This window comes from Mesorhizobium sp. WSM4828, from assembly GCF_055811175.1.
The window spans coordinates 1-47,505 of the sequence record NZ_JBVVQK010000036.1 but is presented as its reverse complement, the minus strand read 5'-3'; the positions used below and the strand labels follow the sequence as shown (position 1 = coordinate 47,505).

41 protein-coding genes, 1 tRNA gene, 2 pseudogenes and 1 riboswitch are annotated in these 47,505 nt (G+C 62.5%); of the genes and pseudogenes, 26 read left to right on the top strand and 18 right to left on the bottom strand.

Annotated features, from left to right (window positions below):
- The 5 genes and pseudogenes from AC0L2X_RS28290 to AC0L2X_RS28270 form a co-directional block, all read left to right on the top strand.
- Positions 1-90, top strand: a pseudogene (locus tag AC0L2X_RS28290) (S-(hydroxymethyl)glutathione synthase); the annotation flags it as partial.
- Between the two features lie 66 nt (positions 91-156).
- Positions 157-624, top strand: coding sequence for a YaiI/YqxD family protein (locus AC0L2X_RS28285; RefSeq protein ID WP_473561252.1), 468 nt, complete (start codon positions 157-159; stop codon positions 622-624).
- A gap of 5 nt (positions 625-629) precedes the next feature.
- Positions 630-1,307: a DUF1345 domain-containing protein gene (locus tag AC0L2X_RS28280; protein WP_473561250.1), complete on the top strand. Its 678-nt coding sequence runs from the start codon at positions 630-632 to the stop codon at positions 1,305-1,307.
- Between the two features lie 101 nt (positions 1,308-1,408).
- On the top strand, positions 1,409-2,287 hold the full coding sequence (locus AC0L2X_RS28275) for a cytochrome b/b6 domain-containing protein (RefSeq protein WP_352492739.1): 879 nt from the start codon (positions 1,409-1,411) through the stop codon (positions 2,285-2,287).
- A gap of 1 nt (position 2,288) precedes the next feature.
- Entirely contained in the window at positions 2,289-3,098 is an 810-nt protein-coding gene (locus tag AC0L2X_RS28270) for a molybdopterin-binding protein (RefSeq protein ID WP_473561249.1), read from the top strand.
- A 25-nt stretch (positions 3,099-3,123) separates the two neighbouring features.
- Here AC0L2X_RS28270 and AC0L2X_RS28265 read toward each other — a convergent pair whose 3' ends face one another.
- Positions 3,124-4,122, bottom strand: coding sequence for a hypothetical protein (locus AC0L2X_RS28265; protein WP_473561247.1), 999 nt, complete (start codon positions 4,120-4,122; stop codon positions 3,124-3,126).
- A 214-nt stretch (positions 4,123-4,336) separates the two neighbouring features.
- A riboswitch (glycine riboswitch) is annotated at positions 4,337-4,423 on the top strand.
- 148 nt (positions 4,424-4,571) lie between these two features.
- Here AC0L2X_RS28265 and gcvT point away from each other — a divergent pair.
- The 3 genes from gcvT to gcvP are packed head-to-tail and all read left to right on the top strand — an operon-like array spanning position 4,572 to position 8,873.
- On the top strand, positions 4,572-5,672 hold the full coding sequence (gcvT, locus tag AC0L2X_RS28260; RefSeq protein ID WP_473561245.1) for a glycine cleavage system aminomethyltransferase GcvT: 1,101 nt from the start codon (positions 4,572-4,574) through the stop codon (positions 5,670-5,672).
- A gap of 5 nt (positions 5,673-5,677) precedes the next feature.
- Positions 5,678-6,046, top strand: a complete 369-nt coding sequence (gcvH, locus tag AC0L2X_RS28255; protein WP_473561244.1) for a glycine cleavage system protein GcvH — start codon at positions 5,678-5,680, stop codon at positions 6,044-6,046.
- A gap of 16 nt (positions 6,047-6,062) precedes the next feature.
- The gene (gene gcvP / locus AC0L2X_RS28250) at positions 6,063-8,873 is read left to right on the top strand and encodes an aminomethyl-transferring glycine dehydrogenase (RefSeq protein ID WP_473561242.1); all 2,811 of its coding nucleotides are present in this window, start codon (positions 6,063-6,065) and stop codon (positions 8,871-8,873) included.
- 69 nt (positions 8,874-8,942) lie between these two features.
- Here gcvP and AC0L2X_RS28245 read toward each other — a convergent pair whose 3' ends face one another.
- On the bottom strand, positions 8,943-10,112 hold the full coding sequence (locus tag AC0L2X_RS28245) for a GGDEF domain-containing protein (RefSeq protein ID WP_473561241.1): 1,170 nt from the start codon (positions 10,110-10,112) through the stop codon (positions 8,943-8,945).
- 271 nt (positions 10,113-10,383) lie between these two features.
- Here AC0L2X_RS28245 and parE point away from each other — a divergent pair, with 271 nt between their 5' ends.
- Both parE and AC0L2X_RS28235 read left to right on the top strand, forming a co-directional pair.
- The gene (gene parE, locus AC0L2X_RS28240) at positions 10,384-12,435 is read left to right on the top strand and encodes a DNA topoisomerase IV subunit B (RefSeq protein ID WP_473561239.1); all 2,052 of its coding nucleotides are present in this window, start codon (positions 10,384-10,386) and stop codon (positions 12,433-12,435) included.
- 42 nt (positions 12,436-12,477) lie between these two features.
- Positions 12,478-14,544 carry an FUSC family protein gene (locus AC0L2X_RS28235; protein WP_473561238.1) on the top strand — a complete coding sequence of 689 codons (2,067 nt, stop codon included), beginning with the start codon at positions 12,478-12,480 and terminating at the stop codon, positions 14,542-14,544.
- Here the strand turns inward: AC0L2X_RS28235 and AC0L2X_RS28230 are convergent.
- Entirely contained in the window at positions 14,541-15,662 is a 1,122-nt protein-coding gene (locus AC0L2X_RS28230; RefSeq protein WP_473561236.1) for a DUF2336 domain-containing protein, read from the bottom strand. The genes AC0L2X_RS28235 and AC0L2X_RS28230 overlap by 4 nt on opposite strands.
- Positions 15,663-15,772: 110 nt before the next feature.
- Here AC0L2X_RS28230 and AC0L2X_RS28225 point away from each other — a divergent pair, with 110 nt between their 5' ends.
- Together AC0L2X_RS28225 and AC0L2X_RS28220 are read left to right on the top strand one after the other, a co-directional pair.
- The gene (locus tag AC0L2X_RS28225) at positions 15,773-16,264 is read left to right on the top strand and encodes a MaoC family dehydratase (RefSeq protein WP_473561234.1); all 492 of its coding nucleotides are present in this window, start codon (positions 15,773-15,775) and stop codon (positions 16,262-16,264) included.
- Between the two features lie 3 nt (positions 16,265-16,267).
- A complete protein-coding gene (locus AC0L2X_RS28220; RefSeq protein WP_473561233.1) occupies positions 16,268-17,149 on the top strand; it encodes an HpcH/HpaI aldolase/citrate lyase family protein in 882 nt (293 codons plus the stop codon).
- Positions 17,150-17,167: 18 nt separating this feature from the next.
- On the opposite strand, the gene AC0L2X_RS28215 is transcribed toward AC0L2X_RS28220, so the two are convergent.
- The gene (locus AC0L2X_RS28215) at positions 17,168-17,752 is read right to left on the bottom strand and encodes a nitroreductase family protein (protein ID WP_352737125.1); all 585 of its coding nucleotides are present in this window, start codon (positions 17,750-17,752) and stop codon (positions 17,168-17,170) included.
- 156 nt (positions 17,753-17,908) lie between these two features.
- Between AC0L2X_RS28215 and AC0L2X_RS28210 the strand changes: the two genes are divergently transcribed.
- Complete coding sequence (locus tag AC0L2X_RS28210; RefSeq protein ID WP_473561231.1) at positions 17,909-18,874, top strand: hypothetical protein; 966 nt, start codon at positions 17,909-17,911, stop codon at positions 18,872-18,874.
- 118 nt (positions 18,875-18,992) lie between these two features.
- On the opposite strand, the gene thrS is transcribed toward AC0L2X_RS28210, so the two are convergent.
- The 3 genes from thrS to yidD form a co-directional block, all read right to left on the bottom strand.
- Positions 18,993-20,966, bottom strand: a complete 1,974-nt coding sequence (gene thrS, locus AC0L2X_RS28205) for a threonine--tRNA ligase (protein ID WP_473561229.1) — start codon at positions 20,964-20,966, stop codon at positions 18,993-18,995.
- Positions 20,967-21,133: 167 nt separating this feature from the next.
- Complete coding sequence (gene blaOXA / locus AC0L2X_RS28200; RefSeq protein ID WP_473561228.1) at positions 21,134-21,949, bottom strand: class D beta-lactamase; 816 nt, start codon at positions 21,947-21,949, stop codon at positions 21,134-21,136.
- Between the two features lie 146 nt (positions 21,950-22,095).
- The gene (gene yidD, locus AC0L2X_RS28195; RefSeq protein ID WP_473561227.1) at positions 22,096-22,470 is read right to left on the bottom strand and encodes a membrane protein insertion efficiency factor YidD; all 375 of its coding nucleotides are present in this window, start codon (positions 22,468-22,470) and stop codon (positions 22,096-22,098) included.
- Positions 22,471-22,807: 337 nt separating this feature from the next.
- On the opposite strand from yidD, the gene AC0L2X_RS28190 reads away from it, so the two are divergent.
- Positions 22,808-23,722: a LysR substrate-binding domain-containing protein gene (locus tag AC0L2X_RS28190; protein WP_352492756.1), complete on the top strand. Its 915-nt coding sequence runs from the start codon at positions 22,808-22,810 to the stop codon at positions 23,720-23,722.
- Here the strand turns inward: AC0L2X_RS28190 and AC0L2X_RS28185 are convergent.
- Positions 23,719-24,165: an iron-sulfur cluster assembly scaffold protein gene (locus AC0L2X_RS28185; protein WP_352492757.1), complete on the bottom strand. Its 447-nt coding sequence runs from the start codon at positions 24,163-24,165 to the stop codon at positions 23,719-23,721. The genes AC0L2X_RS28190 and AC0L2X_RS28185 overlap by 4 nt on opposite strands.
- Positions 24,166-24,405: 240 nt before the next feature.
- Between AC0L2X_RS28185 and folE the strand changes: the two genes are divergently transcribed.
- From folE to AC0L2X_RS28170, 3 genes are all read left to right on the top strand, one after another.
- Positions 24,406-25,041 carry a GTP cyclohydrolase I FolE gene (folE, locus tag AC0L2X_RS28180; RefSeq protein WP_473561223.1) on the top strand — a complete coding sequence of 212 codons (636 nt, stop codon included), beginning with the start codon at positions 24,406-24,408 and terminating at the stop codon, positions 25,039-25,041.
- A gap of 35 nt (positions 25,042-25,076) precedes the next feature.
- Positions 25,077-25,547, top strand: coding sequence for a phosphoribosyl-AMP cyclohydrolase (hisI, locus tag AC0L2X_RS28175; RefSeq protein ID WP_473561221.1), 471 nt, complete (start codon positions 25,077-25,079; stop codon positions 25,545-25,547).
- Between the two features lie 84 nt (positions 25,548-25,631).
- On the top strand, positions 25,632-26,603 hold the full coding sequence (locus tag AC0L2X_RS28170; protein ID WP_352466977.1) for a patatin family protein: 972 nt from the start codon (positions 25,632-25,634) through the stop codon (positions 26,601-26,603).
- A 20-nt stretch (positions 26,604-26,623) separates the two neighbouring features.
- On the opposite strand, the gene recJ is transcribed toward AC0L2X_RS28170, so the two are convergent.
- The 5 genes from recJ to AC0L2X_RS28145 all read right to left on the bottom strand — a co-directional run bounded on the left by recJ (position 26,624) and on the right by AC0L2X_RS28145 (position 32,656).
- Positions 26,624-28,408, bottom strand: a complete 1,785-nt coding sequence (recJ, locus tag AC0L2X_RS28165; RefSeq protein ID WP_473561219.1) for a single-stranded-DNA-specific exonuclease RecJ — start codon at positions 28,406-28,408, stop codon at positions 26,624-26,626.
- 60 nt (positions 28,409-28,468) lie between these two features.
- The gene (gene glpX / locus AC0L2X_RS28160) at positions 28,469-29,452 is read right to left on the bottom strand and encodes a class II fructose-bisphosphatase (protein ID WP_352492761.1); all 984 of its coding nucleotides are present in this window, start codon (positions 29,450-29,452) and stop codon (positions 28,469-28,471) included.
- 199 nt (positions 29,453-29,651) lie between these two features.
- Positions 29,652-30,965 (bottom strand): homoserine dehydrogenase, encoded by a 1,314-nt coding sequence (locus AC0L2X_RS28155; protein WP_473600750.1) that lies wholly within the window; start codon positions 30,963-30,965, stop codon positions 29,652-29,654.
- 46 nt (positions 30,966-31,011) lie between these two features.
- Entirely contained in the window at positions 31,012-32,229 is a 1,218-nt protein-coding gene (locus AC0L2X_RS28150; RefSeq protein ID WP_352620508.1) for an LL-diaminopimelate aminotransferase, read from the bottom strand.
- A gap of 40 nt (positions 32,230-32,269) precedes the next feature.
- Positions 32,270-32,656: a hypothetical protein gene (locus AC0L2X_RS28145; RefSeq protein ID WP_473561215.1), complete on the bottom strand. Its 387-nt coding sequence runs from the start codon at positions 32,654-32,656 to the stop codon at positions 32,270-32,272.
- Between the two features lie 97 nt (positions 32,657-32,753).
- Here AC0L2X_RS28145 and phaC point away from each other — a divergent pair, with 97 nt between their 5' ends.
- From phaC to AC0L2X_RS28120, 5 genes are all read left to right on the top strand, one after another.
- Positions 32,754-34,589, top strand: coding sequence for a class I poly(R)-hydroxyalkanoic acid synthase (gene phaC / locus AC0L2X_RS28140; protein WP_473561214.1), 1,836 nt, complete (start codon positions 32,754-32,756; stop codon positions 34,587-34,589).
- A 327-nt stretch (positions 34,590-34,916) separates the two neighbouring features.
- Entirely contained in the window at positions 34,917-36,035 is a 1,119-nt protein-coding gene (locus AC0L2X_RS28135; RefSeq protein ID WP_473561263.1) for a YcbK family protein, read from the top strand.
- Between the two features lie 174 nt (positions 36,036-36,209).
- Positions 36,210-36,284: transfer RNA gene (locus AC0L2X_RS28130), tRNA-Glu, on the top strand.
- 513 nt (positions 36,285-36,797) lie between these two features.
- Positions 36,798-37,220 (top strand): hypothetical protein, encoded by a 423-nt coding sequence (locus AC0L2X_RS28125; protein ID WP_473561212.1) that lies wholly within the window; start codon positions 36,798-36,800, stop codon positions 37,218-37,220.
- Positions 37,221-37,252: 32 nt separating this feature from the next.
- Complete coding sequence (locus tag AC0L2X_RS28120; RefSeq protein WP_473561210.1) at positions 37,253-37,627, top strand: hypothetical protein; 375 nt, start codon at positions 37,253-37,255, stop codon at positions 37,625-37,627.
- A gap of 148 nt (positions 37,628-37,775) precedes the next feature.
- Here the strand turns inward: AC0L2X_RS28120 and AC0L2X_RS28115 are convergent, their stop codons facing one another.
- Positions 37,776-38,072, bottom strand: a complete 297-nt coding sequence (locus tag AC0L2X_RS28115; RefSeq protein WP_023678889.1) for a DUF982 domain-containing protein — start codon at positions 38,070-38,072, stop codon at positions 37,776-37,778.
- 297 nt (positions 38,073-38,369) lie between these two features.
- On the opposite strand from AC0L2X_RS28115, the gene map reads away from it, so the two are divergent.
- Together map and radC are read left to right on the top strand one after the other, a co-directional pair.
- Positions 38,370-39,197: a type I methionyl aminopeptidase gene (gene map / locus AC0L2X_RS28110; RefSeq protein ID WP_353026601.1), complete on the top strand. Its 828-nt coding sequence runs from the start codon at positions 38,370-38,372 to the stop codon at positions 39,195-39,197.
- A 52-nt stretch (positions 39,198-39,249) separates the two neighbouring features.
- Entirely contained in the window at positions 39,250-39,996 is a 747-nt protein-coding gene (radC, locus tag AC0L2X_RS28105) for a RadC family protein (protein WP_352865131.1), read from the top strand.
- 92 nt (positions 39,997-40,088) lie between these two features.
- Here radC and AC0L2X_RS28100 read toward each other — a convergent pair whose 3' ends face one another.
- Both AC0L2X_RS28100 and AC0L2X_RS28095 read right to left on the bottom strand, forming a co-directional pair.
- Positions 40,089-41,603, bottom strand: a complete 1,515-nt coding sequence (locus AC0L2X_RS28100) for an MFS transporter (RefSeq protein WP_473561209.1) — start codon at positions 41,601-41,603, stop codon at positions 40,089-40,091.
- A 61-nt stretch (positions 41,604-41,664) separates the two neighbouring features.
- A complete protein-coding gene (locus tag AC0L2X_RS28095; protein ID WP_473561207.1) occupies positions 41,665-42,108 on the bottom strand; it encodes a DUF417 family protein in 444 nt (147 codons plus the stop codon).
- A gap of 73 nt (positions 42,109-42,181) precedes the next feature.
- Between AC0L2X_RS28095 and AC0L2X_RS28090 the strand changes: the two genes are divergently transcribed.
- Both AC0L2X_RS28090 and AC0L2X_RS28085 read left to right on the top strand, forming a co-directional pair.
- Complete coding sequence (locus AC0L2X_RS28090; RefSeq protein WP_473600749.1) at positions 42,182-42,721, top strand: MarR family winged helix-turn-helix transcriptional regulator; 540 nt, start codon at positions 42,182-42,184, stop codon at positions 42,719-42,721.
- A gap of 227 nt (positions 42,722-42,948) precedes the next feature.
- A pseudogene (locus tag AC0L2X_RS28085) lies at positions 42,949-43,113 on the top strand (JAB domain-containing protein); the annotation flags it as partial.
- A gap of 87 nt (positions 43,114-43,200) precedes the next feature.
- On the opposite strand, the gene AC0L2X_RS28080 reads toward AC0L2X_RS28085, so the two are convergent.
- On the bottom strand, positions 43,201-45,780 hold the full coding sequence (locus AC0L2X_RS28080; RefSeq protein ID WP_473561261.1) for a bifunctional diguanylate cyclase/phosphodiesterase: 2,580 nt from the start codon (positions 45,778-45,780) through the stop codon (positions 43,201-43,203).
- Between the two features lie 478 nt (positions 45,781-46,258).
- Positions 46,259-47,125 (bottom strand): class I SAM-dependent methyltransferase, encoded by an 867-nt coding sequence (locus AC0L2X_RS28075; RefSeq protein WP_023678894.1) that lies wholly within the window; start codon positions 47,123-47,125, stop codon positions 46,259-46,261.
- Positions 47,126-47,505 lie beyond the last annotated feature (380 nt).

The window sequence follows — 47,505 nt, the reverse complement described above, 5'->3', positions numbered from 1 at the left end:
GGGCTCGAACCTTATGATTGCCTCAATCCCGGCCTGATGGACTATATCGCCACCTGGACGGCCAAGAGATCCGGCGCCTTGCCGGCCTAGTAGCCGCTCGACTATCATCGATCGAGCCGGGCGACATCGCCCGGCTCTTTCACATTTGGAACAACGATGCCCGCACCCGCCATTCTCGTCGATGCCGATGCCTGCCCGGTGAAGGCCGAGGTCGAAAAAGTCGCCGAGCGGCACGGCATCGTCGTCACCTTCGTCTCCAATGGCGGTCTGCGTCCGTCGCGCGATCCGATGATCCGCAATGTCGTCGTCTCCAAGGGTGCGGACGCCGCCGACGACTGGATCGTCGAAAATGCCCGGTCCAACGACATCGTGGTGACCGCCGACATCCCGCTTGCCGCCCGCGCGGTGGCGCTTGGCGCCCATGTGCTCGGCCCGACGGGACGCCCGTTTACGCCGGAAACAATCGGCATGGCGGTGGCGATGCGCGACCTCAAGCAGCATCTGCGCGAGACCGGCGAAAGTAAGGGCTACAATTCGAGCTTCGCGCCGCAGGACCGCTCGCGGTTCCTTGGCGAGCTTGACCGCATCTTGCGGCGAGCGCTGAAATCGGCCGCAGCGGACTGAGAACCATGACGACCGGCACCCCGACCAAAATGCCCATGCAACGCCACACGCCGTTCGCGGTGTCGGCCTGCATCGGGGTGGCAGCCTTCGGCGCAGCGCTGATCTGGCGTGCGCCGCTTGCCTATTCGATCGGTGCCAATGCGTTCTTTGCCGCCTATCTCTGTCTTGTCGTCGCCCACATGCCGCGGCTTACCGGCAGCTATCTGCGCAAGAATGCAGGCGAGACGGACCTGCCGGTGCTGGCGATCTTCGCGGTCACGCTGGTTGTCGTCGCTATTGCCATCATCTCGTTGTTTCAATTGATCAACAGGGAGAAGAGCGCGGATCCCGTCGAGCTTACGGTCGCGTTATTGGCTATCCCGCTTGGCTGGTTGACCATCCATGCGATGGCGGCGCTTCACTACGCGCATCTCTATTGGTTGGACGGCGATGCGATGGATGGCGACACCAAAAAGAAAATTCCGGTCGGCGGCCTCGACTTCCCGGGCGGCAAACGGCCGGAAGGCTCGGATTTCCTCTATTTTGCGACAGTGATCGGCATGACGGCGCAAACCGCCGACACCAACATCACGACCTCGCAAATGCGCCGTGTCGTGCTTGTGCATTCGATCCTGTCGTTCTTCTTCAACACGGTCATCGTGGCAGCCGCGGTCAATCTCGCCGTCAGCCTCGGCAGTCCGTAATAAATCCGTGATCGGGTGAAACATCGCTTAAGCTGGCGACGTATTGGGAGGAGAAGGGATCTGACAGGCCGCGGCGAACACGCGGCCGGAGGGAACAACAGATGGAATCGCTTGCCAGAAACCAAGCCGCCGGAGCAGATACCGCCGCGCCGAGCGATGCGACGCTGATCTATCGCCAGTCGCGCTGGACGCGGCTGACGCATTGGCTGTGGGCGATCGCGCTGTTCTTCATGCTGCTTTCCGGCCTGCAGATCTTCAACGCCCGTCCGCAGCTCTATATCGGCAAGGAGTCGGGTTTTGGCTACAACAACACCATCTTCGCCATCGGCGCCGAGAACACCGCAAGCGGCCCGCGCGGCTATACCGAGATCTTCGGCAAGCGCTTCGATACCACCGGCGTGCTCGGCTGGTCGGGTCCGGCCGGCCAGGAGACCTCCCGCGCCTTCCCGTCCTGGGCGACGATCCCTTCCTATTACGATCTCGGCACCGCGCGCGTCGTTCATTTCTTCTTTGCCTGGGTGCTGACCACCACGCTGCTGGTCTGGCTGGTCGCCAGCCTGATCAACGGCCATTTGCGCCGCGATCTTGCTCCGCGCCTCGATGATTTCAGGCGCCTGCCGCGAGACATTGCCGAGCACGCCAAGCTCAGGTTCCATCACACGCGCGACTACAACACGTTGCAGAAGATGGCCTATGGCGGCGTGCTGTTCGTGCTGCTGCCGCTGATGATCATCACCGGCCTTGCCATGTCGCCGAGCATGGATTCGGTGCTGCCGTTCCTCAACGACCTGCTCGGCGGCCGGCAGACGGCGCGCACCATCCACTTCACGGTGATGCTGCTGCTCGTCGCCTTCTTCATTATCCACATCCTGATGATCCTGGCCGCCGGCCCGATCAACGAGCTGCGCTCCATCATCACCGGCTGGTACCGAACCGACCCGCCGGCTCATGGCGACAATGCGCCAGAGAGGAGTGCCTGACATGGCGAAATTCGAGATCAGCCCCGAGCTACAGATAAGCCGAAGGAAATTCCTGACTTCGGCCAGCCTCGGCCTTTCCGGCATCATGCTGTCGGGCTGCGACGCCTTCGACAGCCAGCTTGGCGTCGGCGACGGCCTGCGCAGCTTCCTCGAAAGCGCCAATGGCCTGACCTGGCGGGCGCAGCGGCTGCTTGCCGGCCGCGATGCGCTGGCGCCGGAGTTCACCGAGGCCGACATTCGCCAGCCGCAGCGGCCGAACGGTGTCACCGCACCGGACGACGACTTCTACAAGGGCCTGCTCGCCAGCGATTTCGCCGACTGGCGGCTGGAGGTTTCAGGCCTCGTCGAAAAACCGCTGTCGCTGAGCCGCGAGCAGCTGATGAACATGCCGAGCCGCACCCAGATCACCCGCCACGACTGCGTCGAAGGCTGGAGCTGCATTGCCAAATGGACCGGCACGCCGCTGTCGCTGGTGCTCGACCAGGCCGTGGTCAAGCCGCAGGCGCGCTACGTCATGTTCCACTGCCTCGATACGATCGACCGCAGCCTTGCCGGCGATATCAAATATTACGGCTCGATCGACCTGGTCGATGCCCGTCATCCGCAGACGATCCTTGCCTATGGCCTCAACGGCAAGCCGTTGCCGGTCGAAAACGGCGCGCCGCTGCGCGTCCGCGTCGAGCGCCAACTCGGCTACAAGATGCCGAAATATCTCTACAAGATCGAGCTGGTCGACGGCTTCGCCAATATCGGCGGCGGCAGAGGCGGCTATTGGGAGGACAATGGCTACGACTGGTACGGCGGTATCTGACGACCGACGATTTAGTGCCTTTTGTTCAGGCGACCTTGTCGATCAGCGGTTTGAGCGCCGGATGGATTTCCGGCGAGGCATGCTTGATCAGCGTCAGCAACGCGCGCTCGTTCTCATGCAGCGGCCGGTCGCCGATGTGTTCAGCAAGCCATTTGGCCTCGCCGGCATCGACCGTCTCGGCGCGGCGGGCCAGAGCCTCGGCTGCCTTGTTCCTCGATTCCCATTCGGCCTCGACGTCGCCCGGTGAGCGATAGGCCTCCATAATGCCGGACAGGCCACCCGACACCATACGGCTGAAGAAACCGCCGATCTCCGGATCGGCCTGCTCGAAGAACGAATCCCGGCGCAGCGCCACGTCGCGCACCGGCGGTTCGTAGCCGGCCGAACACATGACGAAATTGGCGATCGCCTTTACAAACAGATCGTTCCAGGACGGATCGTTGTCGCCCGCCGCTGTCCGCTCGTTGATCTCGAACAGTACCTCGGCCTCGGCGCGGCTGATGGCGATGTTGCCATCGCCGCCATAGGCGTAAAGAATGCGGCGCAACAGCTCGACCTCAGCCTTGGCAATCGACCCAGGGATAAGCCTGCCGCCGGCCATTAGCGGCCCCTTGCCGCCCACGACCGCATGAGCGACCTGCTCCAGCGCATAGCCGGAAAGCCTGCTCGGCGATGATTTGGCAACTTCCAGCACATGCACCAGCAGCTCGAGTTCGGTCTGGCTGTCGACCATGCCGTCGCGCGAAATCGTCCGGATCAGCCAGTCGGCATTGTCCTGCGAAACATAGCCCGCCGGCTTTTCCTGGTGGACGATGAAGTCGGTGACGGCCTCGACGAAAAACTCGAGCCATTCCGCGCATTTGTCCCTCGCCGTTGCATCGAGCGCAAACAGCGCCTCGGCCTCGCCGCGCGTTACCACGCCGTCGCCGAACACTTCGCGGCGCAGCATGATCACGTCTTCCGCCGTGATCCGATTTTTCGAAGTCAGCCCGGCCACCGGCGCGCTCATGATCAATTCGCCCATTTTCTTCCCCGCCCCGCCGCCGGTAATTGCCGGCCCTTATCCGGTATATCGGCAAGGTCTTGAGAAACCGGCAAGCGGCGTGGTTAGCGAAGGCTTGCCTGTCTTGCCTGTAAAGAAGGCCCGCAGAAGACTGGCCAGTAAAAACGTCGCTGGCAGGTGACAAGGTGTCGTCCACGGGCTATGGATGACGAGTCGAGGGCTCCTGACCGAGTCCTACCTGTTTGCGGGAGAGAGCAGCGAGAGCTGCCGCCGAAGGGGAAATCGCCCGAAATCTCTCAGGCAAAAGAACCGTAGACGGGAAAGACACTCTGGAAAGTCGGGGCTTGCCCCCGCGCCGAAGGTGTAAGCGCTGCCGACAGAGTTACGGGGCGCGAGTCTCTCAGGCTTCAGACAGAGGGGCACGGACTGGTCGCCATTCGCGGCCGCTTGCGTGCGACTCTGGAGATGACATGACGGGCGACGACACCAAACACCTTCCCCTCGAAGATCTGCATGTGGCAGCCGGTGCGCGCTTTGGCGCCTTCGCCGGCTGGTCGATGCCGCTGACCTATCCGGCCGGCGTGATGAAGGAGCACCTTCACAGCCGCGAGCATGCCGGCCTGTTCGACATCTCGCACATGAAGCTGTTCGAAATCAGCGGTCCGGGGGCAGCAGCGCTTCTGAACCGCGCCTGCCCGTTCGATGCAGGCGCGCTTGAGGTTTCCCAGTCCAAATACACGTTCTTCCTCAACGAGGCGGCCGGGATACTCGACGATCTGATCGTCACCAGGCTCGGCGCCGAGCGCTTCATGATGGTCGCCAATGCCGGCAATGCCGCCGCCGACGAAAAACATCTGCGCGCATTGGCCGGGGATTTCGATGTAAAAGTGGACGCGCTCGACCGCGTCTTCCTGGCCGTCCAGGGCCCCGAGGCGTGGGCCGCCCTCTCCCGCGCCGGCATCGAGACCGGTTCGCTGGTGTTCATGCACGGTATCGAGCCGCGCGAGAAATGGTTCATGAGCCGGTCTGGCTATACCGGTGAAGACGGCTTCGAGATCGGTCTGCCGGAAGCGGATGCGCGAAACCTCGTCACCAGGCTGCTCGAGGACGAGCGGTTGATGTGGATCGGCCTTGCCGCCCGCGACAGCCTGCGCCTCGAAGCCGGATTGTGCCTGCACGGGCTGGACATCACGCCGGAGATCGATCCGGCCAGCGCCGGGCTGATGTGGGCGATCCCCAAGGAGGTTCGCGCCTCTGGCACCTTCATCGGCGCCGATGCGCTGCGCGCCATCCTGGAGCGCGGCCCGGCGCAAAAACGCGTCGGCCTGAGGCCGGAAGGCCGCCAGCCGGTGCGCGCCGGTGCTGCCCTTTTCGATGCCGACGGCAACCCTGCCGGCCATGTCACCTCAGGCGGCTTCGGCCCCTCGGCCGGTCATCCGGTCGCCATGGGCTACGTCCAGACGCCGCTTGCCAAATCCGGCGCAAAACTGTTCGCCGATGTCCGCGGGACGAAAATCCCGGTCGACATCCACCCCTTGCCCTTCACGCCGCATCGCTACCGCAAAGGATGATTTCAATGGCAAAGACCTATTTCACCGAAGATCACGAATGGCTGCGCGTCGAGGGTGGCATCGCCACGGTCGGCATCACCGACTACGCACAGCAGCAGCTCGGCGATCTCGTCTTTGTCGAACTGCCGGAGCCGGGGAAAAAGCTGGCCAAGGGCGATACGGCCGTAGTGGTCGAATCGGTCAAGGCGGCATCGGACGTCTACGCGCCGGCCGACGGCGAGATCACCGAAGCCAACACCGCGCTGTCATCGGATCCTTCGCTCGTCAATTCGGCGGCAACCGGCGACGGCTGGCTGTGGAAGATGAAGCTGGCCAATGAAAACCAGCTCGACGGGCTCCTCGATGAAGCCGCCTACAATGCCCATATTGGTTGATAGCAGGACCAGGAAGATGACCGCAGCACCCTACCCCTTCTCGGCTCGCCATATCGGCCCGGGCCTCCATGACGTCAGAGCCATGCTGGCGACGATTGGCGTTCCTTCGGTCGAGACGCTGATCAGCCAGGCAGTGCCGAAGTCGATCCGGCTTGACCGGCCGCTGGCCCTGCCCGCCCCGGCAAGCGAAGCGGAAGCGCTGACCGAGCTCGCGGCGACGATGGCAAAGAACACGGTGCTGAAGAGCTTCATCGGTGCCGGCTATCATGGCGTCCATGTGCCGCCGGTGATCCAGCGCAACCTTTTCGAGAACCCGGCCTGGTATACCGCTTACACGCCTTACCAAGCCGAGATCAGCCAGGGCCGGCTGGAAATGCTGTTCAACTTCCAGACGCTGGTGACGGAACTGACCGGCCTGCCGGTAGCATCGGCCTCGCTGCTCGACGAGGCGACAGCGGTAGCCGAAGCTGTCGGCATTGCGCTCCGCCATCATCGCGACAAGCGCACCAAGGTGGCACTGGCCGGCACGCCGCACCCGCAGACGCTGGACGTCGTGCGCACCCGCGCCGAGCCGCTCGGTATCGAAGTGGACGGCGAGGTGATCGACGACAACACCGCCGCCCTGCTGGTCTCCTGGCCCGATACGTTCGGCGTCTATGGCGACCACAAGGCAGCAATCGACAAGGCCCGTGCTGCCGGCGCGCTGGTCGTCTTCATCGCCGACCCGCTTGGCCTGACGCTGACCGTTGCGCCGGCCAGGCTTGGCGCCGACATCGCCGTCGGCCCGATGCAGCGTTTTGGCGTGCCGATGGGCTTTGGCGGGCCGCACGCCGCCTATTGCGCCGTCTCCGACAGGCTGACGCGGCTGATGCCCGGCCGGCTCGTTGGACAGTCGACGGATAGCAAGGGCCGTCCCGGTTATCGCCTCGCTTTGCAGACACGCGAGCAGCATATCCGCCGCGACAAGGCGACGTCCAACATCTGCACCGCACAGGCGCTGCTCGCCAATATGGCGACGGCCTATGCGATCTGGCACGGCCCTGCCGGGCTGCAGGCGATTGCCGGCCGCGTCCACACGCTGGCCAACCGCCTGGCTGCCGGCCTCGAGGCAGCGGGCGTTTCGGTGGTCGGCGAAAGCCGCTTCGACACGGTGACCGTGGAAGTGAGGGGCAGTGCTGGCGCGATTGCCGCCGCCGCAGAAAAGACCGGCCGGCTGCTGCGCGTCATCGACGCCGACCATGTCGGCGTCAGCTTCGACGAGACCTCCACCGAAGCCGATCTGGAGGCAATCGCAGCACTTTTCGGCGCCAAGGCCGGCGTTGCCGCCGGCAGTTCCATGCCAGGAAAACCGCGCGGCAAGGAGTTCCTCACCCAGCCCGTCTTCCGCGAAAACCACTCGGAAACCGACATGATGCGCTTCCTGCGCCGGCTGGCCGACAAGGACCTGGCGCTTGACCGCGCCATGATCCCGCTCGGCTCCTGCACCATGAAGCTCAACGCCGCCGCCGAAATGATGCCGGTGAGCTGGCCTGATGTCGCCAACCTGCATCCCTTCGCGCCGGCAAATCATTCGATAGGCTATCGCGCCATAATCGACGAGCTGGAAGGCTGGCTGGCTGAGATCACCGGCTTCGACGCGGTGACCCTGCAGCCCAATGCCGGCAGCCAGGGCGAATATGCCGGGCTGCTCGCCATTCGCGGCTATCATCTGTCACGCGGCGAAGCCCATCGCACCGTCTGCCTGATCCCGTCCTCGGCGCATGGCACCAATCCCGCAAGTGCGGCCATGGCCGGCATGAGCGTCGTCGTCGTGCGCTGCACCGAGGACGGCAATGTCGACATGGACGACCTGCAGGCCAAGGCGGCCGAGCATGCGCATAATCTCGCGGCGCTGATGTTCACCTATCCTTCGACGCATGGCGTCTTCGAGGAAGGCGCGCGCGACCTCTGCGCCCTCGTCCACAGCCATGGCGGCCAGGTCTATTTCGACGGCGCCAATCTCAACGCGCTGGTCGGCCTCGCCCGTCCCGGCGATATCGGCGCCGATGTCTGCCACATGAACCTGCACAAGACTTTCTGCATCCCGCATGGCGGCGGCGGCCCCGGTGTCGGGCCGATTGGCGTCAAGGCGCACCTGAAGCCATATCTGCCCGGCCACATCACCGAAGGCTCGGCCCATGCCGTGGCGGCGGCACCGTTCGGCAGCGCCTCGATCCTGCCGATCACCTGGATGTATATCCGCATGATGGGCGCTTCCGGCCTGAAGCAGGCGACCGAGACGGCGATCATCTCCGCCAACTATGTGGCGACGCGGCTTGGCGAGCATTTCCCCCTGCTTTACAAGGGGCGCAACGGACGCGTTGCGCATGAATGCATCCTCGACACCCGCGTGCTCAAGGACAGCGCCGGCATCAGCGTCGACGACATCGCCAAGCGGCTGATCGACTATGGCTTCCACGCGCCGACCATGTCGTTCCCGGTCGCCGGCACGCTGATGGTCGAGCCGACCGAGTCCGAGCCCAAGCGCGAGCTGGATCGCTTCTGCGAGGCCATGATCGCCATAGCCGGCGAGGCAGCCAAGGTGGCGAAGGGCGAATGGCCGTTGGCCGACAATCCTCTGGTCAACGCGCCGCACACCGCCGCCGAGGCATTGGCCGGCCAGTGGACCCATCCCTATTCGCGTCTGGAGGCGGCCTACCCCGCCGGCGATGCCGATACGGCGGCAAAATACTGGCCGCCGGTGTCACGCATCGACAACGTCGCCGGCGACCGCAACCTTGTCTGCTCCTGTCCGCCGCTATCGGAATATCTTGGCGCGGCGGAGTAGACCAGATCCCGAAAAGCGGAACCCGGTTTTCGGACAAGATCGTGGTCTAACAAGAAGATAGAAATCTCATCAGGCAGAACGCAAGGCCGGCCCGTCGGCCTTGCTCGCCCGGTCCCGGACGACGACGCGATTTCGCCCGGCGCGCTTTGCCGCATAGAGTGCTGCGTCGGCTTCGGCCAGCACATCGTCGAGACCGGTGCCGCTTGTTCCGCCAAAGCCGATGCCGCCGCTGACTGTGCTTCGCAACGGACCAAGTTGGGTGGCTACGACTTCCGTGCCGAAGGCGACGCTGATCTTGCTCGCAACGTCATAGGCCTTCTCTTCCGTCATCCGCGACATGACGAGCACGAATTCCTCTCCGCCCAACCGGAAGGCGTCGACGCCGGTCCGGGCGTATTTCCTGATGACGGCGGCAAAGCGGCGCAGAACCTGGTCGCCGACCGGGTGACCGAATACGTCGTTCGTCCTCTTGAAATGGTCAAGGTCGAACATGGCGACGGACATGAACGGACCGAAGACCCGCTCGCCGTAGAGTGCCGTCAACGCCCGCCGGTTCATCAGCCCGGTCAGTGGATCGGTCATCGTCTCGGCCTTCAATTCGATCTGCGCCTGCAAATGGTGCAGGGAGAGCGTCAATGCGCCGAGCCCGGTCATGCAGGCGACGGCCACGACGGAATTCACCCGCTCGGCCCAATTGTCGGGCGCAACACCGAGCACCCATTGGCCCTTGACCAGCAGGACCGCGCCGCAAAGTCCGAACGACAGGGCACAGACGCCGCTCAGGAACGAGACGACCAGCAATATCCGGCGATCGTGACCACCCTCAATCCAGAACATCGCCCCGATGAGCGAGAGCAGCGCCGTTACCGTGGCGTAGGTGACGATAAAGCCGACACCATCAAACCCGAGATACGTCGCGCCCGTGCAAACAGCCATCGCAACCAAGGTCGGCAAGATGGCGCGCCTGTAGTCGCCTATGCTGAGATATTGCATGGCCGACAGGCAGATAATCAGGAAGCCGAGGCTGAGAAGCACAAGCACGATCTGGCAAAGCCAGGCGCTTGGATCCCTAGTGTAATGCCAGAACAACACTACATGTGCGACAAGCACGAGAATGCCGCACGCCACCGTCAGCACAAAGCGTGCCTGTGGCGCGCTGAACCAGATCGCAAACATGGTGATGCTGAGGCACGTGCCCGACAGCGCCGCCGCGAGCAGGAGCGAACTGTAATCCAACATGTTTAAGCGACAGCCTCTTGAGGGTTCCGCTGCATTCTAGGTCAGCGACAGTCCGCAAATACCTTTTTTAGCCAATCTTCCGGCGTAACCTTCGGACAGGGTTTACAAAACGTCGATGCTCCAACTTCGACCCCATTTCCGCCGCTTGGCTGCCGAATGGTTTTGCAGTAAGAGGCTCTATCCTCGAACGTAACAGGAACCTCCGTCGCCTGCCCGCGAAAAGCGTGGCAGTATCGCGTGGTGATTCGCAGCATCGGAATCCAGGATCGGCATGGACAACAACAACGACCTTTTCGCCAAATTGGACAAGCAGCCGCAGCCGGCTCGCGCCGCCGCGCGCCCGGCCGACCCGCTGGTGCAGGCGGCGAAGCGGCCGGCGCCCCGCGACGCCAGCGAGAGCTACAGTGCCGCCGACATCGAGGTGCTGGAGGGGCTGGAGCCGGTGCGACGGCGCCCGGGCATGTACATTGGCGGCACCGACGACAAGGCGATGCACCATCTGTTTGCCGAGGTCATCGACAATTCGATGGACGAGGCAGTCGCCGGCCATGCGACCTTCATCGATGTCGAGCTGTCCGCCGACGGATACCTGTCAGTTACCGACAATGGCCGCGGCATTCCGGTCGATCCGCACCCGAAATTCAAGAAGCCGGCGCTCGAACTCATCATGACGACGCTGCATTCAGGCGGCAAGTTCGACAGCAAGGTTTACGAGACGTCCGGCGGCCTGCACGGTGTCGGCGTTTCCGTCGTCAACGCGCTGTCCGACCATCTCGAGGTCGAGGTCGCGATTGGGCGCAAGCTCTATCGCCAGCGCTTCTCGCGAGGCGTTCCGGTGACCGGCCTTGAGCAGCTCGGCGAGGTGCACAACCGCCGCGGCACGAAGATCCGCTTCCATCCAGACGAGCAGATTTTTGGCAAGGGTGCTGCTTTCGAGCCGGCGCGGCTCTACCGCATGGCGCGGTCAAAGGCCTACCTGTTCGGCGGTGTCGAAATCCGCTGGACCTGCGATCCCTCGCTGATCAAGGAAAAGGACACGACGCCGGCCAAGGCAGAATTCCATTTTCCGGGCGGCCTCAAGGACTATCTGAAAGCCTCGCTCGGCGACGAATTCCAGGTGACCCGTGAAATGTTCGCCGGCAAGAGCGAGAAGCAGGGCGGTCACGGCTCGCTCGAATGGGCCGTGACCTGGTTCGGCGGCGACGGTTTCATAAATTCCTATTGCAACACCATTCCGACCGCCGAGGGCGGCACGCATGAGGCCGGCTTCCGCAACGTCCTGACACGCGGCTTGCGCGCTTATGCCGACCTGGTCGGCAACAAGCGCGCTTCGATCGTCACATCCGAGGATGTGATGATCTCGGCGGCGGGCATGCTGTCGGTGTTCATCCGCGAACCGGAATTCGTCGGCCAGACCAAGGACAGGCTGGCGACGATCGAGGCGATCCGCATCGTCGAAAGCGCTATCCGCGACCCATTCGACCACTGGCTGGCCGACAATCCGCAGGAAGCGTCGAAACTGCTCGAATGGGTGATCGCGCGCGCCGACGAGCGGGTGCGCCGCCGCCAGGAAAAGGAAGTGTCGCGCAAGAGTGCGGTGCGCAAGCTGCGCCTGCCCGGCAAGCTCGCCGATTGCACGCAGAATGCTGCCGCCGGTGCCGAGCTCTTCATCGTCGAGGGCGATTCGGCCGGCGGTTCGGCAAAGCAGGCGCGCGACCGCGCCAGCCAGGCGGTGCTGCCGCTGCGCGGCAAGATCCTCAACGTCGCCAGCGCCGGCAGCGACAAGCTGGCCGGCAACCAGCAGATATCCGACCTCATCCAGGCGCTTGGCTGCGGTACGCGCTCGAGATACCGCGACGAGGACCTGCGTTACGACCGGGTCATCATCATGACCGATGCCGACGTCGACGGCGCCCATATCGCCTCGCTGCTGATCACCTTTTTCTACCAGGAGATGCCAAGCCTAGTCCGCGGCGGCCATCTCTATCTGGCGGTGCCGCCGCTTTATTCGATCCGGCAGGGCGGCAAGGTCGCCTATGCCCGCGACGACGCGCACAAGGACGAACTTTTGCGCACCGAATTTACCGGGCGCGGCAAGGTCGAAATCGGCCGCTTCAAAGGGCTGGGCGAAATGATGGCTGCCCAGCTCAAGGAAACCACCATGGACCCGAAAAAGCGCACGCTGCTCAGGGTCGATGTGATCGACGCCGAGGCGGCGACCAAGGATGCGGTCGACGCATTGATGGGGACCAAACCTGAGGCCCGCTTCCGCTTCATCCAGGAACGCGCGGAATTCGCCGAGACGGAAGTGCTGGATATCTGAGCTCCCGCCGCTAGCTTGGCCTTCTGAGCTGGAGACGAGCACTTGATCTGGGCGCGGCTGAAGGACGATATCGGCACGCGGATCGCTGGCCTGACGCGGCCGACGCGCTCGGACTGGATTTTTGCCCTGCGCACCGTTTCGGCCGGCCTCATCGCGCTTTTGGCCGCCTATGCGCTGAAGCTCGACCACCCGCAATGGGCGATGATGACGGTGTTCATCGTCGCACAGCCGGTCGCCGGCATGGTGCTGGCGAAGGGGTTTTATCGTCTCCTCGGCACGCTTGCCGGCGCGCTGGCGGCGATCGGCATTACCACTGTTTTCGGTGCCAACTCGTGGTTGCTGGTTGCACTTCTTGCCGTCTGGATCGGCTTCTGCACGCTGGTCTCGTCGCTGCTACGCAATCCGGAGGCCGATGGCGCGGCGCTTGCCGGCTACACCGCGATGATCATCGGCCTGCCGGCTTTCGGCCAGCCGCACCTCGTCATCGATCTCGCCGTGGCGCGCTGCGCGGAAATCGTGCTTGGTATCGCCTGCGCTGCGCTGACCAGCCGGCTGATCCTGCCGAAACTGGCCGCCGACGCCATCATCTCAAGACTGAAACGCAGCATTCTCGACCTGGCGGCCTACGCGGACGGCGCTTTTTCCGGCGGCGATGCGGAAAAGCTTGCCGGGCTGCACCGCAAGCTGATCGGCGATGTCCAGACGCTCGGCGAGATGCGCACCTACGCAAGGCTGGAGGGGCCTAGCCTCGCCACCCGCGCCTATCCGGTCCGGCGTACCATCGGTCAGCTTCTGTCGGCGCTGTCAGCGGCGCGTGCGCTGCATGGCCATGCCGCTCCGAAGAATGCAGCCCTCATCCCCGTTCGCGCCGAGTTGCAGGCCGTTGTCGGCGAACTGGTAGCCAAGTCGGGCGCGCTGGACGATACGGCGCCCTGGGTGGCGCGGCTCGACGCAATCGCCGGCAAGGCGCGGCAGATGCCTGACGTCGCGGCCGGGCAAGACATTGACTGGGCTGGCACTGTCACCCGCCTAACCATTGCCGCCGACTTCGCCGAGGCCATGCAGCAAGTGCTGCGCGGCCTGGATGCACTCCGCTCTCCCCCGTCTCGTGCCAGTCGCGAACGGCGGCAGCCGGCGCTGGTGGTGCACCGCGATTACCGTGCGGCATCGCGCAATGCCGTGCGCGCAGCAATCGCCACGCTCCTGGTCGCCGGCCTCTGGCTGGCGACGAAATGGTCGGGCGCGACGGGCACGGTCATTCTCGTCGCCGTCGTCTCCAGCCTGTTCGCCGCTCGCCCCGATCCAATCCGGTCGGCATGGAACTTCTTCGAGGGCACGTTGCTCGCCCTGCCCTTTGCGTTTCTCATCGGCCAGTTGGCGCTTCCGGTTTTGCCAGGCTTCGGCTGGTTCATGGTCATTGTCGTCCCGATCCTGGTACCAGCGGCACTGGGCATGGCCAATCCGCGCTATGTCGGCGTGGCAACGGCCTTTGCCATCAATTTCCTCGCCTTCCTCAGCCCACATCAGGCGATGACCTACGATCCGTTTCCGTTCTTCGCCAATTCGGCATCGGTCCTGGTCGGCATTCTTCTGGCGATCGGCGTCTTCGCCATCGTGCTGCCCGCCGGCCCCTGGGTCACCGTCAACCGCATCCTGCAAGCCATGCGCGAAGATCTTGCCCGCCTCTGTCTACATGAGCGTATGCCGCGGCGGCTGGCTTTCGAGAGCCTTGCCTATGATCGGGTCAATCAGTTGATGCCGCTGCTGCAGAACGCCGGCGAGAAAGGCGACGCCGTTCTCGCCGGCGGCATTGCTGCCGTTACTGTCGGCCTCGAAATCCTGCGGCTGCGCAACGCGCAACAGAGTTCCGCGATCCCGCCTGAAACAGCACTTTCCATCGCCAATTTCCTGCGCGGTCTGGCGCGCGAACTGCTGTTCAGGCGGTCCGGCGAGCCGCCGACGGCGACCGTCGCCGTCGCCAGGCAATATGCAGCTGGCATCGCGGAGCGAAGCGAAGCAGCCGAAATGCTGCATATCGCCGCCTCGCTGCGCATCATTGCCGCCGCGATCGAAGATTTTCCGGATTTTTTCGCGAAGGACCGGGTTTAAGCAGCCGCGATCGCCAGCGCGTGGCCGCGTGCGTTCTCGCGCAGCGCGTCGAGATGGATCGACTTGACCAGCCGGGCGAGATCGCCTTCGGCGGACTGCCCGCCCAATTCCTTCAGCATCAGCCAGCTGACTTCCTGGACGCCGGCGAGGCGTTTGCCATTGGCGACCTCGCGCCAGACCTTCAGCGCACGCAGGATGATGGCGTGGGTGGCGGCGGCAAGCCCGGCGCTGCGGAACAGTGCCTGCAACGCTATGTCATGCCCCCCGGCCAGCAGTGCGCTCACCCGTTGTTCGGACTGCTGGCTGAGCGCGACCAGGGCCGAACCAAAGAAGTCGACCTTGCCGTGGGCGATGGTGCGGATGACGAAGCTTGCGGTCAGGTCGCCGCGCAGACGCAGATGTTCGACAAGTGCTGTATGTTCCTCGGCACGCGTGCCTTCGATCAATGTCACGGAAGCTTTGACGCAGGCATCGCGGGTGACGCGCTCAGCCCTGGCGGCGCCCATCAGCGCCAGCACCAGCGGCGAGCCCTTGAGCGTCTCGCCCACTTTGACCAGCAGCAAATGCCGGCAATCGGCGGGCAGGCGTGCGTCGGCAATCAGCGCCTCGCGCACCAGAGGCAGATGGCCGTGCCGCTCGGCCATGCGGCGAAAGCTGATCGATGCGATGTCGGCGCCGCTGTTGGCGAGCAGCGTGGCGCAGGCCTCCGGCTCGCCGATCTCGGCGATCGCCGCCGCAACCGACATCGAGAGGCGTGGCCGGTCGGCGATCACCTTCTGCGTCGCCTTCTGGCCGCCGGCAACCCGATCGATCAGGTCGGCATCGGTAAGCAGCGGCGACCGCGCCAGTACCAACGCGGCCACCTCGGGCTGGTCCGAAGCCAGCGCGCTGACGATCTGCGGCGGCGCGTAGTGGCTCATGGAAAGCGCGTCGGCGATTGCCAGCCGCACCTTCGACGATGCGTCATCGAGCAGCAATGTCAGCGCCGCCTCGGCAGCGCAGCGGTCCTCGAAAGGCAAGTCCGAGTCGACATAGGCGCGAGCCAGCGCGCTTGCCGCCGCAGCGCGCTCCGACACCTTCGCCGTGTGGATCCATTTCAGGAAATGCGAAACGACCATGTCGCCTGCTTACGCCCTTTGCCAGAACGCTTCTGGCCCCTGTCGAGACCGTAGGCACAAATGGTTTACGAACGGTTCACCATGTTCGTTAACTGGCTTGCGAGCCCGGTATGCAACGCCTATCAACCCTTAAGCAGCGGAGGAGATCGACAATGGCCGGACTTTACCTTGAGGAGTTCGTTGTCGGCCATGTGTTCAAGCACACGCTGCGCAAGACCGTGACCGAAAGCGACAACATGCTGTTTTCGGTGATGACGCTGAACCCGCAGCCGCTGCACATTGACTTCGACTTCGCCGCCAAGAGCGAATGGGGCAAGCCCTTGGTCAATTCGCTGTTCACGCTTGGCCTGATGATCGGCATCTCGGTCAACGACATTACCGTCGGCACCACTATCGCCAATCTCGGCATGAGGGAGACGGTGTTTCCGCACCCCGTCTTCCATGGCGACACCATTCGCGTCGAGACCACGGTGGTTTCGGTACGCGATTCCAGATCGAAACCGGACCGCGGCATCGTCGAGTTCGAGCATCGCGCCTATAACCAGAACGACGTGCTGGTTGCCAAATGCACGAGGCAAGCCATGATGATGAAAAAGGCATAGCCGATGCGTTCTCTGCTCTTCGTTCCCGGCGATTCGGAAAAGAAGCTGGAGAAGGGCTTTGACGTGGGCGCCGACGTGGTCATCGTCGACCTCGAGGATTCGATTGCCGCGCAGAACAAGGGTCTGGCGCGCGATACAGCGGCGCGTTTCATCGCCGCACACAGGCACCGAACCAGCTCCTTGATTTATGTGCGCGTCAATGACCTTTCGACCGGACTGACCGACGACGATCTGGCGGCGCTCGTGCCAGCAAAACCAGACGGCATCATGCTGCCTAAGTCGAACGGCGGACTGGATGTCCAGCATCTCTCGGCCAAGCTCAGGGTGCACGAAGCTGAAAGCGGCCTGCCGGATGGAGCTATAAGGATCCTGCCGATCATCACTGAAACCGCCGCCGGCGTTCTGGCAGCAGCGACCTACGCCCGTGCAAGCGCGCGGCTTGCCGGCGTCACCTGGGGCGCGGAGGATTTGTCGGCGGCAATCGGCGCGCGCGCCGCGCGCGACGAGAACGGCCGCTACACGGTTGTGTTCCGCCTCGCCCGCACCATGACCATCCTCGCCGCAAGTGCCGCGGAGGTCGCGGCGATCGACACAGTCTTTCCGGACTTTCGTGACATGGCAGGCTTCGAGGCCGAATGCGCGGAGGCCGAGCGCGACGGCTTCACCGGCAAGATGGCGATCCATCCGGCGCAGGTGCCGGTCATCAACGCTGCTTTCACGCCTTCGGCGCAAGCGGTGAAAAGCGCCCTGGCGATCGTCGAGGCGTTCAAGGCGGCAGGAAATCCAGGCGTCGTCGGCATCGACGGCAAGATGTACGACCGGCCGCATCTCAAGCTCGCCGAGCGGCTCCTGGCGCGGGCCAGGGTAGCTGGGCTTGGCGCTTAAGACTGTTCCGCGCCGAAATTATCCCACCCACGGCCCCGAATAATCGGCATAGAGCTTTGCCGGATCGGGCCGTGGTCGTTCCGGCGCTGGCCCCTGATAGGAGCCGATATGGACGAAACCGACGACCCGCTCATGCGGGGCCAGGCCGAGGATCGCCCTGCCCTCGGGCACGTCGGAATACCAGTTGCTGATCATGTTGGTGCCGTAGCCCAGCGCATTGGCGGCAAGCATCAGGTTCATCGCCGCCATGCCGCCGGACAGGAACATCTCCCATTGCGGGATCTTTGGATTTTCCCTGGGGATCGAGATCACGCCGATGACCAGCGGCGCCCGCGAAAAGCGCGCCAATTCCTGGTTGCGGCGGCCTTCCGGCAGCGGCCCTTCACGCTGTTCGGCAAGTGCCGCCAGCTTCTTGCCGATCTCGATGCGAGCTTCGCCGCGATACAAGATGAAACGCCAGGGCTCCAGCCGGCCATGGTCCGGCACCCGCGAGGCTGCGGCGATCATCGTCGCAATCTCCGCATCGCCGGGTGCCGGTTCTTTCAAATCCGGGATCGGCGCGGAATTTCGGGTCAGCAGAAAATCGATGATCGGCGACGCCATGGGCGCAAGTCTCCTGGAATTTGAGCTGAAGCGCACCATCGGGACATCGGGCGGCTTGGGCATTGGCGCGGCGCGCCGGACAAAGAGCCCTGTAGCAGAAGCCGACCGGACTCTTAAGCCTTGAAATTGCCACCGCCTTGGGCTTCAACGCAAGGCATGTTTGAGGGGACATTGCGTCTTTTCCTGATATGGGTCGCTGCCGCACTGTTGATGGTGCCGGTTTCGCTTGCCGTCGCCCAGGATGTGGACGGCCTCGGCGAGCTGAAACTTCCCGGAATTTCGGGCTATGCGCCTCCAAAAAGCGAGACATCGCTGGCGTTGGGGAGCAGCGGGGCAATCACGCTGTCGGCGCAATTGACCGACAAGGGCGCCGACATCACGCGCGGCATCGTCTGGCGCGTCTTCAAGCCCGAATCGGCCAGCGACGGCAAGCTGCCGATGGTCGCCTCGGCTCATGGCGGCACCGCCGTATTCCAGCTCGAGCCGGGTTCGTATCTGGTCCACGCCTCCTACGGGCGGGCCGGCGCCACCAAGCGCATCACAGTCGGCAAGGAAGCCAAGCGCGAGAGCCTCGTGCTCGATGCCGGCGGCCTCAAGCTCGATGCCGTGCTGTCGGGAGGAGTGCGCATACCGCCGAAGAAGCTGCGCTTTTCGATCTATGAGAGCCACGCCGCGGCCGATGGCGATCGCGCTCTGATCATACCCGATGTCGAGCCGAACAGCGTCGTGCGGCTCAATGCCGGCACCTACCATGTCGTGTCGACTTATGGTGCGGTGAACGCGGTCATCCGCTCCGACATCCGCGTCGAGGCCGGCAAGCTGACCGAAGCGACCGTCGAGCACCGTGCGGCCGAGATGACCATGAAGCTGGTGCGCGAGTCAGGCGGCGAGGCGATCGCCGACACCTCCTGGTCGCTGCTCAACGAGTCCGGCGATCCGATCAAGGAAACCGTCGGCGCCTTCGCCTCGATGGTGCTGGCCGAGGGCGACTACACCATCATCGCCAAGAACCGCGACCGCATCTACCAGAAGGATTTTACCGTGGTTGCCGGACACAACCAGGACATCGAAGTTCTGGCCACCGAGGCTTCGGCCATCGATTCCGAGGAAAGCGCCGACTGAGCCCTGCCTGTCTAAGCTGCCTTGCGCATGCGTCGCGCCGGCAACTGGGCGCGGCGTGACAGGCACATGAAAAATGGCGGTGGATTGCTCCACCGCCATTCATTGCAGGTCGGCAGGCTCAGGCTGCGCGGCGCTTGCGGTCGGGTGTCACCGCCTCGTCGGCAAGCAGCCTCACGGCAGCTGCGAGGCCGAGCGATTCCTGGTCGCGCGACCCGAGACGGCGGACATTGACCGTTTCTTCCTCGGCCTCGCGCTTGCCACAGACGAGGATGACCGGGACCTTGGCCAGCGAATGCTCGCGGACCTTGTAGTTGATCTTCTCGTTGCGCAGATCTGCTTCGGCGATCAGCCCGGCCGCCTTCAGCTGCGCAACGACCTTTCGCGCGTAATCGTCGGCATCGGAAGTGATCGTCGCCACCACCACCTGCAGCGGCGCAAACCAGAGCGGGAAATGGCCGGAATAATTCTCGATCAGGATGCCGAGAAACCGCTCCATCGAGCCGCAGATGGCGCGATGCACCATCACCGGCTGCTTCTTTTCCGAATCCGAGCCGATGTAGAAGGCGCCGAACCGTTCCGGCAGGTTGAAATCAACCTGCGTCGTGCCGCATTGCCAGTCGCGGCCTATGGCGTCCTTCAGCACATATTCGAACTTCGGCCCGTAGAACGTGCCCTCGCCCGGATTGACGCCCGTCTTGATCCGGTTGCCCGATCGCGCCGCGATCTTGTCGAGCACGTCCTGCAGCACGCCCTCGGCATGATCCCACATCGCGTCGGTGCCGACCCGTTTTTCGGGGCGGGTCGCCAGCTTGACGGTGATTTCGTCGAAGCCGAAATCGGCATAGGTCGACAAGATCAGGTCGTTGATCTTGATGCACTCGTCGGCGAGCTGTTCCTCGGTGCAGAAGATGTGGGCGTCGTCCTGGGTAAAGCCGCGCACGCGCATCAGCCCGTGCAGTGCGCCGGACGGCTCATAGCGATGCACATTGCCGAATTCCGCAAGTTTTACCGGGAGATCGCGGTAGGACTTCAGCCCGTGCTTGAAGATTTGGACGTGGCCGGGGCAGTTCATCGGCTTCAGCGCAAACACCCGGTCATCGTCGGTGTCGTCGCCGGCCACCGTCACCTTGAACATGTTGTCTCGGTACCAGCCCCAGTGGCCTGACGTCTCCCACAGGCTCTTGTCGAGCACCTGCGGCGCGTTGACCTCCTGATAGCCCTGCTCGTCGAGGCGGCGACGCATGTAATTGACCAGGTTCTGGAACATCCTCCAGCCCTTGGCGTGCCAGAACACGACCCCGGGGCCTTCCTCCTGGAAATGGAACAGGTCCATCTCACGGCCGAGCTTCCTGTGGTCGCGCTTCTCGGCCTCCTCCAGCATCGTCTGATAGGCCTCGAGCTGCGCCTGATCGGCCCAGGCCGTGCCGTAGATGCGGGTCAGCATCGGGTTGTTGCTGTCGCCGCGCCAATAGGCGCCGGCGACCTTCATCAGCTTGAAGGCGTTGCCGATCTGGCCGGTCGAGGCCATATGCGGGCCGCGGCAAAGATCGAACCAGTCGCCCTGTGCATAGATCTTGAGGTCCTGATCCTCGGCGATGGCGTCGATCAACTCGAGCTTGTAGCGCTCGCCCTTGTCGGCAAAGATTTTTTTCGCCTTTTCACGCGACCAGACCTCTTTGGTGAACGGCTTGTTGCGCGCAATGATCTCGCGCATCTTCTTCTCGATCACCGGGAAATCGTCGGGCGTGAACGGCTCGTTGCGGGCGAAATCGTAGTAGAATCCGTTTTCGATCACCGGCCCGATGGTCACCTGCGTTCCCGGCCAAAGTTCCTGCACGGCTTCGGCCAGCACATGCGCTGCGTCGTGGCGGATGAGCTCCAGCGCACGCGGGTCCTCGCGGGTGATGATCTCGACTTTGCCTGATCTGCCGATCGGGTCGGAAAGGTCGCGCAGCGTGCCGTCGATGCTGTAGGCGACGGCCTTTTTGGCCAGCGACTTCGAGATCGATTCCGCCAGGCCGGCGCCGGTCATCGCCGCGTCATAGTCGCGGACGGAGCCATCGGGAAATGTCAGGGAAACGGAATTCAGCATAAGATTCTCCTATCCAGTCCCGCAAACGAGCGCGGGTGGTGAAATGCATGTCGCCCAAAACTGCCTAGCGGTTTTGGGGCTACGACATGCATCAGTAAGTGCCGGATGCGTCCGGCGGCGAGCGGTCTTTTATGGACAGTTTTCGGCGCCGTAAAGCCGGATGTAGGTCACCTGAGGAGATTCGGCAGCTCTTTCAGGAACATCGCCCGCGTCTTGAGCCCCTTTGGCGTGTCGGAACGTTTCGTATCGACTACCAGGCGGGCAAAGACGATCTTGCGGGCGTCCGTCTGCGCCCAGCCGACAAACCAGCCAAGCGAGCGCTTGTCGGCGCTGTCGCCAAGCCTGGTCGTTCCAGTCTTGCCCTGCACCGTCCAGCCGCCTGCCCGGAAGGTCGGGACAATCGCACTGGTCATCGCATGGGCCTTGTCCGAGACCGGCAGTTTCCGCGCCAGCAGCTTGCGCAGGAAATCGACCTGCTCGATCGGCGATATCTCAAGCGAAGAGTTCACCCAGGAATGGGTGAGTCCGTCATTCCTGCCGGCAGTGCCGGAGACGTCGGTGTTGCCATAGTCCAATCTGGACACATAGCCGGCAAACTGTTTGCTGCCGAGCTGTTGCGTAATCTCGCGTGAGAACCAAAGGACCGAATCCCTTTCCCAAATCGTCGGGTCGACGGTCTTGCGGTCCCGTTTCGGCGCGTTGAACTCCGCCTTGTACTCCCAGCTCGGCGTGTGCTCGTCGCTCAGGATTCCGGCGTCATAGCCGATCAGCGCCAGCGGAACCTTGAATGTCGAGGCGGGGCTGAAGCGCTGGTTGCAGGTCCCTTGGCGATACAGCGTCTCGCCGCTTGCGGCGTCGACGATCAGCGTGCATTCGACGTCCGCGAGCGGCGCCGATTGCGCACGGATCGGAAAACCCAACAGCCACGCCAGGACATAGAGAACCACGGCGAAAACGAAGGGAAGACGATCTATCCGGCGCATTTGGTAATCTCTCCTGAAGGGGTGTCAGGAGCGGCTTAGCGAGGCGTCTTGTCTCGATTTTGTCTTAAATGCGCTATGTCCGCGCAAGCTTCGGTTAACCCTACCAGATCGTAAAGGCGGTCCGGTTGTGTACCGAACAGTTGCGTTCAGCTGTCCAGGTCGCCACGTTTTTTCCCGATCAGCCAGTACCGCCATGGCGTGAACCAGAGGTAGCGATCGCCCAGCACATCAGGCACGCGGTCGATGCCGTGCGTGCCAAACGGCCCGCAGCGCAGCACCCGGAAAAACCCAATCCAGCCACCGGCCCACAGCCCATGCCGGGCGATCGCCTCGTGCGTATATTCGGAACAGGTCGGCAGATGCCGGCAGGAATTGCCGACGAAGCCGGACAGCGTCAGCTGGTAGAGCCGGACGAGCGACGTGCCGAGGAGGCGGCCCGGCGTCTTGCGCCACGGGCCGGGCCAATTGCGTCCTTGTCGAATCGGCCCGGCGCCGTGCGCTTGCCGATGTTGGCCGACCACTGCAGTCTCCACATCGCGTTTCCCTACACGATAGATGTGCGCATCGGGCCAGGAACGCAATGCCGTCCGGCAATCCCATCATGGCCTGGTACGGCGAACCGGGCAGCGGTCGGGCGTCGGCTTCCGGCATACGGCGACGCCAGTCGGTGGCCTCTCCTCGCACCGATCCCTACGCGGTTTCTCGTCGTACCGTTGAAACGTCGCGATCCGCACGACATCGCCCAGAATATTGAGAAACTGGATCATAGCGGCACTCCTTGAGCACCGATTAGAGCGCCGCTGGCCTTGCTGTTCAAACGAGTATAACGTCCACGTCAGATAACTCTGAGTTATGCGAATGAAGCGCGGACACCTCCCCCTGACGGCTCTCAGAAGCTTCGAAGCAGCCGGTCGTCACCTGAGCTTCAGCCGTGCGGCCGAGGAGCTTTATGTTTCGCAGGCGGCGATCAGCCGCCAGATCCGCGAGCTCGAAGCCTTCCTGCGCCAACCTCTGTTCTTCCGCCATCATCGCCGCGTCGAGTTGACCGACACCGGCCGGCGGCTGCTCGACCAGTTGGTCAGAAGTTTCGAGGGCATCGACAGGCTGCTTTCGGAATTGACGGCGGCCCCGACGCAGTCCGTGGTCCGTGTCAGCGTCGAGCCGTCGCTTGCATCCGTATGGCTGGTGCCGCGGCTCAACCGCTTTCGCGAGTTGCGACCCGATATCGACGTTTCCCTTGAGGTCGACCCGAGGTTGATAGAGTTTCGCAGCGATCAGCCCGAACTTGCCCTACGCTTCAGTGCGCACGCCACCTCATGGCCACGCAGCGAAGCCGAACAGCTTGCCGCGGTCGTCGATTCACCAGTTCTGTCGCCGGCGCTTCTTGCATCCGGCCCAGCTCTGGAAAAGCCGATCGACCTTGGTCGCTATACATTGCTGCACGAAGAAAACCGTCAGGCTTGGGCGCGCTGGTTCGAAGCGGCGGGCGTCACGGCTGATACCGTGCCTGCGCGTGGTCCGATGCTGGCGGATGCTTCGCTTTCGAAGCAGGCAGCCTTGCTTGGACATGGTGTCGCGCTGGGCGATCTTTTGCAGATCGGCGAAGAACTTGCGTCCGGCGCGCTGGTCAAGCCTTTCGACATCGACGTCGCGTCCGGCGCCTATTGGCTGGTGGCCAGAAGGCTGAATGACCTTTCCGAGCCGGCCAGGGCTTTTGCCGACTGGGTCCGGGCGGAATTCGCCGAAAGCCGGCGTTTCCTTGCCGAGATCTAAGCCGCCTCTTCCGCCCGCTTCTTTTCGATCTGGCCGATCGCATCGACCACTGCGTCGAACGTCAGCATGGTCGAGGCGTGGCGCGCCTTGTAGTCGCGCACCGGTTCCAGGTATTTCAGGTCGGCGAAGCGGCCTTCGGGCGGCGGGCCATTTTCCTTCAGCATCTTCAGCATCGTCTCGCGCACGCTGCGCAATTCTTCGGCGCTGGCGCCGACGACATGCTGCGCCATGATCGAAGACGACGCCTGGCCAAGCGCACAGGCCTTCACATCATGCGCGAAATCGCTGACGACGCCATCATCCATCTTCAGATCGACGGTCACCGTCGAGCCGCACAGCTTGGAATGTGCTCGTGCGGTTGCGTCGGGCCGCTCGAGCCGGCCGATCCGTGCGATGTTTCCGGCAAAACCCAGAATTTTCGCATTGTAGACATCGTCGATCATATTTTTCCAATCCGTCGCCGCCCAGCGAACAGTCATTGCCGCTCTGGCGTCTTCCTTTCGCTCGGCACGAACATATATAATGGCGATAGTCGGGTATCGACAAGGCGACCACAAACCTCGTCATACCCAATTCTGTTCACGCCACTTACGGGCTGGAAACCGGGCGAGTTTCTGACACCCGAAAGGTCGTGGTCCGTTCAACTCGTTCCTCCTGAGAGAGGAACTACGGGAGACGCCTTTATGGACGCCGTTATCAAGAAACTCATGCCGCGGTCCGCCTATATGGAAAAGCCGGTCACCGACCGGCCGAGCGAGGCCGAAGTCGAAGCCGCCGTGCGCACCTTGTTGCGCTGGACCGGCGACAACCCTGACCGCGAGGGCCTGATCGACACGCCGAAGCGCGTCACCAAGGCGTTCAGCGAAATGTTCAACGGCTATGATATGTGCCCGGCCGAGGAACTTGGCCGCACCTTCGAGGAAGTCGCCGGCTATGACGATCTCGTCCTCGTCAAGGACATATCCTTCCACTCGCATTGCGAGCATCACATGGTGCCGATCATCGGCAAGGCGCATGTCGGCTATCTGCCTGACGGCAAGGTTGTCGGCCTGTCCAAGATCGCCCGCGTCGTCGACATCTTCGCCCATCGCCTGCAGACCCAGGAAGCGATGACCGCGCAGATTGCCGGCGTCATCCAGGACGTGCTCAATCCGCGCGGCGTGGCCGTTATGCTTGAGGCGGAGCATATGTGCATGGCCATGCGCGGCATCCGCAAGCAGGGCTCGACCACGCTGACCTCAACCTTCACCGGCGTCTTCAAGGACACACCCGAAGAGCAGGTCCGCTTCGTCACAATGGTGCGCGGCAGCAGGATCTGATCGGCTTGCCGGCTTCGCTAGATAAGGACCGGCGAATGTCGGCATTGGAATTCCCGAAAGCTCCAACAGACAAGAAGGCACTCGAGGAAGGCACGGTCCTTTCACCGCGCTTCGATGCTGCCGGCCTCGTCACTGTCGTGGTCACCGATGTCGAAGACGGCATGCTGCTGATGGTCGCGCATATGAATGCCGAGGCGCTGGCGCTGACGCTCGAGACCGGCATCGCGCACTACTGGTCGCGTTCGCGCAACGGGCTGTGGAAGAAGGGCGAAACCTCGGGCAATGTCCAGCAGGTCGTCGACATGCTCACGGATTGTGACCAGGACGCGATATGGTTGCGCGTCAAAGTGCTGGGTCATGAAGCAACTTGTCACACCGGCCGACGTTCATGCTTTTATCGGACGGTGGGGCTGAGCGATGGCAAAGGGACGCTTGCCAGCGACGGCAGCAAGCCGCTGTTCGATGCGGAAAAAACCTATCGAAAGCCCAATACACCATCAATATGAACCATTCGCAGCACTTCAGCCACGTATATTCATGATTTCGATACGGCCCGCCTGTAGGATGACCGTGGGACAAGGGAGATTGTGATGCTCGACTGGGCGTCATTGCGCAACAGACCTGACGTTCGGGAGGCCAATGGCCTCTCTTCGGCCGCAGGCGCATCCGAAACCAAATCTCCGGGCAAAACAGGGATTTCTCTGGCATTGGGTGGCGGCTGTGCGCGCGGCTGGGCGCATATCGGCGTGCTGCGCGCGCTTGACGAAGCCGGCATCGAAGTGTCGATGATCGCCGGCACCTCGATCGGCGCGCTGGTCGGCGGCTGCTATGTTGCCGGCAAGCTCGACGAGCTGGAAGAATTCGCGCGCAGCCTGACCAGGCGGCGCATTTTTGGCCTTCTCGATCTCAATCTACGCGGCAGCGGTCTGTTCGGTGGCATGAAGCTCGATGCGCGGCTGCGCGAGCACATAGCCGGCATCCGCTTCGAGGATCTGCCAAAACCATTCGTCTGCGTCGCTTCGGAAATCCGCACCGGCCATGAGATCTGGCTGTCGAGCGGCTCGTTGAGCACCGCCATGCGCGCCTCCTACGCGCTGCCCGGCGTGTTCGAGCCGGTCGCCTGCAATGGGCGTGTGCTGGTTGACGGCGCCCTGGTCAATCCGGTGCCGGTCTCGGTTTGCCGTGCCTACGAGCAGCCGCTCGTGGTTGCGGTGAACCTCCACTACGATCTGTTCGGCCGCGCCGCGGTGATCAAGCACAGCGCCGGCGAGCTGGTCATCGAGAAAGACGCGCCGCGGGCCGGCCACGCCGATCCCGAACGCCAGTCGCGCGAGACGCGGCTCGGCATCACCGGCGTCATGGTAGAAGCCTTCAACATCATCCAGGACCGCATTTCGCGCGCCAGGCTGGCCGGTGACCCGCCGGACATATCGCTGCAGCCGAAGCTCAGCCATATCGGCCTGACCGAATTCCACCGCGCCGACGAAGCGATCCGTATCGGCTACCAGGCAACGATGGCGCAGATCGGCGACCTGACGCGGCTGCAGACCGTCCTCGCTTAGGCAGGGCGGTCCGCGAGCTCTCAGGCAAGCGCCGCGTCGACGATACGAAATTGCACCGTGCGGTTGCCGTTCCAGTGGTTGCCCGACAGCGAGCCGGCGACATGCACCGGCTTGCCCCTGTTCTTGAACAGGAATTCGCCGAGCGCAGTATCGACGGCGCGAAAGGCGATCGCCTGGATGCGGCCGCCGCTTTCCGACTGCAGTTCGGCGCGGATGTGGTTGCTGCCGACCGCCCGCGCATCGACAAGCCGGTGACGCGGCAGCGCGAACACCGGCGCGACATGCCCTGCGCCGAACGGCCCTGCCCTCTCAAGTGCATCGAGCAGCGCAAGCGTCGCGCCCTCGGCGGCAAGCGCGCCGTCGATCGCCAGGCTCTCCTCGCCTTGCAGGCGGAACACATCCACCGCCGCGCGCTCTTCGAAGAAAGCCCTGAGTTCGCCGAGCTTCGCCCGCTCGACAGTGATGCCGGCCGCCATTCCGTGGCCGCCGCCCTTGACGATCAGCCCGGCATCGGCAGCCTCGCGCACCAGCCGGCCGAGGTCGAAGCCCGACACCGAACGGCCTGACCCCGTACCGACACCATTGGCGTTGAAGGCGATGGCAAAGGCCGGCCGTCTTGCATGGTCCTTGAGCCGCGAGGCAAGCAGGCCGACAATGCCCGGATGCCAGTTGCTGCTGGCTGTGACCACGATGGCCGGTCCATTGCCGCCGGCAAGCTCGGCGTCGGCCTCTGAGCGCGCCGCGGCCAGCATCTCCTGCTCCATCGACTGCCGCTCCTGGTTGAGCCGGTCCAGTGTCTCGGCGATGGTGCGCGCCTCGACCGGGTCGTCGGTTGCAAGCAGGCGGCTGCCAAGTGCTGCGTCGCCGATGCGCCCGCCAGCGTTGATGCGCGGACCGATCAGAAAGGCCAGATGGAATGTGCTGATCGGCTCGCCTATACGTGAGACCCGCGCCAGCGCCGCCAGCCCTTCGTTTCTCTGCTGCCGCGCCACCTGCAGCCCCTTGACGACGAAGGCGCGGTTGACACCGGTGAGCGGCACCACGTCGCAGACAGTGCCCAGCGCCACCAGGTCGAGCAGAGCAAGCAGGTCCGGCGGTGCGGCATCCGGCAGGCGGCCGCGCAGGATCTTCGCCGTCTGCACCAGGCAAAGGAAGACGACGCCGGCGGCACAGAGATGGCCTTGCCCGGAAAGGTCGTCCTCGCGATTTGGGTTGACGACCGCAGCCGCTGCCGGCAACGGCCCGCCGACCTGATGGTGATCGAGCACCACGACGTCGGCGCCGGCGGCCTTCGCGGCGTCGATGGAAGCAGCACTATTGGTGCCGCAATCGACCGTGACGATCAGCGTCGCGCCGCGCGAGACGAGTTCGCGCATCGCTTCCGGATTGGGGCCGTAACCCTCGAAGATGCGGTCCGGTATATAGATCTCCGACGGTACCGAGAAATGTGCGAGGAAGCGCTTGAGCAGCGCCGACGAGGCGGCGCCGTCGACATCGTAGTCGCCAAAGATCGCCACCTTCTCCCTGGCCGTCACCGCCTGGGCGATGCGAGAGGCGGCCTTGTCCATGTCGGTCAGTGATGCCGGGTCGGGCAGCAGGTTGCGGATGGTCGGATCCAGGAACCGCTCGGTCTGCTCGGCGGTGACGCCGCGCCCGGCCAGCACGCGCGCCACGATGTCGGGCACGCCATAACCTTGCGCGATGGCGAGCGCAGCCATGTCCTGGCGCTCGGTCAGCCGGTGTTCCCAGGAAACGCCGGTGGCCGATTGCCTGACATCGAGGAAAAAGCGCCTTTCCCCCGTCACGTGACGCGCCGTCTGCAATTTGTCATTGCGCACAATATGCAACGGCTAACTGAGTCGAAATCAAAACTTTTCCAGATCCTGGTGCCTGGCCTTGATCTCGCGCACGGTTCGCGACGACGAGCGCAGCACGATCGTATGCGTGGTGATGAAATTGCGGCCGAACTTGACGCCGGCCAGCATGTTGCCGTCGGTGACGCCGGTCGCGGCAAACAGCACGTCGCCGCGTGCCATGTCTTGCGTGTGGTAGATCCGTTTAGGGTCGGAGATGCCCATCTTGGCGGCGCGCGCCAGCTTTTCCGGCGTATCGAGGATCAACCTACCCTGCATCTGGCCACCGGTGCAGCGCAAGGCGGCGGCTGCGAGTACGCCTTCGGGCGCGCCTCCGGTGCCGAGATAGATGTCGATGCCGGTCTCGTCCGGGTCGGTGGTATGGATGACGCCGGCGACATCACCGTCGCCGATCAGACGGATTGCGGCTCCGGTCGCCCGCACAGCTTCGATCAACGCGCCATGGCGTGGCCGGTCGAGAATACAGGCGGTGATCTCCGCCACCGGCACGCCTTTGGCCCTGGCGAGGCTGGCGATGTTTTCGGCCGGCGAGGTGTCGATGTCGATGATGCCGTCGGCATAGCCCGGGCCGATCGCGATCTTGTCCATATAGACGTCGGGCGCGAACAGAAGGCTGCCTTTTTCGGCAATGGCGATAACGGCCAATGCGTTGGGCAGGTTCTTGGCGCAGATCGTCGTGCCTTCGAGCGGATCGAGCGCTATGTCGACAGCCGGGCCTCTGCCGGTACCGACCTCCTCGCCGATATAGAGCATCGGCGCCTCGTCGCGCTCGCCTTCTCCGATCACCACCGTGCCGTTGATGGCAAGACGGTTGAGCTCCTGCCGCATGGCATCGACCGCGACCTGGTCGGCGGCTTTCTCGTCGCCGCGACCGCGCAATCGGGCGGCCGCGACCGCGGCGCGTTCGGTAACGCGCACCAATTCCATGGTCAGTATCCGGTCGAGGCCGGCGACAATGTTCTGGGCCACATTCATCTATGGACAATCCTCGTTGGCACTTTGTTTTTATGCATGTCGTTGTTCCAAAACCGCCGCACACTTTTGGGCGACATGCATTAGCCTCCCGCCGGAGGCGCGCTTCTTGTGTCAAAGCCTCGTGACAACAGCAAGACCTGCGCTGGGCCTTTTTGAAAGCGCAGCAATATCAATCGATTAAACGAAAAATATGAGACTACTATCCGGCCCGCTCGATGCGGATGACTTGCGGCTTATCGGTCAGAAGGCTGTCCCTGGTGATGCCGTCGACGGCCTTGCGCACCGCCGCCTCGGTCGTCTCGTGGGTCACCAGGATGACGGTCTTCTGTGCCTCGGTTTCCGGCCCGGCGGCATGCTGGACGATCGATTCCAGCGAAATGTCGTTGTCGGCCATGCGCTTGGCAATCGCGGCGAAGACGCCGAGGCGGTCGTGCACGGTCAGCCGGATGAAATATCCGCCGGCATGGCTGCGCATCTGCGCTTTCTTGTAAGGCTTCAATTCCTTCGCCGGCCGGCCGAAGACCGGACCGTGCTGGAAGCCAGGCCGGCTCTTGGCGATGTCGGCAATGTCGCCGATCACCGCCGACGCGGTGGCGTTGCCGCCGGCGCCAGGGCCGGAAAGCAGCAATTCGCCGAGGATGTCGGTTTCTATCGCGACTGCGTTGGTGACGCCGTGCACCTGCGCGATGACCGAGGCCGTCGGCACCATGGTCGGGTGGACGCGCTGCTCGATGCCGCTTTCGGTGCGTTGGGCGACGCCAAGCAGCTTGATTCGGTAGCCGAGATCGCCGGCCGCGCGGATGTCGGCCTGGCTGATGTTGGAGATGCCTTCCATGTAGATATCGTTGGCGGCGATCCTCGTGCCGAAGGCAAGGCTGGTCAGGATCGACAGCTTGTGCGCGGTGTCGTGGCCCTCGATGTCGAAGGTCGGGTCGGCTTCGGCATAGCCCAGCCGTTGCGCATCCTTCAGGCAGGCATCAAAGGACAGGCCCTCGGCTTCCATGCGCGTCAGAATATAGTTGCAGGTACCGTTGAGGATACCGAAAACGCGGGTCACCGAATTGCCGGCCATCGCCTCGCGCATTGTCTTTATAACCGGAATGCCGCCGGCCACCGCCGCCTCGTAATTGAGCAGCACGCCCCTCTTTTCTGCGATCTCGGCCAATGCCACCCCGTGTTTGGCAAGCAACGCCTTGTTTGCGGTGACGACATGTCGGCCGGCCTCGAGCGCCGCTTTCACCGAGGACCGTGCCGCGCCTTCGTCGCCGCCGATCAGCTCGACGAAGACATCTATCTCGGCGGTCTGCGCCATCTTGACGGCGTCGTCGAACCACCGTGCTATGCCAAGATCAACGCCGCGGTCGCGTTTGGGATCGCGGGCCGAAACCGCCGACACGACGATGTCGCGTCCGCACTGCCGCGTCAGTTCGGCCGCCTTGTCGCGCAGCACGCGGGCCACCGACGCACCGACGGTGCCGAGGCCGGCAATTCCAACACGCAACGCTTCAGCCATGTCGGCGACGCCCCTCAACAATTCGGTCGATTGATGTGTAAGAAACTCAGCGATGCGCGGCGAGCGGCACGACATTGTTTGGCTGCTTGGTGCTGGATGCGAGGAAGCGCTTGATGTTGCGCGCTGCCTGCCGGATCCGGTGCTCGTTTTCGACCAGCGCGATGCGCACATGATCGTCGCCATGCTCGCCGAAGCCAACGCCCGGCGCCACCGCGACGTCGGCGTGCTCGATCAGGAGCTTGGAGAATTCGAGCGAGCCGAGGTGCTTGAACGGCTCCGGGATCGGCGCCCAGGCGAACATCGACGCCGCCGGTGCGGGAATGGTCCAGCCGGCACGGCTGAAGGCGTCGACCATGACATCGCGGCGTTTGCGGTAGACGTCGCGCACTTCGGCGATGTCGGCGCCATCGCCGTTGAGTGCATGCGCCGCCGCCACCTGGATCGGCGTGAAGGCGCCGTAGTCGAGATAGGATTTCACTCGCGTCAGCGCGGAGATCAGCCGTTCATTGCCGACCGCAAAACCCATGCGCCAGCCCGGCATCGAAAAGGTCTTCGACATCGAGGTGAACTCGACCGCGACGTCTATGGCGCCCGGCACCTGCAGCACCGAAGGCGGCGGATTGCCGTCGAAATAGATCTCGGAATAGGCAAGGTCCGACAGGATGATGATGTCGTTCTTCCTGGCGAAGGCCACCACCTCCTTGTAGAAATCGAGCGAAGCGACCAGTGCCGTCGGGTTGGACGGATAATTGAGGATCAGTGCCAGCGGCTTCGGGATCGAATGGCGGATGCCGCGCTCCAGGGCCGGGATAAAGCCGTCGTCCGGCTCGACCTGCAGCGAGCGGATGACGCCGCCCGACATGATGAAGCCGAAGGCGTGGATCGGATAGGTCGGGTTGGGGCAGAGGATCACGTCGCCGGGGGCGGTGATCGCCTGCGCCATATTGGCAAAGCCCTCCTTCGAGCCGAGCGTCGCCACCACCTGGCTGTCCGGATCGAGCTTCACGCCGAAGCGGCGGGCATAATAGTTGGCCTGGGCACGACGCAGGCCCGGAATGCCGCGCGACGACGAATAGCGGTGCGTGCGCGGATCGCGCACCACCTCGCATAATTTGTCGACGATGGCCTTGGGCGTCGGCAGGTCCGGATTGCCCATGCCAAGGTCGATGATGTCGGCGCCGCGCGAACGCGCGCTGGCCTTCAGCCTGTTGACCTGTTCGAAGACATAGGGCGGAAGCCGGCGGACCTTGTGAAATTCTTCCATGGCAGTTCCAGACAGTGAGGTTGCGGTCGCGCGTATAAGCTTATTTGCAATTAGGGTCGAGAGCGGGGTCGCATTTGCCTTCGATCTGCTTCAGCGTCTCGGCGCCGTGTTTTTTTGCCAGCTGGTCCAGCGCTGCCTGGTCCGCGACCTTGACGCCGCCGCCCTTCGCGGCCTGGCTCTGTTCCTCGGCCTTCAGTTGGGCGAGCTTGGCGTTCTTTTCCTCGTCGGTGAATTGCTCGGCCGCCACCTGCGGCCGGATGTTCAGGTTCGGATAGGAACCGGTGTCCTTCGCGCCGACAAGGCCGGTGGCGGGCACTGCTCCTTCCATGTTGCTGCTCGTGCAGCCGGCCATCGCCAACAGGACGAGCACCATGCGGCAAAAACGACCAGTGCCGGAAAAAACGTTCTTGCGAATATTAATCGTCATATTGTTTTCCTGGAGGCCGGGTTAGAGCACATTGGACCCTGTCCGATATCCCATGGTAATATGTCAACAAAACGCTTCGGGAGGAACCCCGCGAACCATGTCCAAAACACCCGATTCGGGCAAAGCGGAAGATGACCAACCTTCGACCGTCGAGCAATATCTGGTGAAGGACCCGGAACGCTTCGCTCTGAACATGGCCCGCATGATCGAGCAGGCCGGCAAAGCCGCCTCGGCATGGGCCGAGCCGCGGGAAAAGGGCGAGGTGCGCGATCACGTCGCCGAGCCGGTCGTCGACATGGTGAAAACGTTCTCCAAGCTCACCGAGTACTGGCTCTCCGACCCGCAGCGCGCGCTGGAGGCGCAGACGCGGCTGTTTTCCGGCTACATGACCGTCTGGGCCAACGCCGTCCAGCGCATCGGCGCCGGTGCCGACGACGCCGAAGACGCGGTCAAGCCCGAGCGCGGCGATAAGCGTTTCCAGGATCCCGAATGGGGCCGCAACGCCTTCTTTGATTTTCTGAAACAGGCTTATCTCGTCACCTCGCGCTGGGCGGCCGAACTGGTCGAGCACGCCGACGGCCTGGACGAGCACACCCGCCACAAGGCCGGCTTTTATGTCAAGCAGGTGTCCAATGCCATCTCGCCGTCGAATTTCATCCTGACCAATCCGGAATTGTTTCGCGAGACTGTCGCCTCGAACGGCGAAAACCTGGTGCGCGGCATGAAGATGCTGGCCGAGGACATCGCCGCCGGCAAGGGCGACCTGAAACTGCGGCAGGCCGATTATTCACCCTTCGAGATCGGCAAGAATCTCGCCACCACGCCCGGTAAGGTGGTCGGCCGCAGCGATGTCGCCGAAATCCTGCAATACGATCCGGCGACCGAGACCGTGCTCAAGCGGCCGCTGCTGATCTGCCCGCCATGGATCAACAAATACTACATCCTCGACCTCAACCCGCAAAAATCCTTCATTCGTTGGGCAGTCGAGCAAGGCCACACCGTGTTCGTCATCTCCTGGATCAACCCGGACGAGCGGCACGGCGCCAAGAGCTGGGAGGCCTATATCCGCGAGGGCCTGCAATACGGCCTCGACACGATCGAAAAAGCCACCGGCGAAAGGCAAGTCAACGCCGTTGGCTATTGCGTCGGCGGCACGCTTTTGGCGGCGGCCCTGGCGCTGATGGCGCAGGAAGGCGACCACCGCATCAAATCCGCCACCTTCTTCACCACCCAGGTCGATTTCACCTATGCCGGCGATCTAAAAGTGTTCGTCGACGAGGAGCAGGTCGCGGCCGTCGAAAAGGCGATGAACGAAAAAGGCTATCTCGACGGCACCAAGATGGCGACCGCCTTCAACATGCTGCGCTCGGGCGACCTGATTTGGCCCTATGTCGTCAACAACTACATGCGCGGCAAGGATCCCCTGCCCTTCGACCTGCTCTACTGGAATGCCGATTCGACCCGAATGGGCGCTGCCAATCATTCTTTCTACTTGCGCAATTGCTACCTCGAGAACAGGCTTTCGCAAGGCATGATGGAACTGGCGGGCCGCACGGTTTCGCTGAAGGACGTTACCATTCCGGTCTACAACCTCGCCTCCAAGGAGGACCACATCGCGCCGGCGCTGTCGGTATTCCTCGGCTCGAAATATTTCGGCGGCGAGGTCGACTACGTCATGGCCGGCTCCGGCCACATCGCCGGGGTCGTCAATCCGCCGGCGGCGCAGAAATATCACTACTGGACCGGCGGCAAGCCGGCCGGCGACTTCGACCAATGGCTCGCCGAAGCCACCGACCATCCCGGTTCCTGGTGGCCGCACTGGCAACGCTGGATCGAAGCCAAGGACAATACCCGCGTACCGGCCCGCAAACCGGGCGAGCATATGCAAGTTCTGGGCGAAGCCCCCGGCACCTATGTCAAGGTGCGCGTGTAACCATCTGTAATGTGTGGTGAGTTGACGCGCCGCCAAAAGCGGGCGAAATGGTGCCGTCAACCCTGAGCAGCCTTGATTCATCCTCTAGCCGCCAAATTACTTTGAGGCTTGCAGATTTGACACAGGTCTCGTTTCCGGTTCGGGGAACAAGAGTCATTTCGACGAGACGTTTCGACGCCGCGCCAATGACGAACCGGTCGGATATCGAGGGGGAATTTTGTTTTGAGATCAGCAGGATCGCGCCTCGCGAAGGGAGAAAGCCGCGCCATTGTGGCGGCGCTTTTCTCGGTGCTCCTGGCGTCCTGCACCTCGGCCGGCGACCCGACCATGTCGGTCGGCATGCCAGGCTATAATACCTCGGCTACCGAAATCAGCACGGCCGCCGGTGCGCCCCAGGCCAGCACGGCCGCATCATCGTCGCAGATGACAAGCGCACAAATGACGATGAATGCCGACGGCGACGCCAACCTTCCCGAGCAGGTGGCCTATGTGCCAATGGCCAAGCCAGGGGCCAAGTCCGATGCCGGCTTCCCCATTGGCATTCCCACGGCAGCCGAGACGATCGCGGGACAGACGCCGCAGCCGCTGCAACCAAACGCCCAGACGGCCGAACAGGCCGTGGCACAGAACAGTGCTGATGCATCGAAGCCCGACGCCAAGGCCGTCGCGCCGGCGATGAACAACCCGGTCTATGTGACCGCCGGCGAGATGCCGCAGCCACAGGCCTACGCACCGAAAAAAAACTTCCTGGCCTCACTGTTCAGCGCCACGCCCGCTTCGGCGGCACCTTCTTCGCCGGCCAACAGCAGATCGGGCGGGCAGGCAACCGTCGTGCAGGCCAAGGCGACGCCTGCGACAAAACCCACGGTCACCCTGGCCTCGGTCAATCCGGCTGAAAAGCCGGTGCAGCTGGTGTCGACAGGCGATACCAGCCACTTCACGGCCGACGCGCTGCCCGGCGTGCGCCAGACGGCGCTGTTCGAGATCAAGCGCAAATCCGGCCTCGACGATGAGAGCGATGTCGATCTCAACGAAGACGAAGGTTCGGGTGGTGCCTACCAGGTCGCCTCCGCCGCCGGCCTCGCCCGGCTGGCGCCCAACGGTCTCCTGAAACAGAACGAAAGCGTCGATGTCGCCTGCTTGAAGCCGTCGCTGGTTCGCGTGCTGAAGACGATCGAAGGCCACTACGGCCGCAAGATGACGGTCACCTCCGGCTATCGCGATCCGGCCCGCAACCGCCGCGCCAACGGCGCCAAGAATTCGCTGCATATGTACTGCGCCGCCGCCGACATTCAGGTCCCCGGCGTCTCGAAATGGGAACTGGCGAGCTATATCCGCACCATGCCGGGCCGCGGCGGCGTCGGCACCTACTGCCACACCGAATCCGTTCACGTCGATGTCGGCCCGGAGCGCGACTGGAACTGGCGTTGCCGCAGGCGCGGCTAGGGCGAAGTTTCTTCCGCCGCTGCGAAGGCCTTCGGCGGCGTTGCATCATGCCGAAAAAACCAGCTTGGCTGTCGGAAAGACGCGGTTTGGAGCCAAAGGAAAAAAGTTGTCGCAGCCGACGGCAGACGGGTTGCCGGTTTGTCGCGACGCAACTATAAGCGCTCACATCTGAGCGCGCCCATCGTCTAGCGGTCAGGACACCGCCCTTTCACGGCGGTAACAGGGGTTCGATTCCCCTTGGGCGTACCAGCACACAATCAACACTTACGGTCTTTGTGTTCGGATACGTCAAATATCCGTCGAATATACGCCCGCGAACAGCAGCGAACAAAGATAGGCTGATACTGGGCCTTTGCAGCGCCACCCCTCCTCGAAACCGTTCCATCGAAAGGACGGTCACATTGTCTTGGGCGATCTTCTGCTTTTCGCCCCTGGCATCATTGGCGTCGGCGCGCCGTGATCTTGGGCAAGGTGCCGACATTCTCGATGCTATCACCGGGGACGATCAGGCATCGTTCGGTCGCTTCTATTCAGATGCCAGGAAGCGCGGTCTCGACTACGCCGGCAAGAATGGGATGTCCGCAGCACGGTCTTTGCCCAGACGCGCAAGGTCTCGTGCATGGTCATGTCGTAAGCGCGTCCCACTCTTTAGATACCCATTGACACATGTGTAGAAGCTGCGAAGCGCGGCTTTGGGATCGCTCACGAACCTCGTGACGTCACCGATTAGGCATTCTCTCCACCTCGCCAGCATTTCCCGTGATGGGCGATGGCGGCCTCGATCTCTTCATCGGTGCCACCACGCAATGCGACCAGCTTGGCGGCCAGTTCGATGGCACGTTCGACGTGCGCATCGGCAAGCTGTTCGGCGGCCGCGATGGCCTGTTCCCGGGTCATCTTCATGACTGCACCTTCGATCCAACTGGCACTCTGACATGCGGCTTCTGGACCTTGGTCAGACCCGCCTCCGGTCAAGCCGGGCTGATCGGCCGCGTGAAAGCACCTGCGCGGCGAGGAAGATTTAAGGCATGCATAATTACAGGACTTCAAACAGCATTGAGCTTGTCCACAAAAGAACTGTTCGTCCGTCGGTTTGAGGGGCCGCAACTGACCTTTGGTAGCAACGCCCGCTGGCACCGGCTGGCGGCCCTTTTGAACCTCAGGCTAAGCTATGATAACGGGTGATGGTAGGATGAGCTGGGAAGAGGGGAAAACGTTTGAGCCGCATTTTGATAACGGTCATCGCAGGAATCTGCTTCACAATATCGACCGCTTCGGCCGGGCAGGGAGAACAGCAAAACATCAATTACTTGGCACGTATGGCAGATGGCAAATTGCATCGGGCTGCAGCAATTTCAGGTAACATCTATGGCGTATTGAAAAGGTGCCCGGCGCTGAGACCGAGCGAAAGCGGAAAAGCTATGATGGCTGTCTCCATCCTTTTGTACGACGGGCTAGATAAACACTTGGCGCCCAATCCGGCTAAATTCAAGAGGGCTATCAGCGTGTTTGAAGGCGCTTACCGCAAAGCTGTTCTGAGTAAGGTTAATTGCCAGACCGAGAAGGCCAAGGACCCAGATAGTTACCGGTAGATGTCCGCTTGAGGCCAATCCATTCGCGGGAAGTATTATGGCCGTAGCCAAGCGGGATCAGGAGCGATCGCCCAAGGCGGCAGTGTCGACGGCATGGAGCGCCTGGTCAACTTCAGGGCGGAACGCCGCAGAAATCGGCCTGGCCGGTCTACGCCCTCAACCCCCTCGCCTCGCCGCCGCGTTTGCGCGGAACCATCATGTCCCTGGCCAGGAGGCCGCTCACCCGGCAAAACGCCATGAAGGCCCGCCATGCATCTTCGGTCTCGACGATGTCCACCGTGGCACCAAAACAGGCGTTGAACGCGGCCTGGTAGGTTGGCCCCTTCCGGCGAACCGGCCACGTTTGCAGGAAATCGAGCGCCTGCTCGACACTGTAGATTTCCTCGACCGGCTGGCCGGGCACAGGCGCGATCCGCACCGGCACCTCGAATTGCAGTCTGTCCATTCGATCTCTCCCGAACCGACGCCCCCGCAGCAACGCCGTTCGTCGCAAAAAATTGCGGTGGCGGCTTAACGCTTGGGCCGTTTCTCGCCTAAAAATGTGTCGTCACTACGGTAGCCAATGAACCCGGCGAAGCGTGGACCGCAACAGGCAAGGAGAATGCCCCCAAGCGTGAATATCGCCGGTCTTCGGCTGTCGCCGGCAGTTCGTCCTTGAACCTTGCGCTTTCCAGTGCCAAATCTGAGGGGATTTCTCTCGCGGGGCTCATCCAGGCCTCGCATCCCTGCAAGACGGATAAAAATGGTCACCTATCTCGACGCCGCCACGGCACCGCTCAGAAACACCGGCCAGATCCGTCTTTACGACGAGGAAGGCTTTGTCGGCATGCGCAAAGCTTGCGATCTCACCGCGCGCTGCCTCGACGAACTTGTGACGATGGTGGCGCCCGGCGTCACCACCGAAGCGATCGATCGCTTCGTCTTCGAGTTCGGCATGGACCATGGCGCGCTTCCGGCAACGCTCAACTACCGCGGCTACACGAAATCATCCTGCACCTCGATCAACCACGTCGTCTGTCACGGCATACCCGACAGCAAGCCGTTGAAGGATGGCGACATCGTCAATATCGACGTCACCTATATCCTCGACGGCTGGCATGGCGACTCCTCGCGCATGTATCCGGTGGGCACGATCAAGCGTGCCGCGGAGCGGCTGCTCGAAGTCACGTATGAGTGCCTGATGCGCGGCATCGCGGCAATCAAGCCGGGCGCCCGCACCGGCGCCATCGGCGCCGCCATCCAGACCTACGCCGAAGCCGAGCGTTGCTCGGTGGTGCGCGATTTCTGCGGCCATGGGGTCGGCCGGCTGTTTCACGACGCGCCGAATATCCTGCATTACGGCAGCGCCAGCGAAGGCGTCGAGATGCGGCCGGGCATGATCTTCACCGTCGAGCCGATGATCAATCTCGGCCGGCCGCATGTGAAAGTGCTGTCGGACGGCTGGACCGCGGTGACGCGCGACCGTTCGCTGTCGGCGCAGTACGAGCACACGATCGGCGTCACCGAGAGCGGCTGCGAGATCTTCACGCTGTCGCCAAAAAACCTCGACCGCCCCGGCCTGCGGGCCTAGTGTCTGGCAGATCGGGCGTTACCTTGCCCGGCTAATGCTGGGTGGGGCAGCCATGAACGGTGACGACGACGAGCGGGCCTTCTTTCCCGAAAGGCCGGTGCGATCGCCCGCCAAGGCGGTGGCCGCCGACAAGCCACATTATCTCGGCCATCGCGACCGCTTGCGCGAGCGCTTCGCCGCCGGTCCCAACACCCTCCCCGACTATGAACTGCTCGAGCTTTTATTGTTTCGGCTAATCCCGCGCGCCGATACCAAGCCGGTCGCCAAGGCATTGCTGGCACGCTTCGGTACATTGGCCGAGGTCCTCGGCGCGCCCATCGAGCGCCTGCAGGAGGTGAAGGGCATCGGCCCGGCGGTGGCGCTCGACCTCAAGGTGGTTGCGGCAACGGCGCAGCGCATGGCGCGCGGCGAGATCGCCGGCCGCGAGCTGTTGTCGACCTGGACGCAGGTTCTCGAATACTGCCGGTCGGTGATGGCCTTCGAGGAGCGCGAGCAGTTCCGCATCCTGTTCCTCGACAAGAAAAACGCGCTGATCGCCGACGAAGTCCAGCAGGTCGGCACCGTCGACCACACCCCGGTTTATCCGCGCGAGGTGGTCAGGCGCGCCTTGGAGCTCTCTGCCACGGCGATCATTCTGGCGCATAATCATCCGTCGGGAGACCCGACGCCGTCGCGCGCCGACATCGAGATGACCAAGCTGATCATCGAGACGGCCAAACCGCTGGGCATTGCCGTTCACGACCACATCATCATCGGCAGGAAAGGCCACTCCAGCATGAAGGGCCTGCTGCTGATTTGATCGAGAATGCCTGCATCACCGCGATCGCGCGCGCACGATGAAGACAGGCGACGATACTGCACTTGGCCAGGCGAGGCGTTATCCCTGCGTCTTCAGCCCCGAAGCATTGTCACCGCGACAATTGCCGTCAGCAGCACAATCCCCGCGGCAGTCAAGAACGTGATGTCCGCCGCGCTCGTGTACGCGCTTTGCGCTGCCAACAATAACGCGCTGCCGTCGCCGAGACTTGGCGCAAGGCTGCTCGCTGCCCCAATACCGCGTAGCGCGGTCTCTATTGTGTTGGCGGGAATACCCGCGGGCATGGTGACGCCGAGCGCAGAGCGATAAAGGAGGGTGGCAAGACTGCCAAGCAAGGCGATGCCTAGCGCGCCACCGAACTCGGAGGCCGTCTCGGAAAGGGCCGAGGCAGCGCCGGATCGCTCCTTGGGCGCCGCGCTTACGACGAGGTCCGCGACGATCGCAATGCCGGGAGCCGAGCCGATCGAGAACAGCACGTTTCCCAGAACAATCAGAACCAAGCTGTGTATTTCCCCGGCGTATGCCATCAGGGCGAGACCGCCAGCAGCAAGCGTCAGGCCGAAGCCGAGGACATAAGCTGGCCGCATCAACCTGAGCACAGCCGAAGTCAACAATGATCCCACGATGAAGCCGAGCCCGGCCGGGATGCTCCAGAGGCCCGCTTCCAGGGGGGTTAGCCCCAAGACCAACTGGAGATACTGGGCGACAAGAACGAGAATTCCGAAGCCAACGAAGAAGTCGAGGACGTTAATGCCGAGCGCCGCTACCACAGCCGGCCGCTTGAACAGGCGCAAGTCAAGCAGCGGATCGGGCAAGCTCATCTGCCGCCTTGCGAACACCACTCCGAACAACAGGCCTAGTGCGACCGCGGATGCCGCCCACACGACACTGCCGCCCTCAGCAACTAACTTGATTCCGAAGACGATCGGCAACACAGCTGCCAGAGACAAGGCAGCACTCAGGATATCAAGTCGCCCGGCGTTTGGGGTCCTGTGCTCGGGCAGCAATACCGGTCCGACTATCAGCAGAAGCGCCGTAATGGGGAGAGGCACGAGAAACACGGCTCCCCACCAGAAGTGTGATAGAAGCAGACCACCAACGACCGGGCCGATCGCGCCGCCAAACGAGAAACTCGCGACCCAGACGCTTACAGCGAAGGTCCGCTGACGGTCATTGCGGAACATGTTGCTGATGAGAGATAGCGTCGAGGGCGCCAGCGTTGCGCCAGCAATCCCGAGCAGCGCCCGAGCCAGGATGAGCATCTCGGCACTGCGCGCAAAGGCTGCGACCAGCGACAGGAGCCCGAAGGACGTAGATCCAATCAGCAGCAGCTTCCGCCGGCCGATGCGATCGCCAAGAGCTCCCATGATGAGGAGCGACCCGGCCGCCAGAAAGCCGTAGATGTCCACGATCCAGAGCAGTTGCGCGGCCGTGGGCTTGAGGTCGGCGCTTAGCGATGGCACCGCCAGGTTCAGCACGGTCAGATCCATCGCGTAGAGTATGCAGGGCAGCGCGATGATGGCGAGGCCGATCCATTCGCGATGCGTGGCTCGGCCCGCGTGCAGGCCGGTGGTGTCGGATGTGCCCATTGCCATCTCCCGATTGTTGAAGTCCGCTGACGGATTGCCTGACTGCTTACGCCGCTATCATTCAAAGCGAAGACACGCGCGGCTTTGTGGCCTCCAAGGCCTCACCAGCGGACCAAAGCGCAACCCCGAGAAGGGTCAGGTCCTTGACGATGAAGGCGCCAAGCGCCGGGTCGAGTTGCGGCGTGGTGACAAGGAAACTCAGCGTGACCACCAGCGAGGCAGCGATGCCGTAACTGCCAATTGCCGAGACCCATGGGGTAAAGGGACGCGAGGCCATCATGAGAGCCAAGGCGATCTCCACAACGCCGATGAGGTCCGAGGACAGTTGCTGATTAAGCAGTCCGGGGAGCCAGAATAAGAACGGGCTGTGAACAAGCAACGGATGAATCGCAGTCGCTTCGGCCGCAGTGAACTTCGCCACTCCGAACAACACGAAAAATAGGACAAGGCTATATCGAGCTACCACCTGCCCTGCCTCCAGGGTCCATTTCCGCAAAGTCGTCATGACTTTTTCCCTTGAAAAGTGCGTGCTACACGCACATAATAAGTCATATAATTGCTAGCGCCGTCAACCCCTCATGATAAAGACTGCCGCCATGACACGTTTGAGAACCGCCAATATGCTTGCCGCCTTCGCTGGCGAAATCGCTGAGCGCGTGGACGCGACCCTCAAAAGTCACCCCAACCAAACCGACTCTGCCTCAGCTGCGCTCAACATCATGGGCTTTTGGGAGGGCATCACCAACGCGCAGCTCGCGCGGGCGCTAAACCTCTCGCACACTGCGACGGTGCGTCTGGTCGACAAGCTTGAGGCTCAGGGTTTCGTCGAAGCTCGCAAGGGTGAAGACAAGCGTGCTACGCACCTCCACGTCACTCCGGCCGGCCGCGAAGCCGTATTGCCCGCTCTGGTCGCACGTTGCGCGGCGGTCAATGACTATCTTGGGGTCCTCACCGCGGCTGAAGAAAAACAACTCACCGGCCTTCTCGAAAAGCTAATGCGCCCACTAGCGACGGATGCATACGGGGTCAGCCATTTTTGTCGCCTCTGCGAATTTGCGGCGTGTCCCGGGGACCAGTGCCCGATGCACGCCAATATAGAGTCTTGGCCCGAAATTTGACGGACCATGTACTTTGCGTCGCGATATCCGGACGCCGACTCGGCGACGTCCCGAGGGGAGAAGCACCACGGCAACATTCGCGGGACGTCCGATATTTCTCGATGAAGATGTGAGGGAGCGTGAAGGGTCACGTGGTTCACGGACTACAGATCCCAGGCCCATACCCCCAGCGATTTCCCAAATCAAGACAATTCTGTCAGTTCAATGCTATGGGTCCTGAGGGGAGACTGCTCCACAACCATCCGTCGGGCGACCCGACACCGTCGCGCGCCGACATCGAGATGACCAAGCTGATTATCGAGACGGCCAAACCGCTTGGCATTGCGGTTCACGACCACATCATCATCGGCAGGAAAGGCCACTCCAGCATGAAGGGCCTGCTGCTGATTTGAGGTTTGTTGTCTTCAGCTTTGGCCGCTGTGCGCACATATACCGCAACGGTCGAGGCAGGTCGGGTCGATAAACTCCGGCGCCGAGGCTCAGCTGGCCGTGCGCAGGCGCCGCGATCGGACGAAGGTCTTAAGTCCCTCGGAATCGAACGCGTGGCCGAAGGCATAACCCTGCAATATGTCGCAGCCCAGGCCCTTGAGTAGCCGTGCATGCTGCATCGTCTCGACGCCTTCCGCCACGACCTCGATACCCAGCGACTTGCCGATTTCAATGATCGACGAGACAACCTGCCTTCTCTGCGGCGATTTGACGATTGGGGTAACCAGCTGCCGATCTATCTTCAGCCGGCGCGGCTGCAACTTCAGCAAACTGACCATCGAAGCGTAGCCGGTACCAAAATCGTCTATTTCGACGTCAATCCCCAGTTCTTTTATCTGCTCGATGTTCCAGGTGACAAGATCGTCGTTCTCGTCCAGGAAAATCGACTCAACGAGCTCAAACGAAACTGTTCCTTTCTTGATATTTTGTTCTCGCAGGCTCTTGATGAGCTCTTCGTCTTGAAGGCGCCTCGCCGAGACATTGACCGACACCCGTGGAATGTTAAGTTTTGCCGCGGACCACTCTTCGAAATCCGAAAGCGATTGCTTCAATATGGCTTGATCGATGATCGAGACGACGTTCAGTTCTTCTGCAATCCTCAGGAAGACGTCGGGCGCCAAAATACCCTTTACTGGATGTCGCCATCTCGCCAGCGCCTCAACCCCAACGATTTCGAGCGTCTTTGCGTCAAATTGGGGCTGGTAGAACGGGATGAACTCGTTGCGCTCGAGGCCGCCGAGAATTTCGTCGGCAATCCGCTTTGTGTCGACGATTTCGCTTTGCATCGCGTCGGTGAAGAATTCGTATCGATTGCGCCCACGCCTCTTTGCTCGGTAAAGCGCAATATCGGCGTTCACCAGCAGGTGTTTGGCTTCGACATCTTTTCCGTTGTCGACAGCGATACCCACGCTGACGCCAAAACGGCACCGATGGCCCTGATAATAGACCGGTTCGCGCATCTGGCTGATGACCCGATCGGCAAGCAGCGCCAGTTGCTTGGTATCGTCGCGTACCACGCACAGAACGATGAATTCGTCTCCTCCGATGCGGGCGACGAATCCTTCGTCGCCGACCTTCGATCTGAGGACTGTCGACGCGTGAACCAACATCGCATCACCGGCGGCGTGGCCCAGCGTATCGTTGATGTGCTTGAACCGATCCAGATCGATGTGAAGCAGTGCCGCACGCCCGCCTGAGCGCCTGGCGTTTGCCGCGTAGTCTTCCAGTACCTGGTCGAGGTAACGCCGGTTGGGCAAGTCGGTCAGCGAGTCATGAAGCGCGATGTGCTCTATACGCGCCTTGGCCGACTCGAGTTCTGCATTTTTCGACTCGGACAGCTGTTTTGCGCGAACCAGATCCTTGTTCAGCAGGACGTCGGCAGTCACGTCCCATTCCGCGCCGATCATTTTTGGGGTGTCGTTTGCGGCCCGGTAAAGGATCGCCTTGGACCGGACATGACGGACCTCGCCATTGGGGCGCACAATCCGGTACTCCGACAAATATGGTCGTCCGCTGGCCACCGCCCTATCGAAATCTGCGTTGGCGCCAGCCAGATCATCTGGATGGATTGCTCCCGCCCAGTCCGTGTAGCCCCGGTGCTCCCCCGCTGGTTTGCCATATATTTCATTGACGCGTTCATCCCATGTAAGCTCGTTGGTCGCGAGATCGTGTTCCCAAACTCCAATAGCCGAAGCTTCCAGAGCGAGTTCAAGGCGTCGTGACAATCGGCGCAATTCCGCATAATTGCGCTGTCTTTCGCCTATCAGACGACCGGTGACCAGGAAGGGGAACACAACCAAGGCTCCGGCCGTCGCCATGATCGCGCGCAGCAACCATGCATTACTTGGCGTCGAAGGCCAGCCGTTCTTGGGAATGGCAGCGAGCTGCCACGAGCCGGAAGGAAGCAAAACGTCAGCCGTCACCGGATCGCTTTTGCTGATCTCCTCATTGCCGTAGAATTGACCACCACGGTGACCGAGGGCGTCCCTGCCAATCAGGGCGACGTCGATCCCGAGATCGTCGTCAAGCATGCCGCTCGCTCTGTAAAGGCGCTGCACGTCGACAACGGCGGAAATGATGCCCCAGAACCTTTCCGTGTTGCCCGCGCTCGGCACGAAAACCGGAAAGCGGCCGATGAAGCCTTGTCCTCCCTGCTTCAGCTCGACGGGACCGGCAAGCACCAGCTTGCGTTCATCTCGCGCCCTTAGCGCAGCCGCACGTTGCCGCTCGTTCTTGCGGTAGTCCAGGCCCATCGCCTGCTCGTTACCCTCCATCGGGTACATCAGGGAAACGACCAGATCGGGCGCGCCGGCAATATTGTTCAATTGCGAGTCGGCGCCAAACAGATTGCTCGCCAGCGAGGCGAAGCGTTGCTGTCCCATATAGGGCTCGGTCACGACCGCGGCGACCAATCCACGCACGAGTTGAAGGTTTCCGTTGATATTGCCTTCGAGCTTGGCGCGGATGAGATTGACCTTGGTCAGTACGTCCGCACGGACGGCCTGGTCCGAGACGACTTTGTTCTGGTGCTCCGCGAACGCTGCGCTGATAAGTATGACGACAAGCGCGATCGCCGCCGGAATATTTGCCGACGAAAAGACGACCTCCTTGAGGCCGCCGAACCTAGCGCGGAAAAAAGCCAATAGGCGATTCCTCAAGTGCCATTTCAGGTTCCCGGGTCGACCCGATGAGGAACATTAGCGTTCAATGTTTAATTTGACCTTCACGCTCCTTAGAGCTTTTGCACTTTCCGACCGTTGCTGATGTTGCAGACCCGAGCGGTTGGAGCCAATAGCCGGCTTGCACCGAGGTCGGCCCCCTGAGGCGCTGGCGTCGGCTATCCAGTGTCTGTTGACCATTCGCGAGGATATCTGATGCGAGCAGGAACCGCCGGCCGGCGGCCGGTTCCTTGCTCATTGCCGTTCGTTTGTGGAATCGGACCGACAAGAAAGGCCAGCTAGACCAGGCTTGCTCGGAAGATCGAGGAGCGCGAGCGCGATTGCACACTTCGACGCTCCGACCCGAGTACTCCGGGAGCTTTGACCTGGACTAGTGCCCCTCAATCGCCTTGGGAGACACAAGGTATGGTATCTTGCCGACGCTGCGCTTCGTCGCGCCAATGGAATAAGCCATCGGTATCTTGGGAGAGTTCTCGGGCAGGCCGTACATGTCCTTGCCGGCCCGCACGGCAAATGAAAAGTGCTGCCACGAAACCGTGTCATGCTCGTTGAGAAAATCGAGCGTCAGACCAGCTGAAATCAGCGCATTCACCACGTCACTGATCGGGTGAATCCACTCATAATAGCGAGGATGCTTCAAAATTCGATCATCGCCGGTGTAGGTCAGTTCCTCGTTCCAGGCGAGCGGCCGAGCTATCGGCGTTCGCCAGTCATGCTTCAATTCCAGGGCCGCGGCCTTTCGATCGCACTGAAACATCAATGGATGGCCCTCGGCCATGTAGAGGCGGCCGCCAGGTCGCAGGAGATCGGCAACCACCCGCGCCCAACGGAACACGTCGTCCAGCCAGTTTACCGAACCCCAGGTAACGTAAGCGATGTCAAAGGTCCGACCGAGCGCTTCCACCGCCTCGAACAGTGGCGCTTCCACGAAGCGCACGTCGGTGCCTGCCTTCGCAGCAAAATCCCGCGCCGCCACGATCGCCGTCGGTGAAAAGTCGAGCCCGGTCACGCTGCCTGCGCCGAGATTCTTTAGGCTGATCGTGTCGAGGCCGATGTGACACTGCAGGTGGACGATATCCTTGCCGGCGATATCGCCGAGCTCGCGCGTTTCCAGCTCATAGAGATTGGATCCGCCGGCCAGCACATTCTCGATGTGGTAGCTGCCCGTTGTGTCGGTCGAGTGCAGTTCGGCCCGATCATCCCAATTAAGGCGGTTCGCGCCCAGAAACCGTTCCAAATTCCCCCACCCCTGACTGACGCATGGTAAACAAGTCGTTAAAGCACCTTTGCAGCGAAAGTATCGCGCGTCAATCCGGACCGGGCGGCAGTGCGCCAGCGCTCGCAAAAGCCATGGCCCCGGAAGGCTTGGTGCTGATCAAAGGCTTCTGGCGCGATCGCCGCGCCCGGCGGTCCCGGACTCCACCGTCGTGGTTTGCGTGTGGATCAGTCGGTTCCTCAGCCCGGCACAGCCACCATCGCGATATTTCTGGAGAGCTCGTTTGTGGGGGCAGCTGTGTCTGCCGTGGCGCTCGTGAGTGCCCGGTAGAGTGCCACATAATCGCTGCACATGCGCTCGACCGTGAACCGCTTCTCGAACGTCTGCCGCACTCGTGCGCG

Excerpts from the sequence above, each read along its gene's own strand:
- AC0L2X_RS28245 (WP_473561241.1), bottom strand. The coding sequence starts at position 10,112 with ATGTTGGATTACAGTTCGCTCCTGCTCGCGGCGGCGCTGTCGGGCACG.
- AC0L2X_RS28230 (WP_473561236.1), bottom strand. The coding sequence starts at position 15,662 with ATGGTCGTTTCGCATTTCCTGAAATGGATCCACACGGCGAAGGTGTCG.
- radC (WP_352865131.1), top strand. The coding sequence starts at position 39,250 with ATGAACGGTGACGACGACGAGCGGGCCTTCTTTCCCGAAAGGCCGGTG.
- blaOXA (WP_473561228.1), bottom strand. The coding sequence starts at position 21,949 with ATGCGCCGGATAGATCGTCTTCCCTTCGTTTTCGCCGTGGTTCTCTAT.
- AC0L2X_RS28185 (WP_352492757.1), bottom strand. The coding sequence starts at position 24,165 with ATGATCGACGATGTCTACAATGCGAAAATTCTGGGTTTTGCCGGAAAC.
- folE (WP_473561223.1), top strand. The coding sequence starts at position 24,406 with ATGGACGCCGTTATCAAGAAACTCATGCCGCGGTCCGCCTATATGGAA.
- AC0L2X_RS28100 (WP_473561209.1), bottom strand. The coding sequence starts at position 41,603 with ATGGGCACATCCGACACCACCGGCCTGCACGCGGGCCGAGCCACGCAT.
- AC0L2X_RS28225 (WP_473561234.1), top strand. The coding sequence starts at position 15,773 with ATGCAACGCCTATCAACCCTTAAGCAGCGGAGGAGATCGACAATGGCC.
- AC0L2X_RS28135 (WP_473561263.1), top strand. The coding sequence starts at position 34,917 with ATGTCGGTCGGCATGCCAGGCTATAATACCTCGGCTACCGAAATCAGC.
- AC0L2X_RS28210 (WP_473561231.1), top strand. The coding sequence starts at position 17,909 with ATGTTTGAGGGGACATTGCGTCTTTTCCTGATATGGGTCGCTGCCGCA.
- AC0L2X_RS28280 (WP_473561250.1), top strand. The coding sequence starts at position 630 with ATGACGACCGGCACCCCGACCAAAATGCCCATGCAACGCCACACGCCG.
- gcvT (WP_473561245.1), top strand. The coding sequence starts at position 4,572 with ATGACGGGCGACGACACCAAACACCTTCCCCTCGAAGATCTGCATGTG.
- AC0L2X_RS28090 (WP_473600749.1), top strand. The coding sequence starts at position 42,182 with ATGATAAAGACTGCCGCCATGACACGTTTGAGAACCGCCAATATGCTT.
- AC0L2X_RS28125 (WP_473561212.1), top strand. The coding sequence starts at position 36,798 with ATGGGCGATGGCGGCCTCGATCTCTTCATCGGTGCCACCACGCAATGC.
- AC0L2X_RS28275 (WP_352492739.1), top strand. The coding sequence starts at position 1,409 with ATGGAATCGCTTGCCAGAAACCAAGCCGCCGGAGCAGATACCGCCGCG.
- AC0L2X_RS28190 (WP_352492756.1), top strand. The coding sequence starts at position 22,808 with ATGAAGCGCGGACACCTCCCCCTGACGGCTCTCAGAAGCTTCGAAGCA.
- AC0L2X_RS28285 (WP_473561252.1), top strand. The coding sequence starts at position 157 with ATGCCCGCACCCGCCATTCTCGTCGATGCCGATGCCTGCCCGGTGAAG.
- AC0L2X_RS28095 (WP_473561207.1), bottom strand. The coding sequence starts at position 42,108 with ATGACGACTTTGCGGAAATGGACCCTGGAGGCAGGGCAGGTGGTAGCT.
- glpX (WP_352492761.1), bottom strand. The coding sequence starts at position 29,452 with ATGAATGTGGCCCAGAACATTGTCGCCGGCCTCGACCGGATACTGACC.
- phaC (WP_473561214.1), top strand. The coding sequence starts at position 32,754 with ATGTCCAAAACACCCGATTCGGGCAAAGCGGAAGATGACCAACCTTCG.
- map (WP_353026601.1), top strand. The coding sequence starts at position 38,370 with ATGGTCACCTATCTCGACGCCGCCACGGCACCGCTCAGAAACACCGGC.
- AC0L2X_RS28170 (WP_352466977.1), top strand. The coding sequence starts at position 25,632 with ATGCTCGACTGGGCGTCATTGCGCAACAGACCTGACGTTCGGGAGGCC.
- gcvH (WP_473561244.1), top strand. The coding sequence starts at position 5,678 with ATGGCAAAGACCTATTTCACCGAAGATCACGAATGGCTGCGCGTCGAG.
- AC0L2X_RS28115 (WP_023678889.1), bottom strand. The coding sequence starts at position 38,072 with ATGGACAGACTGCAATTCGAGGTGCCGGTGCGGATCGCGCCTGTGCCC.
- gcvP (WP_473561242.1), top strand. The coding sequence starts at position 6,063 with ATGACCGCAGCACCCTACCCCTTCTCGGCTCGCCATATCGGCCCGGGC.
- AC0L2X_RS28220 (WP_473561233.1), top strand. The coding sequence starts at position 16,268 with ATGCGTTCTCTGCTCTTCGTTCCCGGCGATTCGGAAAAGAAGCTGGAG.
- parE (WP_473561239.1), top strand. The coding sequence starts at position 10,384 with ATGGACAACAACAACGACCTTTTCGCCAAATTGGACAAGCAGCCGCAG.
- AC0L2X_RS28155 (WP_473600750.1), bottom strand. The coding sequence starts at position 30,965 with ATGGCTGAAGCGTTGCGTGTTGGAATTGCCGGCCTCGGCACCGTCGGT.
- thrS (WP_473561229.1), bottom strand. The coding sequence starts at position 20,966 with ATGCTGAATTCCGTTTCCCTGACATTTCCCGATGGCTCCGTCCGCGAC.
- AC0L2X_RS28270 (WP_473561249.1), top strand. The coding sequence starts at position 2,289 with ATGGCGAAATTCGAGATCAGCCCCGAGCTACAGATAAGCCGAAGGAAA.
- AC0L2X_RS28145 (WP_473561215.1), bottom strand. The coding sequence starts at position 32,656 with ATGACGATTAATATTCGCAAGAACGTTTTTTCCGGCACTGGTCGTTTT.
- AC0L2X_RS28215 (WP_352737125.1), bottom strand. The coding sequence starts at position 17,752 with ATGGCGTCGCCGATCATCGATTTTCTGCTGACCCGAAATTCCGCGCCG.
- hisI (WP_473561221.1), top strand. The coding sequence starts at position 25,077 with ATGTCGGCATTGGAATTCCCGAAAGCTCCAACAGACAAGAAGGCACTC.
- AC0L2X_RS28265 (WP_473561247.1), bottom strand. The coding sequence starts at position 4,122 with ATGGGCGAATTGATCATGAGCGCGCCGGTGGCCGGGCTGACTTCGAAA.
- AC0L2X_RS28150 (WP_352620508.1), bottom strand. The coding sequence starts at position 32,229 with ATGGAAGAATTTCACAAGGTCCGCCGGCTTCCGCCCTATGTCTTCGAA.